The sequence below is a fragment of the Pedobacter nototheniae genome, from assembly GCF_004335085.1.
Classification (GTDB): Bacteria; Bacteroidota; Bacteroidia; order Sphingobacteriales; family Sphingobacteriaceae; genus Pedobacter; species Pedobacter nototheniae.
On the sequence record NZ_RQRS01000022.1, the window covers coordinates 57,672 to 101,133 of the forward strand.

The window sequence follows — 43,462 nt, forward strand, 5'->3', positions numbered from 1 at the left end:
TGCCAGGTAAACTTGCCGATTGCTCAGACAGTGATCCAGAAAAATGCGAAATTTACTTAGTAGAGGGAGATTCAGCGGGTGGTACTGCTAAGCAAGGTCGTGATCGTAATATTCAAGCTATTCTTCCTTTAAAAGGTAAAATCCTGAATGTGGAGAAGGCAATGGAGCACAAAATTTATGAAAACGACGAGATTAAAAATATGTTTACCGCAATTGGGGTAAGTATAGGTACACCAGAAGATGATAAGGCTTTGAACTTAACAAAACTTCGTTACCATAAAATCGTAATCATGACGGATGCGGATATTGATGGATCTCACATTACAACGTTGATCCTAACTTTCTTCTACCGTTATATGAGGGCCTTAATTGAGGCTGGATATGTTTATATTGCATCTCCACCACTTTATCAAGTTAAAAAAGGAAAAGATTTTGAGTATTGCTGGAATGATGTACAACGTGATGCTGCTGTACAACGTATTAAAGGTAATGGTAAAGAAGATAGTGTACACATCCAACGTTACAAAGGTTTGGGAGAGATGAATGCTGAGCAACTTTGGGATACTACTTTAAACCCAGCTACACGTACCTTATTGCAAGCTACAATTGAAAGTGCAGCAGAATGTGATCATACTTTCTCTATGTTAATGGGCGATGAAGTTGCTCCACGTAGAGAGTTTATTGAGCGAAATGCTAAATATGCAAAAATTGATGCTTAATCCTTAAACGGACTAAGAAAATATATAAACCTCTTCAAGTTAAATCTTGAAGAGGTTTTTTTTTTTATTAAAATCTACTTCCAAGTTGCAGGTATCTGCCAAATTTATTTGAGAGCCTATTATACTATGTACCTTAAATTTTATATGCATAATTTTCTTATGTATATAAAATTTATTTATATTTGAATCATGGCAGTAAATAACGAATTATTTAAAGGCACTTTGCAAACCATTATACTCAATCTTTTATCTGAGAATGAAAGGATGTATGGTTATGAAATAACACAGAGGGTAAAATCTATCACTCAAGGCGAGTTAATGCTAAAGGAAGGCGCTTTGTACCCTGCATTACACAAATTAGAAGCAGATGGTTTGTTGGAAACCACAACTGAAATTGTTGAAAATAGATTGAGAAAATACTATTCGTTATCTAAAAATGGCGAAAAGGAGGTTGTAAATAAATTACAGGAAGCAAAGGATTTTATTGCTCAACTACAATTATTATTGAACTTAAAGCCTGCGATTTAAATGGTATTAACTGCGCAACAAACTCAAAAGCTTAAAGATTATATTTTTAGTGCTTCAAAATACAGGGAAACATATAATGAAATCTACGATCATATCTTAAATGCGCTTGCAGATCAAAATGAGCCTTATAGTATTGAGCTTGTATCCAGAATTGTTCATAATGACTTTGGTGACTTTAAAGAAATTAGAAAACAGGAGCGTCTTTATCAACAACAAATTAATAAGAAATATGCAAGGCTTTTTAGATTAGAAATTGCGAACTCATTTAAATGGCCGGGTTTATTAAGCAATCTTACAATTTTGGCGCTCTGTATTTGTCTTTATTACGGGAGTAAAAGTGCTCCATTTAATATGAAACCTATAACTATCGCTACCTTTTTATGCTTTGCTGCCATTGCTGTTTTTGTTTATAGCAAAATTATATTAAGCAAAAGGAAGAATAATAAATATTCTGTTATGGATAATTCAATAGGCAGTTTGGCTACTATAGGATTGTTTATTGGAAATTTTGTGCTGTATTGGTTTATTACAAAAGATAGCTTAATTAATTTAAGCTATGATTATAAAATAATTGCCATGCTAATACTCTTCTTTTTTTGTAGTGTTTATGTAAGGGCCTTTATAAAATTCTACAATCAGAAAATTAAAATATTAACAATCTAATATGAATCTAACCAAAACGCAACTAGAAAAAATAAGAATCTATCTTAGTGAGATTGGATTTAAATATATTGATGTTCAAATGGAAATCCTGGATCACGTTGCTTCTGTAGTAGAAGAAAGGATGACAGAAAACCCTGACTTATCATTTCAGGATGCTGTAAACCAAACACGAGCCTCTTTTGGTAAGGCAGGTTTTACCTCAATTGAAAAATCGATAGTAAAGGGATTGAATAAAAGATATTGGAAGCTTTTTTTGCACCACTTTTTCTCCTTTTTAGGTTTCAGGTATATTTGGATGGTTTTGTTATCGGGTTTTGGTTTATACCAACTGCAAAATGTAATGGGTAATCAAGATAATTTTTTTAATATATTTATTTCAGCCATTGTTATACTTTTCTCGGTATTGGCTTATAGAGGTTTTAGGGCTGTAGATTATAAAAAATATTTGGTTTATAAAATATCGGGCTCTTACGCTGGTTATGTAGGGATTTTTTTAATGTTTGTATTTGAGGCTATAAATAAACCATCAACAGGTTTACTATTTGGCTTAAACAAAAGCCATTTAATTGTATCGATATTAATTGTCTTTTTTGCAATGTATTATAAAGCTGCGCTTAAAACGATACGAGCAGGAGCTTTAGAAAGTAAAGCTATAGCGGATAAACTAAAGCTTTTGTATAACTAAAACCTATAATTAAAAAGCCTCCAGATTTACATCTAGAGGCTTTTTTTTAATGTTTATAAAATATAGTAAGATCCTATTGGGGCCAATTCTGATTGTGGCTTATCTTCATAAAGTTTGTTATCATTTAACATTTGACAAAGATCTCTTTCTATATTTCTACAAATGGTTGTGGTAGGTGTATCTGTAGGTTTATTTTCAAAAGGATCTTGTAAATGAACCGCCATTTTTTCTACAAGAAGAAAGAAAGTAGCAATTGCAATAACAACAGGAACTTCGGCATAGCCAAAATATTCTATAAGGCCAAAAGGTAGCATTACAATAAATAAATGGATAGACATGTTGATGTACTTGCTGTAGGTAACAGGGAAAATGGTGTTTTTAATTCTCTCTGATCCACCCATATGATTACATAAAGCAGTAATGGTTTTATCAATTTCTATTTGTTGATATTTATTAATCCATCCCTCCGTTAAGGCCTTTTTCAAATCCATTGCATGCAATTCCAAAAGGGAAACGGTTACGTTTCTGCGTTTGTTTATAAACGCCAGTTCATCACTGCTAAGGTATCTTTCTAATCCCTTATTGGCTGGAAAACCGCGTAATGATTGACTTAAAGCATAACACCAGGCAATTTGACGCTTGATAAACTTCTCTTTAAATTCTTCAATTTCATCCAATCCGTAAGGATTTTCTACGAAAGATAAAATCTGTCTGGATAGTGATCGAGAATCATTCACAATTGCACCCCACAAAATCCGGGCTTCCCACCATCTATCGTATGCCTGGTTGGATCTAAAAGCCAATAATAAAGATATTATTGTGCCTAAAAGTGCTGGTACAGCAACTGGAATGGAGATACGCGTAACATGGAAATTTTCATAAAGTACAACAATCCCTATTGAATAAGCAATAACAAAAATTAGTTGTTTCTTTATTTTTCCAAAAATATAAGTGAGGGGAATATTATTTCGTAACAGCATAATAAATTAAATTAATGAGATTGGCTAAACTTTAGAAGTTTGCAATCTGTTTTCGTGAATTTTGGTATCCATTAAGTACTCAGAACTGTTTTCAATTTGTGGTGCGTTTTCAAGCTCCAGTGTTTGGCAGCCACAGCGTTCTGTTAAGTACTTTGGTTCGATACTATATTTGTTAATTTTCTGGAAGTTATAATCTTTCGGGTAAGCAACGCAATCTACCTCAAAGGCTTCAATAAAGTTTTTAAATGCAGCTACTGTACTGCCATAAAAATATTCTATACCGATGCAGTCTATTTTATTTGGATATTTTGCTTTGTACTCATTGAGCTTTAGATAAAAATCATCACTTACGTTTTCATAGTCGCGGCTTCTGCGGCTCAACATCAACATATCCGTTATAGAATCAGATAGTTTGAAAGCATGAACAAAAATGATGTTTAATTTTTCTTCTTTTTGGTTTAAAACCAGTGCATCAATAATTTTAGTGGCATCCGGATTAAAATCTGTAGGGACTAATACTGTTTTCATAACTAATCTTGTTAAATGAATAATTAAATATTTATACAAGAATAGCCCCGAGTTATTATAGCGAAATAAGAACGAGATTAAAATGAGATTAGAATTTACATACTTGTTGGTAATAAAACTTTAATTTCTGTACCAATCATTTCTTGAGATTTAATGGCGATACTACCACGGTGTAGTCTTATAATGTTTAGTGATAGGGGTAACCCTACGCCATAACCTTTATAATTATTAGTGTTGGATGCACGATAAAAAGGCTCGAAAATATGTTGTACGTCATTTTGAGGTATGCCAATGCCCAAATCTTTAACTGTTATAGAAATCATATTTAACTTACTTTCTACACTAACACTAACTGGCATATTGTTTGAATATTTGCAGGCATTGCTAACAATGTTTGTTATAGCCAACTTAATTAGGTTTTTATTTACCTTAATGTTTAGTTGCTCCTCATTTTCGGGTAGGTTATTAAAATCTATTTCTATTTTACTTTCGGGGTGTACCTGGTTTACTGATGCAACTACGTCCCATATCAATTCATCAATTCTAATTTCTTCCCAGGGTTGGTTTTTCCCGTTAAAGCCAGATTGTGCAAGACCTAATAAACTGGTTAAGATATGTTCCAATCTTTCTGCCTCATCTTTTATCTTATTAAGCGCTTTGTTTTGCTTCTCTGTATCTTGTTTAGCCATTAATGCCAGTTCAACCTCTCCGTTAATAATGGTTAATGGGGTACGCAATTCGTGCGAAGCATTGCTGATAAAGTTGTTTTGAGTTTCAAAAGCAGTTTCTAAGCGGTTTAGCATATTATTAAATGTTTGTGCCAATTGCGACATTTCGTCTGCGCCAGGCACCTCTAATCGCAAGTGTAGGTTTTCTGCCTTAATCTTTTTCACACTTTTAATAATATTACGAAGGGGCCGCAACATATAGCCAGAAAATTTCCAGCCTACCACAAAAGATAATATCACCGAAAGGAAAAAACCTGCAAATAGGATTTTTTGTAAATCTTTTAGCTCCCTAAACCCGAAAGGATCATTTGCCGATATAATTACAATATAACCTTGCTGCGGCGTTTCGAAGTATTTACCCGCATAAAAATGATTCTCTATACGGTAGCGGGCCATTTTACCCGAAATAATATTTTGGTAAAAAGTTTCTGGAAGCTCAATATCTGTCTTTAATTTTTGCTTAACCCTTTTATCAGTTTTAATAATATACTCTCTTTCTGATGGAAGCCTTTCCAAATAACGGTTGCGCATTTTGGCATACATATCGTTATTTTCATCTTGGTAAACCTTAATTTGTGCAGCAATATTTACCCTGGCTTCAAGTCTTTTATAAAAATCTTCAAAAGCAAACTCGTTAGAAAAATACCATACAAAACCACTCAAAAGGGAGATAATAATGGCAGATAGAATGGCAAATAAGAGGGTTATTTTTTTAGCAATAGACATTATTTTTCCTTTAAAACATAACCCAATCCAACAGCTGTATGAATAAGTTTGGTATCAGCATTTTTATCAATTTTTTTGCGCAAATAATTTACATAAACATCAACAACGTTTGTGCCCAGGTTAAAATCAATATCCCAAACGCTTTCTAAAATATCGATACGAGATAATATTTTTGATTTATTTTTAGCCATAAACTCTAGCAAACGGTATTCTGTGGCTGTTAATATAATATCAATTTGATTTCTTTTGACTGTTTTTGCTGTTAGGTTAATTTGTAAATCGCCAATATTAATCATCTTATCGTTCATTACCACACCGCTATAACGCCTTAAAAGCATTCTGATACGTGCAAAAAGCTCGGCAAATTTAAAGGGTTTTATCAGGTAATCATCAGCTCCATTATCCAATCCGTTTACTACATTTTCTGTACTCCCTAGGGCTGTAAGCATAATGATTGGTGTATTGGGTTTCTCAGTTTTTATAATTTTGCAAAGCTCCAGTCCATTTATTCCAGGTAGCATAATATCCAAAATAATTAGATCGAAATTATTTTCTTTAGCCATCTTTTCGCCAATTAATCCATCGGGTGCAATGCTCACCGTAAAACCTTCATCTGTTAAACCACGCTTGATTACAGAAACAACGTTTGGCTCATCTTCTACTAATAATAAATTCATCAGCTGGCAAATAATCTAAAAAACATGAAATAACAAAATCTTAATTGAATCATTTTAAAATTGAATGTTATTTTAACGTAACTAAGACATAATTGTTTGATAAACTGGAAATAAGCAGGTTATTTGGGGTTCGGGTTCTACAGGGCATTGGGGAAATAAATTAAACGGATTTGAAATTCGTAGTCATTTATGGTTCGGGATGCGCAGGCTAACATCCCGAACAGCAATGTTCATGCTTGATAATTACAGCAGTTTGAAAAACATGGTATACTCCTGCAACTTTACTTATAGCTAGAACGATAAAGCCCTTCAAAGTTAGTTTTGAAGGGCTTTATATGGAGATAAAAATTAGTTTCCCTTTTCAGATTTTTCTTTTAGAGATTTAAGTCCGCTTTCAAAGTCTTTTCCAATCATTTTATCCATACTAACAAAAACGCACATCCATTTACCAATTAGATTATTATCACCACTCATGGTCCAAACAACCTTTTGGCTACTTCCCTGAGGTGTAATGTCGAATTTAGTATTAGCCAAACTTTCAAAAGGTTTAATAAATTTCAATTCTATATTAACCAACGAATTTGGTTTAGCTTCGGTAATTTTCATAGAACCTTGCCCAGTTTCTTTACCAACCCATTCGTATAAATGTCCGGGCTGTGCAACGGGACCAGATATTGTAATTTTTGCTGTAGGTTCCATTTTAGACCATGGATTCCACTTTGTGAACTCATTAAAATCAGCGATGTTTTTATAAATTACACTATCTGGGGCATTGATTTCTATATTGCGAGATACAGAATATGTTTTAGGCAATAGCAAACCGCCGCCTACAATAATAATAGCCAGAATAACGACTATCCACAATAATACTTTTAGAAATTTCATGTTTATTTGGTTTTTAGTTACTTAAAGTTAACCATAAACCAATTAAGAATGCAAGTCTAGCTACTTTTAATTGTTATGTGTGGCATGGATGCGTTTAATTTAAAGTGCATTAAATCGGCTATTGATTGTGCTTTTTGTTTGATGGTTTCAGCATTTTCGCCTTCAAATAAATCATCAACGGTTTGGTAAAAGATGGCTTTCCAGGTATTAAACTGTTCTTCCTGTAAAGTAGCCTTGTGTTTAAGTTCAAAATGCTTAATCATAGGGTTTCCCTTATAAACAGCTTTGCCAAAAAGAACGCTCTCCCAAAAATCGTACATTTTAGGTAAATGGTGTGCCCAATCTACATTAGCCACTTGGGTAAATATTGGTCCTATGGTAATATCTTGTTCAACCCTTTTATAAAAAGTATCAACCAGTAATATAATATCAGTACGATTAAGAATATCTTTTTTCATGATTTAAATCTTTAAGGCCTAAACAACCTAACGTAATAAGGGTGCTGAATTTTATTACTTCCACAATAATGTATATGATATGATGATAGCTTTTTGCAATAAATTTACCACTCAAAACTAATTTAGCTCTTTCATCTAAAACGGGTAAAAGCCAAAAGGTATCTATTAATAATAAGGTAATTAGCAAATAGAGAAAATCAGTTTTAAACGATAATTTGGTGCTATACATACAAAATGCAATAACAAACATTAACACAAGTTCGATTTTATTTAGCGCCTGAAAAACCAGTTGACCAATACCCAAACCAAGCGGAATAGTAATGCCCGGCGCTTGAAATTTTAATGGAGCTTCTAAAAAGCTGATGCCTGCTATAAGACCAGCCCAAAAAATAATGCAAAATGTTGCTATATGCTTTTTCATTATTGAAGCAAATATCTGGTTAAAGCATCATTAAAAAATGATAGCCATCATAAAATTAAAAAGATATTACTTGTTTAGTATTAGCTCAAGTGTGGCGTAATTAATAGAGGCTTTATATTCCATTAAAATATCGCCTCCAATAATACAAGCAATAGGTGGGTGCCCAAACTGCTGGTAAGTTTCGCTTACCGATTGCAAATCGAAGGCAACGGTATGGTAATTCTTAATTTTTAGTTTACCAATTTTTAATTCAGGTATTGTAGCCTGTATTGTAGTTGTGGTAGTAAAAAGGGTGGCGGCATTAATCTCATCGCTCACTTGTAAGGTTTCGGCAAGATGTTGCTCAATTAAGGCTTTATCAAAAACACTACGTGATGCACCGGTATCTAGTACGGCAAAATGTTTCTTTTTAAAAACAACAACTTCCATCAAAAGATGGAAGCCGTCGTCTTGTAAGTTTATAAGTTTAAGTGGGATAGAAATTGATTTCATTTAAACCAATTTCATTTCAGCCAGTACGCTATTCATATTTCTAACGGCATCAGCACTTTTATTAAATGCCGCTTGCTCATCATCAGTTAATTTAAAATCAATAATTTTTTCCCAGCCGCTGCGGCCAATAATTACAGGTACGCCTAAACAAATATCTTCTTGTCCGTATTCTCCCTCTAAAGAAACGCAGCAAGTAAATAATTTTTTCTCATCGCGTAAAATAGCTTCCACTAAAGCTGCTCCGGCAGCACCAGGAGCATACCAGGCAGATGTGCCGATTAAGCCAGTTAGTGTAGCACCACCAACCATAGTATCAGCAGCTACTTTATCAAGCGTAGCTTTATCCAATAAATTACTTACTGGCAAACTTTGGTAAGTTGCTAGGCGAGTTAAAGGGATCATAGTTGTATCGCCATGGCCGCCAATAACAAACCCCTGTAAATCGTTAGGGTTGCAATCTAAAGCTTGAGATAGATAAAATTTAAATCTCGAACTATCCAAAGTACCACCCATACCAATAATACGGTTTTTAGGCAAACCTAAAGATTTAAGTGCAAGGTAAGTCATGGTATCCATAGGGTTACTGATTACAATAATAATAGCCTCTGGAGAAAATTTTAATATATTTTCGGCAACGCCTTTAACAATTCCCGCGTTTATACCAATCAGTTCTTCACGGGTCATACCTGGTTTACGAGGTAAGCCCGAAGTGATAACCACTACATCAGAACCTGCAGTTTTACTATAATCGCCGGTAACTCCGGTAATTTTTGTATCGAAACCTAAAAGGGTAGCAGTCTGCATCATATCAATGGCTTTACCTTCGGCAAAACCCTCTTTAATATCCAATAACACCAATTCATTTGCTAACTCTTTTCGAGCAATATTATCTGCACATGTTGCGCCAACTGCGCCTGCACCTACAACCGTTACTTTCATATATCTTATTTTATTGGTTTGCTGTATTAATTATCAATCGAAGTTATAAATAAATATAGGCTTAAAAAATCCTTTTCAAAACTTTATAATTTATTGACGGTTTACTTAGTGTAATCAATCGTTTTGCAAATATGAAGGCGATGAATAGGAACATGGAAAACAAACCAATAGATATACACGTAGATGTTTTAAGTTTTGCCGGGCGTTGGTATTCTTTATATTCCATCCCTACATTTATGGATTCGCACTGGCGCCATACTATAGAAACTTATGTAATTCATCCTGATGGTTATTACGCAGTTTTTACAACTTATAATGTTATTGGCGAAAGGAAAAAGAAATACCTGCGATCCAAACTTTTTGTGGTGCCCAAAAGTGGTAATTCGAGAATGAAAGCTCAATTTGTGTGGCCTATTAAAATTGATTATTGGATTATAGAACTGGCAGAAGATTATAGTTATATGGTTGTTGGGCACCCAAAACATAAATACCTTTTTATTATGGCACGCAAGCCAGAAATGGATGCAGATTTATTAAATGAACTTATCTACAGATGCAAGCAACGTGGCTACGATACCGAAAAACTTGTAAGTCAGGAACATTTTAAGGTTTCTAAATTGACTAAGTAGTTACTGTTTTTTTGTTGTTATTATTAAGATTATTTTTCTTATTGAAGATAATATTTGGAGCAGAATATGTGGTGGGTTAATAATTTGAGAATCTGTTTTTATCAACTATTTATTTCTTTTTGTTGATAATTTACTGACAACTTCCGGCATCAAATTTCTTATTTTTGAAGAACCGTTTATATTCCCGAACGGCTAATTCTTTACCACAACATATGTACTTAATTTTTGATACTGAAACCACTGGTTTGCCCCGTAATTATAACGCACCAATTACCGATACCGATAATTGGCCACGTTGTATTCAAATTGCCTGGCAACTGCATGATGAGATGGGGAGATTGGTAGAGCATCAAGATTATTTAGTTAAACCAGAGGGATTTAACATTCCTTACGATGCAGAGCGAATTCACGGTATTTCTACCGAGCTAGCCACCGAACAAGGTATTGGCTTTGATGAAATGCTTGCAAAGTTTAATGAAGTTTTAAATAAAGCCAAGTTTATTGTTGGTCAAAACGTTGGTTTTGATGTAAACATTATGGGTTGCGAATTTCACCGTTTTGGTGTTGCCAACCGCCTTGCAGAAATGCCAGTACTGGATACCTGTACCGAAGTAACAGCCGATTTACTGAAATTACCTGGCGGTAGAGGTGGGCGTTTTAAATTACCAACCTTAACCGAGTTGCACTCTTATTTATTTGGAGTACCTTTTAGTGAGGCGCACAATGCAACAGCCGATGTGGAAGCAACAACGCGTTGCTTTTTAGAATTGGTAAAACGAGAGGTTTTTAAAAAAGAAGAATTACTGGTTGATGTTGAATACTTTCCACGTTTTAGAGAGGTAAATCCTGGTGAAATTGGAACATTTGGAATTCAGCATATTAACCTTAAGTCAGCGTCTGACGAGATTCGAAAACGCATTCAGAAAGCCGAGGGTGGAGGGGTATCAAAACAAGAACTTGCCGAAAATAAACAAGAGCTTGCTGCAGCTACATTTGTGCACCTGCATAACCACACACAGTTTTCCGTTTTACAAAGTACCATTAGTATTCCTGATTTAGTAAAAGCAGCAGCAGCACAAAAAATGCCAGCCGTTGCCATGACGGATCATGCAAACATGATGGGTGCATTTCACTTTGTAAACCATGTTTTAAACCATAATAAAGCTGCCGAAGCAAAAAATGCAACAGCAATTGAAGCAGGAGAACGACCTACAGAAATTGTGATGAAACCTATTGTAGGTTGTGAGTTTTTTGTATGCGATGACCATTTGAATAAAACGGTTAAGGATAATGGTTACCAAATGGTACTGTTGGCTAAAAACAAAAAAGGCTATCATAATTTAGCTAAAATGTCATCCATTGCCTATACAAAAGGTTTTTATTACGTGCCACGTATTGATAGAGCCATTATAGAGCAATATAAGGATGATATTATAGTTTTATCTGGTAACCTCGGAGGTGAGGTATCAAACAAGCTTTTAAACATGGGCGAAGCTCAGGCAGAAGAAGCTCTAATTTGGTGGAAAGAGAAGTTTGGTGCAGATTTTTACGTGGAAATTATGCGCCATAATCAAGAAGATGAAGATCGTGTAAACGTTGCCTTAATTAGCTTGGCCAGAAAGCATGATGTTAAAATGGTAGCCACCAACAATACCTATTACATCAATAAAAAAGATGCAAATGCCCACGATATTTTACTTTGTGTAAAAGACGGCGAAAAACAGGCCACTCCAATTGGACGTGGTCGTGGCTATCGTTATGGTTTACCAAACCAAGAATATTATTTTAAAAATGCAGATGAAATGAAGGCACTCTTTGCCGATTTACCTGAAGCAATTTTAAATATACAAGAGATTGTAGATAAGATTGAAATTTATAAACTCGCCCGCGAAGTACTCTTACCTAAATTTGATATTCCAGAGCAATTTTTAGTTGCCGAGGATGAAGCCGATGGAGGTAAACGTGGTGAAAATAAATTTTTACGACACCTTACTTATGAAGGTGCAAAGATTAGGTACGGAACCCTAACACCTGAAGTTACCGAGCGTTTAGATTTTGAATTACAAACCATTGAGAAAACCGGATATCCGGGTTATTTCTTGATTGTACAGGATTTTATTGCCGAAGCCCGACGCAGAGATGTATCTGTAGGACCAGGACGTGGTTCTGCGGCAGGCTCTGTTGTAGCCTATTGTTTATGGATTACCAATATTGATCCAATTAAGTACGATCTCCTTTTTGAGCGTTTCTTAAATCCCGATCGTGTATCCATGCCCGATATTGATATCGATTTTGATGATGAAGGCCGTGGTCGGGTTATGGAATATGTAATAAATAAATACGGTTCCAGTCAGGTAGCTCAAATCATAACTTATGGTACCATGGCGGCAAAATCATCTATCAGAGATACGGCCCGCGTGCTGGATTTACCGTTATTTGAAGCCGATAAAATTGCCAAGCTGATTCCAAACATGAAGCTGGCTAAAATCTTTAATCTTGATGAAAAAACTTTAAAAGATTCCTTACGCCCTGATGAGTACGAGCGTGTACTTGAATTAAAGGCAATGGGGCTTTTGAAAGATTTAAGTGCAGAAACTATTCAGCAAGCTCAGGTTTTAGAAGGATCGTTGCGTAACACGGGTATTCACGCCTGTGGAGTAATTATTACGCCCAGCGATATTACCAACTTCGTTCCCGTTGCTACCGCCAAGGATTCTGATTTATACGTTACCCAGTTTGATAACTCTGTTGTAGAAAGTGCAGGTTTATTAAAAATGGACTTTTTGGGGTTAAAAACCCTAACCTTAATAAAAGATACGGTTAAACTGGTAAAGAAAAGACATGATATAGATCTCAATCCTGATAATTTCCCGATTGATGATGTATTAACTTATGAGCTTTTTCAACGTGGTGAAACCATCGGGATTTTCCAGTATGAAAGTCCAGGTATGCAGAAATATATGAAAGAGTTGAAACCTACGGTTTTCGACGATTTAATTGCCATGAATGCCTTATACCGCCCTGGCCCTATGGAATATATTCCGAGTTTTGTTAGGCGTAAAAATGGTGAAGAAGAAATTAAGTACGATTTAGACGCTTGTGAGGAGTATTTAAAGGAAACCTATGGTATTACCGTTTACCAAGAGCAGGTAATGCTTTTATCGCAAAAGTTGGCAGGCTTTACCAAAGGTGAGGCCGATGTTTTGCGTAAGGCAATGGGTAAGAAACAAAAGGATGTACTGGATAAAATGAAACCTAAATTTGTGAAGCAAGCGGCAGAAAAAGGCCACGATGCTACAACTTTAGAAAAAATTTGGAAAGATTGGGAAGCATTTGCATCCTATGCGTTTAATAAATCGCACTCTACCTGTTATGCTTGGATTGCCTATCAAACCGCTTATTTAAAGGCACATTATCCGGCAGAATATATGGCTGCGGTACTTTCCAATAACATGAGTGATATTAAACAGGTAGCCTTTTTTATGGAAGAATGCCGCCAAATGGGTGTTGTGGTTTTAGGTCCAGATGTGAACGAATCTGATCTTAAATTTTCGGTAAATGCCAAAGGAGAAGTCCGTTTCGGCATGTCGGCTGTAAAAGGAGTTGGAGAAAAAGCGGTAGAAAGTATTATCGAAGAACGCTTGGCTAATGGAAGCTTTGCTAATGTTTACGATTTTGCAAAAAGATCAAATACACGTATAGTAAATAAAAAAGCTTACGAAAGTTTTGTTTATAGTGGTGCTTTTGATGCTTTTGGTGGGCATAGAGCGCAATATTTCTATATCGGACCTAATGATAAAATGAATGGGATTGAAAAAATTATTAAGTACGCCAATGATTTTCAAAATAACGAAAGCACTTCTCAAGCTTCATTGTTTGGGGGCTCAAAAGCAGATTTAATTTTAGAACCTTCACTCCCTGTTTCTCCTGAATGGGCATTGATTGATCGTTTAAAATATGAAAAAGATGCGATTGGGATTTTCCTTTCAGGACATCCACTTGATAATTATAAATTAGAACTCGATCGTTTCTGTACGCATAACGTTAAGCAACTTAGTATTATCAATAAAGTGCGGATGGGTGATACTAATGAAGACGTATTAGCAGAGTTTGATAAATTAAAAAATCGCGAACTTTGTGTAGGCGGTTTGGTGGTTACAGCTTCGCAAAGGGTTACTAAAACAGGAAAACCATTTGGTACCTTCGTTTTTGAAGATTATGATGATGCTTGCGAGATGGCATTATTTGGCGAAGATTTTATTAAATTCAAATCGTTTTTAACTGAAGGCTATTTCCTTCAAATTAGAGGTAGAGTAGGCGAACGTTTCGGTAAAGCCGGAGATTGGGAATTTAAAATTACAGCCATTAATTTACTATCAGATTTACGCGATAAATTAGCTAAAAGCATTACCATTCAAGTACCTATTGAAAGGATTAACGATGAATTGATGCGACAAATTGAAGCCATTTTAGCAGATAATAAGGCTAATTCTGAACAACAAAACTGCCAGTTAAATTTTGCTATTTACGATCGCGAAAAAGAAATCATGTTGGATTTACCATCTAAAAGTCTAAAAATCAATCCTAATAATAGATTTTTAGAACAATTGGTTGGTTTACACGTTGTTAATTATAAGTTGAACTAAAGTTTAGGCAGAAAGCTTAAAGGGAGAAATTTACAGCGACTATTTTACGTCTTCTATCTTTAAGCCCTCTCCCTCAAAATAATGTCAAATTGGCATTACGTTATAGCTGGCATTAGAATTGAATACATATATTTGAACATAAAAAAATAATTATGGCATTAGAAATCACAGATGCAAACTTCGAGGAAGTTGTATTAAAATCAGATAAACCCGTATTAGTAGATTTTTGGGCAGAATGGTGTGGCCCTTGTCGCATGGTTGGTCCTGTAGTAGAAGAAATCGCTAAAGAATATGATGGTAAAGCAATCGTAGGAAAAGTGAATGTTGATAACAACCCTCAAATTTCAATGCAATTTGGAATCAGAAACATTCCTGCTTTATTATACTTTAAAGATGGTCAAGTTGTTGATAAACAAGTTGGAGCAGTTCCAAAATCAGTATTAGCTGAAAAATTAAACAAGCAATTAGCTTAAATAAAGTTGTAAGCTGAAAGGATGAGCGTTTAACACTGATCCAAATTAAAAGCTTCACTAATAATATTACAAAAACCCGGATTCATTTATAAGATTCCGGGTTTTTTATTAGATAATTTTTTTGTTCTTTTAACAAATAATCATTTTCCTTATGAAACTGTTCACTAACAAAACCTCAAATTTACTTTTAGCTGGTTGTTTATTAAGTTCTGTTGCGCTTGCTCAAAACCCAGTTGAAACTCAAGAACCATCAGCTGATTTTAAGCCAGCTTTTACAGGGCAAACCAGAATTAAAGGTGTAAAAACGAAAACAGAATTAGATATTTCTATCATTAACGCTAAACTGGAAAATCCATGGGGAATTTCAAATCTTCCAAACGGTGGTTTTCTAATTTCGCAAAAAGCTGGAACGATGGTTATTTTAACACCAGATGGAAAGCTGAGTAAAAAAATAACAGGCTTGCCAAAGGTAGATCCTTCTGGTCAGGGCGGTTTATTGGATGTAACATTAGATCCGAATTTTGCTAAAAACAGAATGGTTTACTGGGCTTATTCAGAACCTCAAAACAAAGGCGTTTTGCTGGCAATTGCAAAAGGAAAATTATCGGCGAGTGAAACTTCAATAGAAAATCAAACCATTATTTATCGTGCTACGCCAGCATATTCTGGTAAATTGCAATATGGATCGAGAATTGTTTTTGATAAAAACGGAAACCTATTTGTAAGTACTGGAGAACGATCAGGCAATGATATTAGAATTCAGGCACAATATTTAAATTCTTCATTAGGTAAAATTCTTCACTTAACACCAGAAGGAAAACCTGTTGCAAATGGACCATTTGCAGGTAAAGCCGATGCCCGACCAGAAATATATGCTTATGGATTACGTAATCCTGATGGTTTAGCAATTAATCCGCAAACAGGCGATTTATGGGAGGCAGAGTTTGGCCCTAAAGGTGGCGATGAGGTTAATATTATTAAACCAGGTAAAAATTATGGCTGGCCAATTATTACTTATGGTACAGAATATAGTGGTAAAAAAGTTGGCGATGGCATTCAGCAAAAGGAAGGAATGGAACAACCAATTTATTATTGGAACCCTAGTATTTCGCCAGGCTCAATTGCTTTTTATAACAGCAACAGCATAGCCGAGTGGAAAGGTAATTTGTTTGTTGGTGCACTTAGTGGCTCGCATATTATCCGTTTAGTAATTAACGAAAATAAAATTGTGGGCGAAGAAAGACTTTTAGAAGGTAAAGGCGAACGTTTCCGAGATCTTGTTGAGGGAAAAGATGGAGCACTTTATGCTATAACTGATAACGGCAATCTGTACAGAATCGCTAAAAAATAAGATATTAAAAAGCGTAGTTTTCCTTTTCTTTAAGTAACAACTCTTCCTTTGTCAATTGTTTTTTTAGTAGTTTTTTCAAAAAAATAATAGAAAATAAGAAGAAAGGAACAGATAAAATGCTGATTACGTAAATTAATGATGGAACAGGCTCTTTATAAAAATCAAATAGAAAACCTATTTGTAAAATACTAAGCAGCACAAAGAATATTGATGCAGGCCAAATGATTATTTTTATACTTTTTAAAAGTTTGATAAGCTCTTCAGAACCATTAATTTTTAAAACCATATACTTGAGAAAAAACATCAGTAATGCAGTTAATAAAAAAAGGTTTCTAAATAAATCTTCAGTATTGTGATCTTGTTTTAGGATTTTTAATACATTAATAACCAAGCTAACTGTAATTGTATTAATAATTAATCCATTAACAATCAGTATTATATTGGCGATAAAATTTTCTTTCTTAGTCATTTAGAGCGATGTTTTTACTAAATTAGAAAATCTAATTATAAAAAACAAACCCCGAAATTAGGTTGCTGATTTCGGGGTTTGGTATGTTTGAAAAGGATTATTTTTTATAAAAACTAGTTTTCATACCTAGTATTTTCCAAATTTATAGGTTAAGCCAACACCCAAAGTTTCCTTAAGTTGTAATTTCCCAATTTGGTTGTTATCATAAAATAAATCAGCTGTAATTTGTGTAGAAATAAAGCGGTTAACTTTAAGATCTAAAACTCCTGAATAGGCCAAAACGAGATTCTGTGGGTCTTTTAAATAATTACTAAAAATGCCAAAACGATTATCTAATGAGATATTTTCCATCAACTTTGTTTTATAGCGCCCACCAATATAAGCACCCAGTTGATAAACAAAATGCTTACCCGGATCTACACCAAAAGCTTGTGTTAAAATGCCATCATGATCTGGATCAAAAACAGCATTATCCTGAACAAAAGTTAAACGAGAAGTTAGTGGCCTGATGTTAATTTGAAAATTATCATTAGGAATATAATCTACCCCTAAACCAAAAGTTAAATAACCTGGTGATAGAAAATTAGATAAATAACCCTGGTTTGGTTTGCTGTAATCATAACCTTTGCTAAACTGAGTTTTAATATTCAAACCAGCAGCAGCGTACCAATTACTTTGTTTAATTTGGTAGCCGTAATTGGAGGTAAGGTCTATAACATCCTCAACCTTTGTGGTTTGGCTTTTTTGCTCAGATCGTAACCCATAGCCCATTAAAATGCGGTTTTCCCAAAGATTTTTTCCTCTTTTAAGGTTAAACTCATAATCCGTTCTAGCAGTTAAAGCCACAGAATTTATACCACCGGCAACCCAATTAGAAAACGCAGCCTGATTTAATAAAAAGGTGTTTGTACCTCGTACAGTCCATCCTTCTTGCTTTTTTGCAGTATCTAGCTTACTCGCCAGTTTGGCACTTTCCGTATCTACTTTACCGTTTTTAACACTTTGTCCAAAACTATAAAGACTTATCAGGGATGATAAAATTAATAGTAGGTGTTTTTTCATGTTCTTTCGATTTTTTGTAAAAGTAATGGAATTAAAGTCATTTTTCATACAAGTATGTATGGATTCCTTTATAATTAGAAATAGTTAATAAAGATGTATGTTGTAATTTTCCTGATAATTTGCTTGATTTTTATCATTCATGAAAAGAATAAAATACTTTGTTTAGCTTTACATATGCAGACGATTAATTATGGCAACGAAACCAGTTATGGTAATTTAGAGTTACTTGCACAGCAAGTTGTTGAAGGCTTTATAACAGGTTTACATAAAAGTCCTTTTCATGGTTTTTCAGTAGAGTTTGCTGAGCATCGCCAATACAATAATGGAGATAATGTTAAAAATATCGACTGGAAACTGTTCGCAAAAACGGATAAATTATACACCAAAAGATTTGAAGAAGAAACAAATTTAAGATGCCAGTTTGTGATTGATGCATCCTCATCGATGTATTTTCCTGAGCCTGATAATAATAAACTCACCTTTTCTATACAGGCAACGGCATCACTAATGTATTTATTAAAAAAGCAACGCGATGCTTTTGGATTAAGCTTATTTACCGATGAAATTTTATTAAACTCACCAGCAAAATCAACTACAGTTCATCAAAAATTTCTATTTACACAACTTGAAGATTTGTTGCAAAAGCCAAAGGTAAATGCACAAACAAATTTAAGCGAAGCCTTGCATCAGGTTGCAGAGTTGATTCATAAAAGATCATTGGTTATTATTTTTAGTGATTTGTTTAATTCGGAAACTAATCAGCAAAAAACGGATGATTTTTTTGATGCCCTACAACATCTAAAATTTAATAAACATGAGGTTGTAGTATTTAACGTGGTTGATAAATCAAAGGAGGTGCATTTTGAATTTGAAAACCGTCCTTATCAGTTTATAGATATGGAATCCGGCGATAGTATAAAAGTGCACGCCAACCAAGTTAAGGATAATTATAAGCAAGCAATTGCAGATTATAGGCAACAAATAGCCTTAAAATGTACCCAATATAAAATAGATTTGATAGATGCAGATCGTGCAGAAGGATTTTATCCAGTACTTCAATCTTATTTAATAAAACGGCAAAAAATGGGATAAATAGAATTCTATTTTATTTAACTTTTAGGGGATAAACATCCAAACAAGAAACCATTTGTACTGTTAATAATAAACATCATTTAAACCCCAAAATATGTTAGAAAAAGGAGCAGTAGCCCCAGATTTTGAATTGAATGCTACCCCAGACCAAAAAATAAAGTTAAAAGATTTTAAAGGCAAAAACGTAATTCTTGCTTTTTATCCAGCAGATTGGAGTCCTGTTTGCAGTGATCAAATGGCACTTTATAATGAAACCCTAAAATTTTTCGCAAAACATGATGCACAAATTTTTGGCATTTCTGTAGATAGTGTTTGGTGCCATTTAGCTTTTGAAAATGACAGGAAATTACATTTCCCCTTACTTGCAGATTTTGAGCCTAAGGGAGAAGTATCTAAAGCTTATGGTGTTTATGATGAAGAAGTTGGTGAAAGTAAGAGAGCGCTTTTTGTAATTGATAAGGAAGGAAAAATAGCCTGGAGTTATTTATCACCAACGGCTGTTAATCCAGGTGCCGATGGTATTTTAGATGCATTGGAAGAATTAAATAAGGATTAATTATGAGTTTAAAACCCGCAGTCGGTAGTCAAGATCATGTTCAAGGCAGTGATTCTGCTACAATAGAAATTGTAGAATACGGCGATTATGAATGTCCGCATTGCGGAAATGCCTATCCAATTGTAAAAGAAATTCAAGAAACTTTTGGCGATCAAATTCGTTTTGTTTTTCGAAATTTCCCTTTATCAGAATCTCATGAATATGCTTTTCCAGCTGCCCTTGCTGCAGAAGCTGCTGCTTTGCAAGATAAATTTTGGGAAATGCATGATGCCCTTTATGAAAACCAACATCGAATCAGTGACGATCTTTTCGAAGAACTTGCAACAAAAATAGGATTAGATATGGATCAGTATCGAAAAGATATTGAGTCATCTAATTTAGAACAAAGGATAGAATTTGACTTTGAAAGTGGTGTAAGGAGTGGGGTTAATGGTACGCCTTCATTTTATGTAAATGGCGAAAAATTTGATGGCGGAGTTTCTGATCTGTATCAAATGTTAAAGGAAAGTACGGAGTAAGTTATTGTTGTACAATCTCATTTTGCTCTATTTTGTATAAATATAGGTCTGCTTCATTATAATTTACTGTAGTGAAGCAGGTCTTAATCTCTAATTTTATTGAGTTTATCCAACAAATGGTGTCATTTGTGCACATGAGCAAGCACAATTTGGATCATTTATTTTAAATAATTTTAGAAAATATTGATAAAATCCAATTCTATCTTTCATGGCAGGCATATTTTCACCTTTATCACATTCAAGCTTGCCATTTATAATATTAATAGTCATTCCGAAACCTGATTTATAACCTTTTTGGTTTTCAGCGGCTGTTGGTTTCCATTTTTCAGTAATAACTTCATGTGCAGATGGTTTTAAACTTTGCGGTGTCATCCAAAAATAAATAGCCGTTTCAAATGCAATTTTAGCATTTGAGCTAACCAAATCAGGATTGTTCAATAAAACAGTTTTATCGCCAAAAATACAATCAGAAGCAAAACCATAATTTCCATTGTAACTTAACTGTAAAGGACCTCGACCATAATATTTTTTTCCTTTAGTGGCAGGATAAATTACATTTTGGGTTATGTATGCAGAGTCTTTTTTAGCCTCTTGTATAAGCATTAAACCATCATTAAATTTATTATTCATACCATTTCTGGTTTCATGCGCTATGTGCGCAAATACGGCTGCAAGTTCTTTTTTGCTCGTACAAAAATCAGCATAATCAATTTCAATAACCTGATAAGGCTTTACTTTAGCCCAATTTTCGTCCCAATCCTTATCCTGTCTAACGATAGTTGTTTTACCAGTTTTTTTATCTGTTCGGCTAATTTTATAAATCCAGTCCCCACGTTTTTCAATTTTTACCTTAATCAAAGCCATCTCATTAATCGCGGATTGAAAGGCATTATAACTGTAAAATTTATCTCTTGTTGGGAAGCAGAGGTTATATTCTTTTTCTGAAATAATTGGTTTTACAGGTTTGCTATTAGCTTTACAGCCTAAGATCAGAATAACAAAAAGGAGTGTTAAAAGAGCTGAGGTGTAATATTTAAGCTTCATGAGTTAAAGTTTTTTAAATATAAAAAAAACCCTCATATATTTTTAACAATACATGAGGGATCAGATAAGGGTAACCGGAAAACTAAAAAACTAATTATGAGTTTTTAGAATTTAACAAAACGGAAATCGCTTCTTATGTTTTGTTGGTTCAAAGGTGCGGTTCAATTATGAAGTTTTAGTGAAGATTTTCTTCATGATTTTAGAGGATAGTTATCGCTAACTTTTCACTCAGCATTAAATTGCGTTCCACTATTTAACTCTGATGCCCATTTTAACCGAACTTTTGGACTTTAGTACGGCTACGTGCCGAGTCATCATAATGGTTTTACTTAATTTTCGTTAAAACAATTTATTGTTTTTTAAGGTATTTAAAATGAAGATTTTCATCCCGGTTAATATTCATTTTAAAAATAAAATCCATGAGTAAAAATGTTGCAGAACAATTGGTAGAAATGCTGGTTGAGGTTGGCGTAAAACGTATTTATGCTGTAACGGGCGATAGCCTGAACTATTTTAATGATGCCGTTAGAAAAAGTGGTAAAATTAAATGGATCCACGTTCGTAATGAAGAGGTGGGCGCTTTTGCAGCCGCTGCCGAGGCTGAACTTGATGGCATTGCTTGTTGTGCAGGTAGCTGCGGACCTGGGCATGTTCACCTGATAAACGGTCTTTATGATGCACATCGATCTCACGTTCCAGTAATTGCAATCGCTTCTACCATTCCAACAAATGAATTTGGGATGGAATTTTTTCAGGAAACTAATACCATTAAATTATTTGATGATTGTAGTTATTATAATCAGGTTGCCACAACGGCAGAACAAGTTCCAAGAATGTTTCAAACTGCTTTGCAACATGCTATACACAAAAAAGGCGTTTCAGTATTTGGCTTGCCTGGAGATATTGCGCAGTTACCAGCGGTAGAAAGTGTGACTTCAATGCAGCTGTTTAAAAATAATCCGGTTATTCGCCCTTCGGATGAAGAGCTAAATACATTATCTACATTGCTTAACAGCGAAAAAAAAGTAATGCTTTATTGTGGAATTGGTGCCGCAGATGCGCATGATGAAGTAGTGGAGCTGGCTGCCAAATTAAAAGCCCCTGTTGGTTTTTCTTTTCGTGGGAAGATGGGTATTCAGCATAATAACCCGTATGAGGTAGGTATGACTGGTCTTTTAGGGCAGCCATCTGGGTATCATAGTATGCACGAAGCTGATGTTGTGTTGCTACTAGGGACGGATTTTCCTTACTTTAATTTTATGCCCGAGAAGAATAAAATTATTCAAATTGATGAAAAACCAGAACGACTTGGAAGAAGGGCGAAATTAACAATGGGTTTGTGTGGCAATATTAAAGATTCTATTAAGGCATTATTGCCTCTGCTGGAAGATAATAAAGACGAAAAATTTCTGAAAAGTCAGCTGGAATTTTATGAAAAAGTAAAATCTCAACAACAAACTTATATTGATGATCGTGGCACTGAAAATAAAATTCAGCCAGAATTTGTAACAGATGTTATCAATCGTTTAGCTGCTCAGGATGCCATTTTTACCGTTGATACTGGTATGTGTTGTGTTTGGGGCGCAAGGTTTATTCAAAGTACTGGAAAAAGGAAAATGCTAGGTTCCTTTAACCACGGTTCAATGGCAAACGCCATGCCTATGGCCATTGGGGCAGCTTTAAGTCATCCCGAAAGGCAAATTATTGCTTTGTGTGGTGATGGAGGTTTGTCGATGTTACTTGGCGATTTAGCAACTATTAAACAGTATAATCTACCTATTAAACTTATTGTTTTTAATAACAGGGCATTAGGAATGGTTAAATTGGAAATGGAAGTTGATGGTTTACCTGATAACGAAACGGATATGATTAACCCTGAATTTGCTTTGGTTGCACAAGCAATGGGATTTAAAGGTATAACAGTTTCCAAACCCGAAGAAGTTGAACAGGCTATTGCAAGCGCTTTCGCCGAAAATGGACCAGTTTTAGTAAATATTTTAACAAATCCAAATGCATTGGCAATGCCTCCAAAAGTAGAGTGGGCACAAATAAAAGGAATGACTGTTTCTATGGCTAAACTGATGCTTGGAGGTAAAATGGATGAGGTTTTAGATACAATAAAATCGAATTATAAACATTTGGGAGAGATATTGTAATAATTCCGCACCATACTTTACGTTATTAACTACGTTCTGTAAATTTGTATAGCACTCGGTAGCGATGCTTCCTCAACGCATATAAAACTAAAAAAGCCAGAATATTCTGGCTTTTTTAGTTAAAGGGAGGCAATTAAAAACTAAAGGTTACCCCTTAATTCTTGTTCACGCTCCAGGGATTCAAATAGGGCTTTGAAGTTTCCTGCGCCAAAGCTTTGAGCGCCTTTACGCTGGATAATTTCAAAGAATAAAGTTGGACGGTCTTCTACCGGTTTAGTAAAAATTTGAAGTAAATACCCTTCTTCATCACAATCAACCAAAATGCCTAAATCTTCTAAAATTTTAATTTCCTCATCAATAACACCTACACGCTCTGGCATCATATCGTAGTAAGCTTCTGGTGGAGCACTTAAAAATTCTACGCCTCTTGATTTTAATTCTTTTACGGTTTTAACAATATCTTTTGTGGCAACAGCAATGTGCTGTACACCTTCGCCTTCGTAAAATTCTAAATATTCTTCAATTTGCGATTTCTTTTTACCCTCCGCAGGCTCATTAATCGGGAATTTAGAAAAACCATTTCCGTTACTCATCACCTTACTCATTAAGGCAGAATATTCGGTATTAATTTGTTTATCATCAAAAGAAAGGATATTTACAAAGCCCATTACGTCTTCATACCATTTAACAGCCTCATTCATACGATTCCAACCCACATTACCAACGCAATGGTCAATGTATAAAAGACCTGCATCCGCTGGTGCATAATCACTTTCCCAAACACGATAGCCTGGAAGGAAAGCACCTGTATAGTTTTGGCGTTCAATAAACATATGCACAGTTTCGCCGTAAGTATAAATACCGCTCATTTTTACCTCCCCATGCTCATCTGTTAAAGTTTGAGGTTCCATATAAGGTTTTGCACCACGTTTTGTAGTTTCCTCATAAGCGCTGTAAGCATCATTAACCCAAAGTGCTAAAACTTTAACGCCATCACCATGTTTCTTTACATGCTCTGCAATTGGGTGGTCTGATTTTAAGGCAGTTGTTAAAATTAATCTGATTTTACCTTGTTGCAATACGTAAGAAGCACGATCACGAACGCCAGTTTCAGGTCCGGCATAAGCCAAACTCTGGAAACCAAAAGCTGTTTTATAGTAATGTGCAGCCTGTTTTGCATTACCTACGTAGAATTCTATATAATCCGTTCCATTGATCGGTAAAAAATCTTGCGCTTTAGATATCTTTTCTGCAAATGTTAATGTTTCCATTGTATTTTTTATGTTTTGTTGTTCTGTTAAAATGTTGTATTAATTGGTTGTTGAGCTTTTATAGCTTATTCTATATTAATTTGCCAGCTTTTATGATAGTTTTCATCTTCAATGTCCAATGCATCTTGGGTAAGCATTAAAGGTTTAAAAGGATCAATCATTACCGCCAGTTCGTCTGTTTTTTCTTTTCCAATAGATTTTTCTACAGTTCCAGGGTGTGGCCCATGAGGAATACCTCCTGGATGCAATGTAATTTGTCCTTTTACTACGCTTTTACGACTCATAAAGTCTCCATCAACATAATAAAGCACCTCATCGCTATCCACATTGCTATGGTTATAAGGAGCAGGAATAGAATCGGGATGGTAATCGTATTTGCGTGGAACGAAAGAGCATACTACAAAATTATGTCCTTCAAACGTTTGGTGCACAGGTGGCGGTTGGTGTAATCTGCCAGTAATCGGTTCAAAATCGTGAATTGAAAATGCGTATGGATAATGATAACCGTCCCAACCTACATAATCAAATGGATGCGTACCATAAGTGTATGGGTAAATTAATCCTTGTTTTTTTATTAAAACCTTAAAATCTCCGTATTCGTCATGCGTTTGCAGGTTTTCTGGCAATCTTAAATCACGTTCGCAGTATGGCGAATGCTCCATTAATTGTCCATACTGATTTAAATAGCGTTTAGGAGGACGAAGTGGACTGAAACTTTCAACAATAAATAAACGGTTATCTTCAGTATCAAATTCCAATTGATAAATTGTACCTCTCGGGATAATTAAATAATCACCATAAGCAAATTTAATTTCCCCGAAGCCAGTTTTTAGTTTTCCAGATCCCTCATGAACAAAAATCATTTCATCAGCCTGACTGTTTTTATAGAAATAATCTGTCATTGATTTTCGTGGAGCAGCCAAAATGATGTGTAAATCACTATTTACTAAAACAGGTTTACGGCTTTTTAAATAATCATCCTCTGGCTTAATTTTAAAACCAATTAAGCTGGTATGTTTTAGGTGCTTTTCGCGGGCAATTTTTGGCTCAACACTATATGGCTCACCCAAGTGTTTTACAATTGTTGGTGGATGGCAATGGTAAACAAGCGAATAAAGGCTAGAAAAACCTTCGGTTGATACCAGTTCTTCTGCATAAAGATTTCCATCAGGTTTACGAAAAACCGTATGTCTTTTTGCTGGTATTTGCCCCAATTTATGATAAACAGGCATAATTAAATGATTTGTGGTTAGAAAAATCTATTGAAATAAACAATCAAAACGGCAATGCGTTTTAATTAAGAGAAAGCAAGAAAAATATTAAGAATATTGAGCCATGATCAGCTTAGAGAGCATCTTGTAACGACGAGCGGCAATGGCATCGTTTACTAAATTAATATGTAATGCTTTTAAGATCATGCTTTTGAAAGTACTAAAGTAGGCATTTTATTGATAAGATGAAATTTTAAGGCTTTTAATAAAAAATAAATTACTTAGTTTTAAGCTATAGCTAATTCGTAGCTTTACCCCGAATTTTAACCAAATCTTATGAAATTAGTATCGTATAAAACTGAAGACAGAGAACATTTAGGCGTTTTTATAAACGGACACATCTATAATTTAAATAGTTGTGATAAGTTGTTGCCAAATAATATGAACGAGTTTTTGCAGGGTGGTGTTGAATTGATGGATCGTGCAAAAAAAGTTGATGCTCAAATTAAAGAGGGAAGCCTACAAGCAAAAGAAGAAATTTTTTACGAAGTGCTTGCACCTGTTCCGCATCCAACAAGTTGCAGAGATGGTTACGCTTTCAGGCAGCACGTGGCTGCGGCCCGCCGTAATAGAAAAGTTGATATGATTGCTGAGTTCGATCAATATCCTATTTTCTACTTTACCAACCATAATGCCATTCAAGGTCCTGGAGAAATTGAGTGTATGCCTGATCATTTTGAAAAACTTGATTTTGAACTTGAAGTAGCAGTAGTTATTGGTAAAAAAGGAAGAAATATTAAGGCCGCAGATGCTGATGAATATATTGCAGGATATATGGTTATGAACGATATGAGTGCAAGAACCTTACAGATGGAAGAAATGCTTTTAAACCTTGGCCCAGCTAAAGGAAAGGATTTTTCGACTGTAATTGGCCCTTGGTTGGTTACGCCAGATGAGTTGGAGGCCTATAAAGTTTCGGCTAAAGATGGACACGTTGGTGCTAATTATAATTTAAAAATGACATGTAGAGTTAATGGTATTGAGCTATCTAACGGAAACATGGCCGATATGGACTGGACTTTTGCAGAAATTATTGAGCGTTGCGCCTATGGTGTTGATATTCTTCCTGGCGACGTTATTGGATCTGGTACAGTAGGCACTGGTTGTTTATTGGAGCTAAATGGAACTGGCTTGCTTAATGATCCAAATTATAAAGTGCAATGGTTGCAGCCGGGTGATGTTGTTGAAATGGAAATTACTGGATTAGGCGCTTTAAGTAACACAATTAAAAAAGTTGATAGCGATTTTTCAATTCTTGCGCTAAAAAAGAAATAAATAAAGTTTAAATGTTCTGGGATAAAATTTTATCTCAGAACATCTTTTTGTTGCTAACGAAAAATTAGCCATTGAACTTTTCAATATCCCAATATTAAGATTATAATTATATCCTGTGCTTACTCTAAAAACATCTGATTTATCTCCAGTTCAATTACAAAATTATTTGCAGTACGCCATTGCGCCGAGGCCAATTTGCTTTGCTTCTACCATAAATAATGATGGAGACATTAATTTAAGCCCCTTCAGTTTTTTTAACATGTTTAGTACAAATCCGCCCATTTGCATATTTTCTCCGGCAAGGCGGGTTCGCGATAATACAACAAAGCATACACTAGAAAATGTTTTACAAGTTAAAGAATGTGTAATCAATATTGTGGATTACAGTATGGTGCAGCAAATGAGTTTGGCGAGCACCGAGTATGCCCAGGGAATAAATGAGTTTGAAAAGGCAGGTTTTACAATGCTTAAATCTGAGTTGGTGCAACCACCGAGAGTTGCAGAAGCACCTGTGCAATTTGAGTGTATTATTAACCAGGTTATCCCGTTAGGAGAGAGCCACGGTGCCGGAAACTTAATTTTGGCAGAAATAAAACTGATCCACATTAATGAAGCTATTTTAGATGCTGAAGGAAAAATAGACCAGGAGAAAATTGATTTGGTTGCCCGTTTAGGTGGCGATTGGTACTGCAGAGTTACTAAGGATAATTTATTTAAAGTTGCAAAACCGCTTGCTAAACTCGGTATTGGTATTGATGCATTACCGCAATCGGTAAGGTTTTCAAAGGTTTTAACAGGCAACGATTTAGGGATGTTGGGTAACGTAGAACATTTGCCTACGGATGAAGAAATTGATTTAATAAATCAGTTGCCTGAAGTAAAAGAAGTTTTAGATGCCACAATTGGCGATGCAACAAATAGAGAAAGAGAATTACACGAACTGGCAAAATCCTTTTTAGTAAAAGGTGGCGTAGAAATTGCATTGAAAATTGTTTTACTATAATTTATAAACGCTATCCGGTTTAAGCATTCTAGTTTATTCGGATAATTAAAAATTATTTTATGCATACCACCGTTGCCGTTGATCAATACATTGTAAATGCTGCTGAATTTGCAATTCCATTATTAACTCATTTAAGAAAATTAGTTCATCAGGCCGATGCCCGTGTAGAGGAAAAAATTAAATGGGGAATGCCTTTTTTTGATTTCAAAGGAACGGTTTGTCATATGGCAGCATTTAAAAATCATTGTGCATTTGGTTTCTGGAAAGGCGCAATAATGGACGATCATTACAAGATTTTTAAGGAACGTACTGAGGCAATGGGTTGGTTAGGACAAATTAGATCATTTTCTGATTTACCTACCGATGAAATTCTGATTGCCTATATTCAACAAGCAATTCAGCTAAATGAAGAGGGTAAAAAATTGCCACCAAAGCCTAAAACAATTAAAACAGAAATTTTAGTTCCCCAATATTTTCTGGAAGAATTGCAGAAAGATCCTACAGCTCTAAATACTTTTCAAAATTTTAGCCCGTCCAACAAAAAAGAATATGTGAGCTGGCTTGAAGAAGCTAAAACAGAAGCCACTAAACAAAAACGATTAGAAACTGCTGTAGAGTGGATAGGTGAGGGTAAAACCCGAATGTGGAAGTATAAAAAGTAAACTATAGAATAGAAACAACTTTCATAAAACGACTTTTATAATAATCATTAAATTCTGTGATTGTTACGCCGTGTGCCTTTCCTGAAGTAGAATGAATAAATTTAATTCCATCTGCATCTATTGAATATACAATACCCACGTGACCAATTCTTCTTACTCTTGGGTTTGTACCCGTGAAGATTAAAACATCACCAACTTTAACATTTTCTAAAGTAGTTTCTTTTCCGGCACTACTAAATTCTACGGATGATCGTGGTACTTTAAATCCAAAATTACCAAATACATAACTTACAAAGCCTGAGCAATCGAAGCCTACTTTTGGGTTACTTGTGGCGTAATGATATGGAATGCCAAGCATTGATTTTGCAAAATCAATCAATGATGCCGAATTGGTACTGGAACTTGTACCTGAAGATAAATCTTTACTGGTTTTAGGTAAGTTGGCAATCAGTTTTTTAACAACCTCTTGATATTGAAGGGGTAAAATGGTTTGTGCTTTTCCTGCTGTTGCAGACAAAATGAAAAACAAAATAACGACTAATATTTTCTTCATATGCTGGCGCCAAATATATAAAAAATATTTTAAGTCAATTAAAATGTTGATAATGAGTTTAAATGCAAAAGCCTGAACTTACGCTCAGGCTTTAAAATATTTTTTTGGATTAAAATTAGATCGTAGGGAACATTGTTTGTGCTTTTTCACCAATTAAAGGAATTGGTTTTTTCTCACCGTTAATTGCACCAATTAAACCGATTATCCAAATGATAAATAATCCGATTTGTACAACATAAGCGATGTAAACCAAGGCAAGAATTCCAGTAGATACCACTAAGATTCCTAAAATAAACCCTAAACCATAGCCTAAAACTGTTACTACAATATTATATAGTAATGTTTGTCTTAATTGGTAACTGCCAAGTTCTGTTTTATTATCCTTGTGCATAGCGAAATAGGCAATTAACCAGCCTATGAACCAAAAATAGCTGATAATACCAGCAGTTTTACCATTGTCTGTTGTTACTGTGTTGTTGTTTGTTTCCATATATTTAGATTTTAGTTTCTCTTATCTAATTATAGATAAAATAGTTAGAGTATATCTAAGTAATGAAAAAAAAACTGTAATCAGAAATTTTTATGGTGTTGTTACCGCAACTGGTAATATTTTTCCATTAAAAAACTTGTGACCGGTTTTAGCGAAATCAGCAACATACTTACCCATTTCAAAAGCCATAACTGGGCTTTGATAACCTGGAAACGCAGCTTCGAGCATTTCTGTTTGGGCAGAACCCAAGGCTAAACAGTTTACTTTTATGCCAGTTTCTGCTAACTCAAAGGCTAAGCATTCCGTTAAAGTATGCAACGCCGCCTTGCTTGCTGAGTATGCAGATAAGCCTGGAAATTTAACACTTCCTTGAAAACCACCCATACTTCCAATGTTTACAATATGACTACCTTGATGCATTAAAGGCAGCGTATTTTGGATCATTCTGAAATGACTAATGACATTGCTTTGTAGCATTTCGCCTAAATCTACTTCAGTTGTTTCTAAAAAGGGTTTGTTAATTAATGAGCCTGCATTATTAATCAGGATATCTATTTTGCCCAAACGCTCGGTTAAAAATGGAACTAAAGCGGCATAATCATCATTTACAATGTCAAATTCTACAGGTAAAATGGTGCAATCAGGGTTAATACCTCTGGCAATTTCTAAAAGTTTACGCAATTTATCTGCTGATCTTGCGATGGCAACAATTTTATTTTCTTTGTGTAAGCTAAATTCCAAGGCAGTTTCAAAACCTATTCCACTGCTGGCACCTGTTATTATAATATTCATTTGTGTTGTAGTATTTTTAAAGCGGGAGCAAATTTAATCATTTTCAATAACCAACTGGCTAACCGGATTTTTAATTACATGTAATCCATCGCTAATCAACTTGGTATGATCTGCTTCTTTGCCAGCTTTAATCTCCAAATAAATGGTTATTTCTTTCTCCAATTGATGATATTCTTTCTTATGGAAAATGATTTCTAACACTTCTAAAGCGCAAAGCCAATCCTGTCTGTGTTTAGTTTTAAGTTCTTCAAAAATAGCTGATAATTGCTCTAAACCCATCCCACTTTCTCTAATCTCTCTTATCGTTTTATAAATGGCATGCAAGCGAAGTGTTTTTTCATCATAATTATGTTGATGTGTTTTTGCCTCACTAATTAAGGTTATCTCTTCGTAAGCATCCTTATCTGCTGCACCATTAAAAACAGAAACGATCTTTTCGCCAACAGCCATATCGTAAATGCCCCATTCAGGTTTAAAAAGATAATTGCCATTGCTTTCAATAACAGTACAATCTGTAAAAGCAATCAAAATTATTTTATCGTTTTCGATAAGAATATCTTTTATTTTTCCATTTACCTTAATCCCACTTTCGAAAATAAGTTCTACCTTTTCTCCAATAATTATACCTGTTGATTTTAGTTCTGCCTGCGTATAATCCTCTAAAGGTTTATTGCTGTTCTTTAATTTTCCAACGGGAGACGAAAAACCATCAGCATGATATTCTTTTCCATGCCCGGTAAGCTGTTTACTTGCAAATGCAAGTGCGGATGGACCAGTTGTTTTGATAAAAGTAAGTTCATCGCTGGTGTCTACGCCAATATCGGTAAAAATACCACTCACTTGTAAGCCAGAACTATAAACAGCCGTTGCCACGTTTTTGCAAGCAATAGCTTTCATAATACTTTCCGTACCGCCACGTCTAAAAGCCATCGTATTTGCAAATTCCTCTAAAACATCAATGAGATTTTGGAATGTTTCGGTTACAAATAGCTGTGGCTGAGGCTTAGTAATATCGTATTGATAATTTATCGTATCAATATTATACCAGAGTTTTTCTACGTCGCTATTCATGCAACTTGCACTTTCGCCAATGGACGATAATAAACCAGCGCCATAAATTTTAGGATCTTCTAAAGTGCCAATTAAGCCGTATTCTACTGTCCACCAATGTAAACGACCTAATAAGGCCATTTCGGATGGTTCGCCCATATTTTCGCTAATGTAACGAAGTTCTTTGTCAGCTTTTGCAATATCTGATTCTTTGGCATCGGTAGCTTCCTTTAAAATAGAAAGCTTTCTGATGGCTTCATAAAGTTCAAAATCTTTAGCCGAAAACATGGCTTTGGCACCAATAGAGCCAAAATAACTTAAATAATTATTATAATCTGTATCTGCAATAATAGGGGCATGGCCAGCACTTTCGTGTATAATATCTGGAGCAGGGGTATATTCTATATGGTTAATTTGGCGTATATCCGCTGCAATAACCAAAACACGATAAGCCTGATACTCCATAAAGGCTGCAGGAGGGATAAAACCATCAACAGTTACTGCACCCCAACCAATTTTGCCCAAATTATCGTTCATAGTTTGCAAATGAGGAATATACTCAATGCTTAAACCCGCTCGGTTTAGTCCTTTGATGTAAGGATAATAGGCAACATTTTTTAAGTAACTGTAATTTTGACGCATTACATAACGCCAAACCGCCTGATCTATCGGCGTATATTTTTCGTAATTCTGCGCAACAATAAATTGCTTCAAATGTTTTGGCAATTTAGCAACCTGTGCGTTGCCAAAATCGTTAAAATCGCTCATATCATGAAAATAAGTTGGTCGGCAGCTAAGTTATGATGTTGCTTTTATCTAAGCAAATAAAGCACTAGCATTAATAACACTTTCATGTAATAAAAGTTGGTGCAGCATAAAAAAGGACGAAGAAAATTACGGTTTTATCCGTTAAAAATCTGTGATGGAATGTGCTTATTTCTTTGCTTTTTTTACTTTTTTATTCACTTTCTTTACGCTAAAAGTAAAATAATGTTGGTATAAATAGCTAAAACCAGCGATTAAAACGGTAACAATTACTCTTGAAACCGTTGGGTAAATATGTAATATCTCTGCAAAGAATTTAAGGAGAATAGTGGTTAGCAGAATATTGATGAAGTTTAAATTTAAAAAACGGAGTAATTGAGTTCTTGCCCGCACTTCACTATGTGTGAAGATTACGTACCTGTTCATTAAAAAGCTATAGGGTATAACTACTGCAAAATCCACAATAAGCGCTGCGGTATCACGCTTTAAAACTATGCCTAAAAAATTTATTTCTGCCTGAGTAAAAATATACTTAAAAGCAATGGCGTAAACCAATATTCCTAATGCTGCAGAGCTACCACCGGTAACTAAATAGCGGAAATTATGCTGTGAAATGTATTTTTTAAAGGGTGGGTGAAAAAAATCAATAAAGGCTAAAATTGCATTACGCATTGTACAGTTGTGTGCTTTGGTCTATTTTGGCGCAATTTACCAATTAAATTTTTATAAGAATGCATCCTAGTGATAGATTTGCCATTCTTGAGCTTGTCGAAATATTTATTACTTCAACAAGCTCAGCTAACAGCTTTTTAAATGGCAACTAGTTTCTTAACACTTAATATTTTAAACTCTTTTATCCCATCGGGCATTTCCCAATTAATAATATCGCCGGTTTGGTAGCCGAAAAGTGCAATACTGATGGGGGCAAATACCGAAACCCTTTGGCTTTTAATATCAGCCATGCCGGGCTCAACAATTTTAAAGTTAAACTCTTGTTTATTATTCGTATTTATAATTTTAGCCTCTGTATTTAAACAAACCACATCATCAGGTAATTCATCATCATTAAATATAGTAGCTTCTTTAATTTCTGCCATTAATTTTTCTTTGTTGTAATTACTAAGGGCAGATTTTTCCAAATGCGTATTTAAAAACTTATAATCGCTTTTGGATAACAAAATGGATTTTTTGTTCATGGTAATATATTTTTAGTTAATAAAATAAAAGGTTGTGTACGTTTTGAAAAAAACGCATAAGGCAAGCCTGCGGAGGTTTATCCCCCGGAGTTAAAAAAAGAATAATCTAACCGGGGCTTAATTAATAAAGTCTTTACTGGAAATTTGGAAGCTGAATCCTAAAGAATAGTTTTCTCCATAAAAACGGCGAAACACAGCAAAAGCCTGATCCTTTGTATTAAAGGCCCAAATAGGATTGGTAAACAAGCTTTTAAAGTTTTGCATATCAGCAAATGTGCAGTTCATTTATCAAAAATCAAAGTATAACCATATAAATGATACATTTATGATAAAGGTTAGGGCACAAAAAAGCCTGGCTTATTAACCAGGCTTTCATATTAATTAATTTATTTATTAGTTGCTTTATGCGCCGGATCTGGATGAACCATGCCTTCCATTGCTTTATCAAGGTTTAAATCAAGGCCTTTAGCAATTGCAAGTCCTAAATTCATATCAGCTCTAAACCAATGGCATAGCTGGCGATTGATGATTTCATCTTTTTTGGCGCCGTTAATTCCGCCCATGGCTCCTACAATATTTTTTACTGTGTTTTCTTTAGCCTGAGGGTCCATTAAACGATAAAGGTTTCCTGGTTGTGTATAATGGTCGTTTTCGCCCTCTGCATTGCGATCATAATTATCAGCCAATAAAGAATCTAATGGCCAAGCTGGTTGATCGTAACTTTGATCAACTTCAATGTCATCAAAACTATTTGGGAAATAATTTGGTGCCGATCCACCGTTTCCATCAATCCTCATTTGCCCATCGCGTTGATAGTTATTAGTCATGTATGGGCAACGATTTACTGGAATTTGTTCGTAATTGCCCCCTAAACGATAGCGTTGCGCATCTGGATAGGATAAAATTCTTCCTTGTAACATTTTATCAGGAGAATAATAAATGCCATCTACCACATGTGCGGGTGCAAAAGCTGCTTGCTCCACGTGGGCAAAGTAATTATCAGGATTTTGATTTAGCTCCAGTTCACCAACTTCAATTAAAGGGTAATCGCCGTGTGGCCAAACTTTAGTTAAATCGAAAGGATTTAAATGGTAACTTTTAGCTTCTTCAAAAGGCATAATCTGCACATAAAGCGTCCATTTCGGAAATTCGCCTCTCTCAATAGCTTCAAAAAGATCACGTTGTGAATGATCTGGATCTTGCGCCTTCATATCTACAGCTTCATCATTAGTAAAATTCTGAATGCCTTGTTTTGTTTTAAAGTGAAATTTCACATAAAAACGCTCATGCTGCTCATTGTAAAAAGAGAACGTATGGCTACCAAAACCATCCATATGGCGGTAAGAGAATGGTGTACCTCTGTCGCTCATTAAAATTAAAACCTGGTGTAAACTTTCGGGGTTTAAGCTCCAGAAATCCCACATCATGGTTGGGCTTTTTGTATTAGTTTGAGGATCTCGTTTTTGTGTATGGATAAAATCACCAAACTTTTTAGGATCTTTTACAAAGAAAACGGGTGTATTATTGCCTACTAAATCCCAGTTGCCATCTTCAGTATAAAATTTCAATGCAAAGCCACGCGGATCACGCTCGCTATCTGCAGAGCCTTTTTCGCCACCAACGGTAGAGAAACGTAAAAACGTTTTGGTTTGCTTGCCAATTTCAGAGAAAAGCTTTGCCTTAGTATATTTTGTAATATCGTGTGTAACCGTAAAAGTACCATAAGCACCAGAACCTTTAGCATGCACTACACGCTCAGGAATACGTTCGCGGTTAAAGTGAAACATTTTTTCATGTAAAATGAAATCCTGTACTAATATTGGTCCTCTTGGGCCAACTGTCATGCTATCTTCGTTATTCGCATACGGAATACCCGACGCACTTGTTAGTTTTTTCTTTTCGCTCATGTTTATGTTTTATTAGTGTTTTGCGATTATAAAAATCAGGTTATTTTAGCTCGCACGCAAACTGTTATTTTCTATTTCAACATAGATATTATTGATATAGTTTTAGAAATTGTTTTTTGTCTAAAAAAATGATCGTCCTTCTGAACTTGTTTCAGAATCTATCTTAAAAGACCTTGAACTAAATTCAGGGTGACGGAGTAAAATATTAGTGAAATTTAATAGTTTCATAGAAACAATTTCTAATTAAATTTAACTAATATTATTGATTTCGGGCGTAAAAAGTTGGTTGCGCAACAAAATCTATAACCGTACAATAATTAAAAGATGGATGGGGCTGAATGTTTACACCAACAAGATTTAATTTATATTTCTGATCTAAAATGTTGTATCGATGCCCGAGCGAAGGAACACCGCAATCCAGTAGCAGGTGGCAAACAATATCAAGGCTGTTGGAGTAACCAAAATCTATATTTTCGCTCATGGCTTTATTAGGGAAATATTTTGATAAACGTTTAGAAAACGTATCGCCATTACTACTTTCGTGTGTGTCGAGATTATTTCTGTTCAAATCCATCGCGTGGCTTTTACTTAAAGAAGTGAGTTTCTCATCTGGATAGAAAAGAGAAAGATTTTTAATGCCTTTTAAATTTTTTAGTAATGAAATGTAGTAGGGGTTATTTCTGGCGATTTTAAGCTCGTTATAATTTCTATACTTCTTAACATTGGCATTGTAGGTATTAATATAATCCTCCAAAAAGGTATTATAAAATTTTTCGCCATCAAGGCGAATCAAATTCATGTATAAAATAACGTTCTTTTCTTCTGTGGTTAAGTAGTTTGCTTTTTCTGCAGTATTTGCCTTTTTAATTTCAGCATCCGTCCAATCCTGTCCAAAAACCGGATAAACAAAGACAACAAGAAATAGAATTAGAAAGTAGCGAAACATGTATGTTTTTTATGGATAACGTGTTTTAAAACTATTTATTTTTATTAGGAATTTTTAAATAATAAAGCTTGGTAAGCAATTAGTTACAGCAACTCAATAACTGTGATTATGGATTATCTGTATTTTAGCTTCAGTAAATCATGAAAAAAATATACGCCATAATTTTTTGCCTACTTTTTTCTTTTGGGATTAAAGCACAAACAGATACAACGTTAATTAAATTATTAGCTAAACAAGTGCAAAAAGAATATGCACCAGATAAACGCAGCGTTTATTTTAATGTTTTAGTTAAAGGAGATAGTGTTTTCGCTGAAAGTACTTCTGAAAACGCCTTGCAGGAATTTAATAAGCTAACAAAAGATATTTCAGGAATTAAAAATACGATTCAGTTACTGCCTTCAAAGTTATTAAATGGAAAAGAATATGGATTGGCTAATCTATCTGTTTGTAATAACAGGGCATTTCCTCAAAATTCGGCAGAAATGATGACGCAAATGATTTTAGGAACACCAGTACAGGTTTTGAAAAAACAAGCTGGTTATTATTTAGTGCGTACACCGGATGGTTATATCTCCTGGACGGATGGTGCTGCCATAAGTTTAATGAGCAAACAAGAATTTGATAATTGGAAAGCCTCTAAAAGAATTATTTATACAGAAGATTTTGGTCATGCTTTTACAAAACCAAGTTTAGCTTCAGATCGGGTTTCTGATTTAGTTAAGGGGAATATTTTAGTTTTAAGTGCTGAGGAAAAAGGATTTTATAAAGTAATTTTTCCAGATCAAAGGATTGGATACATTAAAAAGAACGAAGTATTGATGTTTTCAGATTGGAAAAAAAGGGCCAATCCAACATCTGAAGCCATTTTAGCGACGGCAAAAACATTAATCGGTGTACCTTATTTGTGGGGAGGCACATCAATAAAGGGAGTAGATTGTAGTGGATTTACAAAAACAAGCTACTTTTTAAATGGGATTATTATTCCTCGTGATGCATCGCAGCAGGCCTTAATAGGAGAGGAAGTTGACGTTTTAGAGAATGACAACATTAGTGTAGCCAAATGCCTTAAAAACTTATTGCCAGGTGATTTAATGTTTTTTTCTGCTGCTAAACGTAAAGGCATAAATAGTGGCAGAGTTACGCATACCGCTATTTATATGGGTAATGGAACATTTATTCAAGCTGCGGGTATGGTAAAAATTAATAGTATTGTGCCTGATGCTTCAAATTATGATGAGCGCCAAAGCATTACTTTGGTAGGAGCGAGGCGCTTACTAACTGATATTGGCAAAGCTGAAATTACCAGAGTAGATCAGCACGCATGGTATGGAAATAATTAACACGGTATTAAAATATAAAAGGACATTAAGCTAGCTTAATGTCCTTTGTGTTTCTAACTATAAAAACATACCGCCTGATGCTTCAATACGTTGCGCATTAATCCATCGAGCATCTTCTGTGCATAAAAATGCAACTAAACCGCCAATGTCATCTGGTAAACCTACACGACCTAAAGCTGTTTGAGCAGAAATCATTTTGTTAAGTTGTTCATTATCACGAACGGCGCCACCGCTAAAGTCTGTTTCAATTGCACCTGGGGCCACAATGTTTGATCTAATTCCTCTTGCACCTAATTCCTTTGCCTGATATTTTGTTAAAATTTCCATGGCACCTTTCATGGATGCATAAGCTGCGTATCCAGGTAAGCTAAATCTTGCTAAACCCGTAGAGATATTAATAATACCACCACCATCATTTAATATTTCCAATGCTTTTTGTGTTAAAAAGAATGGCCCTTTAAAATGAATGTTTACTAAATTATCGAATTGGTCTTCTGTTGTTTCCGCAAAAGATGCATGCGCACCAATACCGGCATTGTTAATTAGGAAATCAATTTTATCAGCATTAAAAACAGATTTTAAAATAGATTTCACTTCACTAAAGAAATTATCGAATGATGAAGCATCATTTACACTTAATTGTAAGGCTGCAGCATTTACACCAAGCTTTTTAATTTCTGCTACTGTGTTTTCTGCATCTTCTTTTTTAGATTGATAGGTTACAATAACATCAATCCCTTTGGCCGCGATTTTTAAAGCAGCATTTTTTCCTAATCCGCGGCTACCGCCGGTTACCAGGGCAATTTTATTTTGTGTTTCCATTTTCTTTTAATTTGTTAAACAAAGGTATGCCCAAATTAAGGATTAAAATGGTGAGTAGTTAAGTTAAAATGGTGACAGTTTAAGTTTTATATGGTGACAATTTCCTTTTTTTGTGCTAGTGACTGGAAATAAGCTTCGCGATATTGCTTTGGTGTTTGCCCAGAAAAGTGTTTGAAAAATTTAGTGAAGTTTGATGGATCGTAAGTAAGTGTGCGGGCAATTTCTGCAATAGGGGTACTTACGTTTTGCAACATAGATTTTGAAATTTCCATCAGTCGCTCCTCAAAAAAGTAACAAGGCGAATGGCCCGTAGCCGATTTAATGGTATTACTTAAATGCGTTGGATGTACATGAATTAATTCGGCAAAATCCCTAACCTCAAACATTTCAGTTGTTCTGCCAGATACTACATCATCAAGATGTTTATCCAGTTCTTTCAAAAAATCTGCTGCAATTTCGTGTTGACGGGCAAAAAACTTCTGTGGAATTTTCATCTGAATAAATTGTTTTTTTTTGGTGATGATGCAATTATGATTTTACTCACGCTTTTGTACTTAAACAAATATAGTATTCAACGAAAGGATTATGAAATAGGAAGAGGATTTTGACATGCCAATTATTTGCTTACAAGCCATTAGCAGCAACTAAATTATTTAATCTTTTTTCCTGTACCTAGCCAAAATAAGGCATTAATAATCATTTTGTTCTGCATTTCATTATCAAAAGTATAGGACAACGTTTTATTCGTTTTATCAAATTTATGCTCGTAATCAATATCATTATGCCCCATATTTACATAAAGCATTTTATAGTTTTTATTTGTCCAAACAACTGGATAATAACCGCTACGCCAAATTTCATGCTCTTTTGGTCCCGTACCCAAAGGGAAACTTGTAGAATCTATTGCCAGCAAAATTTTAATATCAGGATTTTTTCTTAAATCATTTTGCCATCTGTACCATTCATTTGGTTGAGCCTTAAATGTTGAAGGCAGGCTTTTGGTAACCGGATGTTTTTTATCTTCAATTTTTAATACAGCCGAAGTTGGTCGCCAGGTATTGCTGCCATAACCGCCCGAACCTAAAAATGTGTTGTGATACCAATCCCAATTTGTATCATAAGCAGATTTTGCCAAAGCAAATGCTGAAAAATGGAAGCCCATCCAACCGCCACCATTTTCCATATATTTTTGAAATGCTTCACGCTGTACGGTTTCTTCCGGGCGGGTATCTAAAAATAAAACCACCTGATATTTTGAAAGAAATTCTGCATTTAAATTGTTCCAATTTGCTGTAGAATCGTAGCTGAAATTATATTTTTTAGCCATTTCTGGAAACCATTTATTGGCCTCGTGTACATAACTAATGTGCGCCTGATCATTTTTGCCTGTATAAAAAGCAATTACATTAAATTTTGCCTTTTTTTGGTGTTGCGCAAAAGTTGTGAAACAGAAACTGAGCATCAAAATTAATGCACAAACAAAGTTTTTGGGATGAGGCATTTGAAGAGATTTATACTCCGAAGATAATAAATTTTGAAAAATAAAAAAGCCGCAAGCGATGAACTTGCGGCTGTATATTTTAAAATAAAATAATTACATCGTAGAGTAGGTAAGATTAAAACTGCCCTCAGTAACGGTTTTAGTGGTATTAATTTGAGAATCTTGATTCGGTGCAACAAAGTTAAACGTACCTTGAATATTGGTGGCAGTTGCGCTAGTAACAATTACACTCCCTGTTGATGACATAAACGAACCGCTCGGCGTTAAATCTTGATTGTAAGATGCCTGAGCAAGATTATCAATGGTGTAAACACCAGCACCTTTAAAATCATATATTGCAATTGTAATGATCTTATCACCGTTTTTGCCAATAATAGTAAGTGTTTTACCCAATGGGCTACCAGTTATTAAGGTAGCCTGTGCTGTAAAAGCAGTATAAGTTCCATCAACCTTTGCGCTTAATGCCGCACTTGCAACTACCGGCTGATCCCACTCTGGATGGTAGTCGATGTTTTTTTTGCAAGAAGTAAGTGTAACTGCACATGCAAATACAAATAAGGCAAAGGTTTTGAAGTTTCTCATGATTATAATTTTAAAATCAATTAATTTGATAATAAAGTTTTCCAACTCACCTTATCGCCAATAATTTTTTCTAAATCGGCAATAGCCACACGTTCTTGCTCCATACTATCGCGATGACGGATGGTAACGGTATTATCCTCTAAACTTTGATGATCTACAGTAATGCAAAATGGTGTACCCACCGCATCCTGACGGCGGTAACGCTTGCCAATAGCATCTTTCTCTTCGTAAATACAGTTGAAATCAAATTTCAGGCTATCCATAATTTCGCGAGCTTTCTCTGGTAAACCATCTTTTTTAGTTAAAGGGAAAATTGCGACTTTAACAGGGGCAAGGGCAGGGTGTAAACGCAGTAAGGTGCGACTATCCTGTTTTTCATCCGTACTTAAATCTTGTTCCTCAAACGCATTAATCATCGTTAATAAGAACATACGATCTAAACCTATAGAAGTTTCAATTACATACGGCACATAATTACCATATGGTTTACCTTCTTCATTTAAATCGTTATCAAAATACTGCATTTTCTTGCCAGAAAACTCTTGGTGCTGTTTTAAATCGAAATCTGTACGGCTGTGTATCCCTTCAACCTCTTTAAATCCAAATGGAAATTCAAATTCAATATCAGTTGCAGCATTGGCATAGTGCGCAAGCTTAACATGGTCGTGGTAGCGGTATTTTTCAGGAGATGTACCCAAAGCCTGGTGCCATTTTAAACGTGCTTCTTTCCAGTATTCAAACCATTTTTTATCCTCGCCCGGGCGAACGAAAAATTGCATTTCCATTTGCTCAAATTCACGCATACGCATAATAAACTGACGGGCAATTACTTCATTTCTAAAAGCCTTGCCAATTTGCGCAATACCAAAAGGAATTTTCATCCTCCCTGATTTTTGAACATTTAAAAAGTTTACAAAAATACCCTGTGCCGTTTCCGGACGAAGGTAAACCTCATCGCTACCCTCAGCCATTGCACCAAACTGAGTACTAAACATTAAGTTAAACTGGCGTACTTCTGTCCAGTTTTTTGTGCCACTAACCGGGCAAACAATATCATGTTCTTCAATTAAAACTTTTAATTGAGGTAAGTCTTCGGCTGTTAAGGCTGCATCCATATCAGCCTGCAATTTTGCAGCCTTTTCTGTTTTGCCATCCTTTTCATAACGAGCAATTTTATCTTCTAATAACTGATCGGCACGGTAACGTTTTTTCGAATCCTTGTTATCAATCATCGGGTCATTAAAACCATCAACATGTCCGCTGGCTTTCCAAACCTTAGGGTGCATAAAAATTGCAGAATCAATACCTACAATATTTTCGTGCATTTGCACCATGGCTTTCCACCAATATGTTTTAATGTTGTTTTTTAATTCGGCACCCAATTGGCCGTAATCATAAACGGCACTAAGGCCATCGTATATTTCGCTGCTTTGAAATACAAAACCATATTCCTTAGCGTGTGATATTACATTTTTAAATTGTTCGTCGTTACTTTTTGCCATAATGCAGCAAATATAATAAAAAGGTGGAGGGTTTAAAGGTATAAGACTGAAGGTTTTTAAACAGGTTTTAAGAATTTACTCATGCTGTTGGTGTTATACATCAATCGCATATAATCACTTCATAACACATTACTTAGATCACATTTAGATGGTACGGTTATAACATCGACCATAGGTACAATAAATAATGATTTGGAAATGAAGGGTTCTGTATTTTATGGCAACTGCAGCCCCGCTTTTGTTTCTCCCGATAGAAAAATCGGGATTCACGACAATCGGGTTTAAGAATAATGGTTTTGAGAAAGTATTGCTTTACAAACGCTGTTAAATAAACCTGACCGCAGCCGTATCCCCGATTTTTTCTATCGGGATTTAGCAAAGGGCAGGACTGCTTAAGCCAATAACTTCTGCCGTTCATTTTCAAATAATAATGAATCAAGAAGTAGGTTCAAAACCAGCTGTTTGAGATGTTAGCTTTTTCAGCGCATCTCGTACCATTGATGAAGCAGGATTCCAAATCCTGAATATCATTTATAGCTTTTACCTATTTGCGGGTTCAGAGAACCCTTTTTATTGTTAATTCGAGATGCCTACGTAACATCTCGAACAGCTGACAATCGGGTTTAAGAATAATGGTTTTGAGAAAGTATTGCATTACAAACGCTGTTAAATAAACCTGACCGCAGCGGTATCCCCGATTTTTTCTATCGGGATTTAGCAAAGGGCAGGACTGCTTAAGCCAATAACTTCTGCCGTTCATTTTCAGATAATAATGATTCAAGCAGTAGGTTCAAAACCAGCTGTTTGAGATGTTAGCTTTTTCAGCGCATCTCGTACCATTGATGAAGCAGGATTTCCAAATCCTGAATATCATTTATAGCTTTTACCTATTTGCGGGTTCAGAGAACCCTTTTTATTGTTAATTCGAGATGCCTACGTAACATCTCGAACAGCTGAATTCTAAACTATCTACTGAAAGTTCGGGTCTGTTCAATAAACTGTGTCATTGATTAAATCTGTCCTCAAAAAATATAGCAATTTGTGCTTGCATAATTTTCCATCCAGTCACAGGATTTATCCATCCATTTCTATGATTAATAAATACAAGA

Annotated in this window: 44 protein-coding genes (1 of these 44 running past the window's edge); 16 read left to right on the forward strand and 28 right to left on the reverse strand. The window is 35.0% G+C overall.

Going from position 1 to position 43,462, the window contains the following annotated elements:
- From gyrB to EHC72_RS17690, 4 genes are all read left to right on the forward strand, one after another.
- On the forward strand, nt 1-719 hold the final stretch of the coding sequence (gene gyrB, locus EHC72_RS17675) for a DNA topoisomerase (ATP-hydrolyzing) subunit B (protein ID WP_131539040.1). The gene continues 1,240 nt to the left of window position 1, outside the view; only the last 719 of its 1,959 coding nucleotides appear in the window; its start codon lies beyond the left edge, outside the window; its stop codon occupies nt 717-719.
- A 189-nt stretch (nt 720-908) separates the two neighbouring features.
- Nucleotides 909-1,247 (forward strand): PadR family transcriptional regulator, encoded by a 339-nt coding sequence (locus EHC72_RS17680; RefSeq protein WP_131539041.1) that lies wholly within the window; start codon nt 909-911, stop codon nt 1,245-1,247.
- A complete protein-coding gene (locus EHC72_RS17685; RefSeq protein WP_131539042.1) occupies nt 1,248-1,910 on the forward strand; it encodes a hypothetical protein in 663 nt (220 codons plus the stop codon).
- A 1-nt stretch (nt 1,911) separates the two neighbouring features.
- The gene (locus EHC72_RS17690) at nt 1,912-2,595 is read left to right on the forward strand and encodes a hypothetical protein (protein ID WP_131539043.1); all 684 of its coding nucleotides are present in this window, start codon (nt 1,912-1,914) and stop codon (nt 2,593-2,595) included.
- 53 nt (nt 2,596-2,648) lie between these two features.
- On the opposite strand, the gene EHC72_RS17695 is transcribed toward EHC72_RS17690, so the two are convergent.
- The 9 genes from EHC72_RS17695 to mdh all read right to left on the reverse strand — a co-directional run bounded on the left by EHC72_RS17695 (nt 2,649) and on the right by mdh (nt 9,429).
- A complete protein-coding gene (locus tag EHC72_RS17695) occupies nt 2,649-3,575 on the reverse strand; it encodes a bestrophin family protein (RefSeq protein WP_131539044.1) in 927 nt (308 codons plus the stop codon).
- 24 nt (nt 3,576-3,599) lie between these two features.
- Nucleotides 3,600-4,103, reverse strand: coding sequence for a hypothetical protein (locus tag EHC72_RS17700; protein WP_131539045.1), 504 nt, complete (start codon nt 4,101-4,103; stop codon nt 3,600-3,602).
- Between the two features lie 95 nt (nt 4,104-4,198).
- Nucleotides 4,199-5,557 (reverse strand): sensor histidine kinase, encoded by a 1,359-nt coding sequence (locus tag EHC72_RS17705; RefSeq protein WP_131539046.1) that lies wholly within the window; start codon nt 5,555-5,557, stop codon nt 4,199-4,201.
- Nucleotides 5,557-6,234: a response regulator transcription factor gene (locus EHC72_RS17710; protein ID WP_131539047.1), complete on the reverse strand. Its 678-nt coding sequence runs from the start codon at nt 6,232-6,234 to the stop codon at nt 5,557-5,559. The genes EHC72_RS17705 and EHC72_RS17710 overlap by 1 nt, the downstream gene beginning before the upstream one ends.
- 348 nt (nt 6,235-6,582) lie before the next feature.
- Nucleotides 6,583-7,119, reverse strand: coding sequence for an SRPBCC family protein (locus tag EHC72_RS17715; RefSeq protein ID WP_131539048.1), 537 nt, complete (start codon nt 7,117-7,119; stop codon nt 6,583-6,585).
- Nucleotides 7,120-7,175: 56 nt separating this feature from the next.
- On the reverse strand, nt 7,176-7,577 hold the full coding sequence (locus EHC72_RS17720; RefSeq protein WP_131539049.1) for a group III truncated hemoglobin: 402 nt from the start codon (nt 7,575-7,577) through the stop codon (nt 7,176-7,178).
- Nucleotides 7,558-7,998 carry a hypothetical protein gene (locus EHC72_RS17725; RefSeq protein ID WP_131539050.1) on the reverse strand — a complete coding sequence of 147 codons (441 nt, stop codon included), beginning with the start codon at nt 7,996-7,998 and terminating at the stop codon, nt 7,558-7,560. The genes EHC72_RS17720 and EHC72_RS17725 overlap by 20 nt, the downstream gene beginning before the upstream one ends.
- A gap of 66 nt (nt 7,999-8,064) precedes the next feature.
- Complete coding sequence (locus EHC72_RS17730) at nt 8,065-8,490, reverse strand: aspartyl protease family protein (RefSeq protein WP_131539051.1); 426 nt, start codon at nt 8,488-8,490, stop codon at nt 8,065-8,067.
- Nucleotides 8,491-9,429 (reverse strand): malate dehydrogenase, encoded by a 939-nt coding sequence (gene mdh, locus EHC72_RS17735; protein WP_131539052.1) that lies wholly within the window; start codon nt 9,427-9,429, stop codon nt 8,491-8,493.
- A 140-nt stretch (nt 9,430-9,569) separates the two neighbouring features.
- Here mdh and EHC72_RS17740 point away from each other — a divergent pair, with 140 nt between their 5' ends.
- The 4 genes from EHC72_RS17740 (at nt 9,570) to EHC72_RS17755 (ending at nt 16,528) form a co-directional block, all read left to right on the forward strand.
- Nucleotides 9,570-10,058, forward strand: coding sequence for a lipocalin family protein (locus EHC72_RS17740; protein WP_246029457.1), 489 nt, complete (start codon nt 9,570-9,572; stop codon nt 10,056-10,058).
- 212 nt (nt 10,059-10,270) lie between these two features.
- Complete coding sequence (gene dnaE / locus EHC72_RS17745) at nt 10,271-14,704, forward strand: DNA polymerase III subunit alpha (RefSeq protein WP_131539082.1); 4,434 nt, start codon at nt 10,271-10,273, stop codon at nt 14,702-14,704.
- A gap of 152 nt (nt 14,705-14,856) precedes the next feature.
- Nucleotides 14,857-15,177 (forward strand): thioredoxin, encoded by a 321-nt coding sequence (trxA, locus tag EHC72_RS17750; RefSeq protein ID WP_131539053.1) that lies wholly within the window; start codon nt 14,857-14,859, stop codon nt 15,175-15,177.
- Between the two features lie 151 nt (nt 15,178-15,328).
- Nucleotides 15,329-16,528, forward strand: coding sequence for a PQQ-dependent sugar dehydrogenase (locus tag EHC72_RS17755; RefSeq protein WP_131539054.1), 1,200 nt, complete (start codon nt 15,329-15,331; stop codon nt 16,526-16,528).
- Nucleotides 16,529-16,532: 4 nt separating this feature from the next.
- Here the strand turns inward: EHC72_RS17755 and EHC72_RS17760 are convergent, their stop codons facing one another.
- Both EHC72_RS17760 and EHC72_RS17765 read right to left on the reverse strand, forming a co-directional pair.
- Nucleotides 16,533-16,997, reverse strand: a complete 465-nt coding sequence (locus tag EHC72_RS17760; protein WP_131539055.1) for a hypothetical protein — start codon at nt 16,995-16,997, stop codon at nt 16,533-16,535.
- A gap of 126 nt (nt 16,998-17,123) precedes the next feature.
- Nucleotides 17,124-18,059, reverse strand: a complete 936-nt coding sequence (locus EHC72_RS17765; RefSeq protein ID WP_165585861.1) for a DUF3078 domain-containing protein — start codon at nt 18,057-18,059, stop codon at nt 17,124-17,126.
- A 174-nt stretch (nt 18,060-18,233) separates the two neighbouring features.
- On the opposite strand from EHC72_RS17765, the gene EHC72_RS17770 reads away from it, so the two are divergent.
- The 3 genes from EHC72_RS17770 to EHC72_RS17780 all read left to right on the forward strand — a co-directional run bounded on the left by EHC72_RS17770 (nt 18,234) and on the right by EHC72_RS17780 (nt 20,225).
- The gene (locus EHC72_RS17770) at nt 18,234-19,151 is read left to right on the forward strand and encodes a DUF58 domain-containing protein (RefSeq protein ID WP_131539057.1); all 918 of its coding nucleotides are present in this window, start codon (nt 18,234-18,236) and stop codon (nt 19,149-19,151) included.
- A gap of 94 nt (nt 19,152-19,245) precedes the next feature.
- A complete protein-coding gene (locus EHC72_RS17775) occupies nt 19,246-19,707 on the forward strand; it encodes a redoxin domain-containing protein (protein WP_131539058.1) in 462 nt (153 codons plus the stop codon).
- 2 nt (nt 19,708-19,709) lie between these two features.
- A complete protein-coding gene (locus EHC72_RS17780) occupies nt 19,710-20,225 on the forward strand; it encodes a DsbA family protein (protein ID WP_131539059.1) in 516 nt (171 codons plus the stop codon).
- 105 nt (nt 20,226-20,330) lie between these two features.
- On the opposite strand, the gene EHC72_RS17785 is transcribed toward EHC72_RS17780, so the two are convergent.
- Nucleotides 20,331-21,269, reverse strand: a complete 939-nt coding sequence (locus EHC72_RS17785) for a chitinase (protein ID WP_131539060.1) — start codon at nt 21,267-21,269, stop codon at nt 20,331-20,333.
- A gap of 419 nt (nt 21,270-21,688) precedes the next feature.
- Between EHC72_RS17785 and EHC72_RS17790 the strand changes: the two genes are divergently transcribed.
- A complete protein-coding gene (locus EHC72_RS17790) occupies nt 21,689-23,425 on the forward strand; it encodes a thiamine pyrophosphate-dependent enzyme (RefSeq protein WP_131539061.1) in 1,737 nt (578 codons plus the stop codon).
- Between the two features lie 140 nt (nt 23,426-23,565).
- Here the strand turns inward: EHC72_RS17790 and hppD are convergent, their stop codons facing one another.
- The gene (gene hppD / locus EHC72_RS17795) at nt 23,566-24,696 is read right to left on the reverse strand and encodes a 4-hydroxyphenylpyruvate dioxygenase (RefSeq protein ID WP_131539062.1); all 1,131 of its coding nucleotides are present in this window, start codon (nt 24,694-24,696) and stop codon (nt 23,566-23,568) included.
- A gap of 65 nt (nt 24,697-24,761) precedes the next feature.
- Nucleotides 24,762-25,928 (reverse strand): homogentisate 1,2-dioxygenase, encoded by a 1,167-nt coding sequence (locus EHC72_RS17800; protein WP_131539063.1) that lies wholly within the window; start codon nt 25,926-25,928, stop codon nt 24,762-24,764.
- Between the two features lie 315 nt (nt 25,929-26,243).
- On the opposite strand from EHC72_RS17800, the gene EHC72_RS17805 reads away from it, so the two are divergent.
- The 3 genes from EHC72_RS17805 to EHC72_RS17815 all read left to right on the forward strand — a co-directional run bounded on the left by EHC72_RS17805 (nt 26,244) and on the right by EHC72_RS17815 (nt 28,907).
- Complete coding sequence (locus tag EHC72_RS17805) at nt 26,244-27,242, forward strand: fumarylacetoacetate hydrolase family protein (RefSeq protein ID WP_131539064.1); 999 nt, start codon at nt 26,244-26,246, stop codon at nt 27,240-27,242.
- 115 nt (nt 27,243-27,357) lie between these two features.
- A complete protein-coding gene (locus EHC72_RS17810; RefSeq protein ID WP_131539065.1) occupies nt 27,358-28,245 on the forward strand; it encodes a flavin reductase family protein in 888 nt (295 codons plus the stop codon).
- Between the two features lie 59 nt (nt 28,246-28,304).
- On the forward strand, nt 28,305-28,907 hold the full coding sequence (locus EHC72_RS17815; RefSeq protein ID WP_131539066.1) for a YdeI/OmpD-associated family protein: 603 nt from the start codon (nt 28,305-28,307) through the stop codon (nt 28,905-28,907).
- Nucleotide 28,908: 1 nt separating this feature from the next.
- Here the strand turns inward: EHC72_RS17815 and EHC72_RS17820 are convergent, their stop codons facing one another.
- The 9 genes from EHC72_RS17820 to EHC72_RS17855 form a co-directional block, all read right to left on the reverse strand.
- Nucleotides 28,909-29,460, reverse strand: coding sequence for a C40 family peptidase (locus EHC72_RS17820; protein ID WP_131539067.1), 552 nt, complete (start codon nt 29,458-29,460; stop codon nt 28,909-28,911).
- 115 nt (nt 29,461-29,575) lie between these two features.
- Entirely contained in the window at nt 29,576-29,950 is a 375-nt protein-coding gene (locus EHC72_RS17825; protein ID WP_131539068.1) for a hypothetical protein, read from the reverse strand.
- Between the two features lie 90 nt (nt 29,951-30,040).
- The gene (locus EHC72_RS17830) at nt 30,041-30,742 is read right to left on the reverse strand and encodes an SDR family oxidoreductase (RefSeq protein ID WP_131539069.1); all 702 of its coding nucleotides are present in this window, start codon (nt 30,740-30,742) and stop codon (nt 30,041-30,043) included.
- A gap of 33 nt (nt 30,743-30,775) precedes the next feature.
- Nucleotides 30,776-32,560 (reverse strand): aromatic amino acid hydroxylase, encoded by a 1,785-nt coding sequence (locus EHC72_RS17835; protein ID WP_131539070.1) that lies wholly within the window; start codon nt 32,558-32,560, stop codon nt 30,776-30,778.
- Nucleotides 32,561-32,725: 165 nt separating this feature from the next.
- Nucleotides 32,726-33,229, reverse strand: coding sequence for a GtrA family protein (locus tag EHC72_RS17840; protein ID WP_131539071.1), 504 nt, complete (start codon nt 33,227-33,229; stop codon nt 32,726-32,728).
- Nucleotides 33,230-33,366: 137 nt separating this feature from the next.
- Nucleotides 33,367-33,753, reverse strand: coding sequence for a GreA/GreB family elongation factor (locus EHC72_RS17845; RefSeq protein ID WP_131539072.1), 387 nt, complete (start codon nt 33,751-33,753; stop codon nt 33,367-33,369).
- A 117-nt stretch (nt 33,754-33,870) separates the two neighbouring features.
- Nucleotides 33,871-34,038: a hypothetical protein gene (locus tag EHC72_RS22725; RefSeq protein WP_165585862.1), complete on the reverse strand. Its 168-nt coding sequence runs from the start codon at nt 34,036-34,038 to the stop codon at nt 33,871-33,873.
- A gap of 101 nt (nt 34,039-34,139) precedes the next feature.
- Nucleotides 34,140-35,660 (reverse strand): catalase, encoded by a 1,521-nt coding sequence (locus EHC72_RS17850; RefSeq protein ID WP_131539073.1) that lies wholly within the window; start codon nt 35,658-35,660, stop codon nt 34,140-34,142.
- A 259-nt stretch (nt 35,661-35,919) separates the two neighbouring features.
- Nucleotides 35,920-36,606 (reverse strand): CAP domain-containing protein, encoded by a 687-nt coding sequence (locus tag EHC72_RS17855; protein WP_131539074.1) that lies wholly within the window; start codon nt 36,604-36,606, stop codon nt 35,920-35,922.
- Nucleotides 36,607-36,746: 140 nt separating this feature from the next.
- Here EHC72_RS17855 and EHC72_RS17860 point away from each other — a divergent pair, with 140 nt between their 5' ends.
- Nucleotides 36,747-37,946, forward strand: coding sequence for an SH3 domain-containing C40 family peptidase (locus tag EHC72_RS17860; RefSeq protein WP_131539075.1), 1,200 nt, complete (start codon nt 36,747-36,749; stop codon nt 37,944-37,946).
- A 57-nt stretch (nt 37,947-38,003) separates the two neighbouring features.
- Here EHC72_RS17860 and EHC72_RS17865 read toward each other — a convergent pair whose 3' ends face one another.
- The 5 genes from EHC72_RS17865 to EHC72_RS17885 form a co-directional block, all read right to left on the reverse strand.
- Nucleotides 38,004-38,768, reverse strand: a complete 765-nt coding sequence (locus EHC72_RS17865; RefSeq protein ID WP_131539076.1) for an SDR family NAD(P)-dependent oxidoreductase — start codon at nt 38,766-38,768, stop codon at nt 38,004-38,006.
- A gap of 86 nt (nt 38,769-38,854) precedes the next feature.
- Nucleotides 38,855-39,262: a helix-turn-helix domain-containing protein gene (locus EHC72_RS17870; RefSeq protein ID WP_131539077.1), complete on the reverse strand. Its 408-nt coding sequence runs from the start codon at nt 39,260-39,262 to the stop codon at nt 38,855-38,857.
- A gap of 155 nt (nt 39,263-39,417) precedes the next feature.
- Nucleotides 39,418-40,269, reverse strand: coding sequence for a ThuA domain-containing protein (locus tag EHC72_RS17875; RefSeq protein WP_131539078.1), 852 nt, complete (start codon nt 40,267-40,269; stop codon nt 39,418-39,420).
- Between the two features lie 93 nt (nt 40,270-40,362).
- A complete protein-coding gene (locus EHC72_RS17880; RefSeq protein ID WP_131539079.1) occupies nt 40,363-40,851 on the reverse strand; it encodes a DUF6252 family protein in 489 nt (162 codons plus the stop codon).
- A 20-nt stretch (nt 40,852-40,871) separates the two neighbouring features.
- A complete protein-coding gene (locus EHC72_RS17885) occupies nt 40,872-42,353 on the reverse strand; it encodes a glycine--tRNA ligase (RefSeq protein WP_131539080.1) in 1,482 nt (493 codons plus the stop codon).
- Nucleotides 42,354-43,462 lie beyond the last annotated feature (1,109 nt).

What these genes read in the sequence shown, in the direction of transcription:
- EHC72_RS17740 (WP_246029457.1), top strand. Translation starts at nt 9,570, where the DNA reads ATGAATAGGAACATGGAAAACAAACCAATAGATATACACGTAGATGTT.
- trxA (WP_131539053.1), top strand. Translation starts at nt 14,857, where the DNA reads ATGGCATTAGAAATCACAGATGCAAACTTCGAGGAAGTTGTATTAAAA.
- EHC72_RS17690 (WP_131539043.1), top strand. Translation starts at nt 1,912, where the DNA reads ATGAATCTAACCAAAACGCAACTAGAAAAAATAAGAATCTATCTTAGT.
- EHC72_RS17800 (WP_131539063.1), bottom strand. Translation starts at nt 25,928, where the DNA reads ATGCCTGTTTATCATAAATTGGGGCAAATACCAGCAAAAAGACATACG.
- EHC72_RS17710 (WP_131539047.1), bottom strand. Translation starts at nt 6,234, where the DNA reads ATGAATTTATTATTAGTAGAAGATGAGCCAAACGTTGTTTCTGTAATC.
- EHC72_RS17765 (WP_165585861.1), bottom strand. Translation starts at nt 18,059, where the DNA reads ATGAAAAAACACCTACTATTAATTTTATCATCCCTGATAAGTCTTTAT.
- EHC72_RS17860 (WP_131539075.1), top strand. Translation starts at nt 36,747, where the DNA reads ATGAAAAAAATATACGCCATAATTTTTTGCCTACTTTTTTCTTTTGGG.
- EHC72_RS17835 (WP_131539070.1), bottom strand. Translation starts at nt 32,560, where the DNA reads ATGAGCGATTTTAACGATTTTGGCAACGCACAGGTTGCTAAATTGCCA.
- EHC72_RS17755 (WP_131539054.1), top strand. Translation starts at nt 15,329, where the DNA reads ATGAAACTGTTCACTAACAAAACCTCAAATTTACTTTTAGCTGGTTGT.
- EHC72_RS17760 (WP_131539055.1), bottom strand. Translation starts at nt 16,997, where the DNA reads ATGACTAAGAAAGAAAATTTTATCGCCAATATAATACTGATTGTTAAT.
- EHC72_RS17725 (WP_131539050.1), bottom strand. Translation starts at nt 7,998, where the DNA reads ATGAAAAAGCATATAGCAACATTTTGCATTATTTTTTGGGCTGGTCTT.
- EHC72_RS17805 (WP_131539064.1), top strand. Translation starts at nt 26,244, where the DNA reads ATGAAATTAGTATCGTATAAAACTGAAGACAGAGAACATTTAGGCGTT.
- EHC72_RS17885 (WP_131539080.1), bottom strand. Translation starts at nt 42,353, where the DNA reads ATGGCAAAAAGTAACGACGAACAATTTAAAAATGTAATATCACACGCT.
- EHC72_RS17840 (WP_131539071.1), bottom strand. Translation starts at nt 33,229, where the DNA reads ATGCGTAATGCAATTTTAGCCTTTATTGATTTTTTTCACCCACCCTTT.
- dnaE (WP_131539082.1), top strand. Translation starts at nt 10,271, where the DNA reads ATGTACTTAATTTTTGATACTGAAACCACTGGTTTGCCCCGTAATTAT.
- EHC72_RS17825 (WP_131539068.1), bottom strand. Translation starts at nt 29,950, where the DNA reads ATGGAAACAAACAACAACACAGTAACAACAGACAATGGTAAAACTGCT.
- EHC72_RS17705 (WP_131539046.1), bottom strand. Translation starts at nt 5,557, where the DNA reads ATGTCTATTGCTAAAAAAATAACCCTCTTATTTGCCATTCTATCTGCC.
- EHC72_RS17830 (WP_131539069.1), bottom strand. Translation starts at nt 30,742, where the DNA reads ATGAATATTATAATAACAGGTGCCAGCAGTGGAATAGGTTTTGAAACT.
- EHC72_RS17730 (WP_131539051.1), bottom strand. Translation starts at nt 8,490, where the DNA reads ATGAAATCAATTTCTATCCCACTTAAACTTATAAACTTACAAGACGAC.
- hppD (WP_131539062.1), bottom strand. Translation starts at nt 24,696, where the DNA reads ATGGAAACATTAACATTTGCAGAAAAGATATCTAAAGCGCAAGATTTT.
- EHC72_RS17865 (WP_131539076.1), bottom strand. Translation starts at nt 38,768, where the DNA reads ATGGAAACACAAAATAAAATTGCCCTGGTAACCGGCGGTAGCCGCGGA.
- EHC72_RS17815 (WP_131539066.1), top strand. Translation starts at nt 28,305, where the DNA reads ATGCATACCACCGTTGCCGTTGATCAATACATTGTAAATGCTGCTGAA.
- EHC72_RS17770 (WP_131539057.1), top strand. Translation starts at nt 18,234, where the DNA reads ATGCAGACGATTAATTATGGCAACGAAACCAGTTATGGTAATTTAGAG.
- EHC72_RS17845 (WP_131539072.1), bottom strand. Translation starts at nt 33,753, where the DNA reads ATGAACAAAAAATCCATTTTGTTATCCAAAAGCGATTATAAGTTTTTA.
- EHC72_RS17855 (WP_131539074.1), bottom strand. Translation starts at nt 36,606, where the DNA reads ATGTTTCGCTACTTTCTAATTCTATTTCTTGTTGTCTTTGTTTATCCG.
- EHC72_RS17775 (WP_131539058.1), top strand. Translation starts at nt 19,246, where the DNA reads ATGTTAGAAAAAGGAGCAGTAGCCCCAGATTTTGAATTGAATGCTACC.
- EHC72_RS17700 (WP_131539045.1), bottom strand. Translation starts at nt 4,103, where the DNA reads ATGAAAACAGTATTAGTCCCTACAGATTTTAATCCGGATGCCACTAAA.
- EHC72_RS17820 (WP_131539067.1), bottom strand. Translation starts at nt 29,460, where the DNA reads ATGAAGAAAATATTAGTCGTTATTTTGTTTTTCATTTTGTCTGCAACA.
- EHC72_RS17685 (WP_131539042.1), top strand. Translation starts at nt 1,248, where the DNA reads ATGGTATTAACTGCGCAACAAACTCAAAAGCTTAAAGATTATATTTTT.
- EHC72_RS17680 (WP_131539041.1), top strand. Translation starts at nt 909, where the DNA reads ATGGCAGTAAATAACGAATTATTTAAAGGCACTTTGCAAACCATTATA.
- EHC72_RS17850 (WP_131539073.1), bottom strand. Translation starts at nt 35,660, where the DNA reads ATGAGCGAAAAGAAAAAACTAACAAGTGCGTCGGGTATTCCGTATGCG.
- EHC72_RS17720 (WP_131539049.1), bottom strand. Translation starts at nt 7,577, where the DNA reads ATGAAAAAAGATATTCTTAATCGTACTGATATTATATTACTGGTTGAT.
- EHC72_RS17715 (WP_131539048.1), bottom strand. Translation starts at nt 7,119, where the DNA reads ATGAAATTTCTAAAAGTATTATTGTGGATAGTCGTTATTCTGGCTATT.
- EHC72_RS22725 (WP_165585862.1), bottom strand. Translation starts at nt 34,038, where the DNA reads ATGAACTGCACATTTGCTGATATGCAAAACTTTAAAAGCTTGTTTACC.
- EHC72_RS17870 (WP_131539077.1), bottom strand. Translation starts at nt 39,262, where the DNA reads ATGAAAATTCCACAGAAGTTTTTTGCCCGTCAACACGAAATTGCAGCA.
- EHC72_RS17780 (WP_131539059.1), top strand. Translation starts at nt 19,710, where the DNA reads ATGAGTTTAAAACCCGCAGTCGGTAGTCAAGATCATGTTCAAGGCAGT.
- EHC72_RS17790 (WP_131539061.1), top strand. Translation starts at nt 21,689, where the DNA reads ATGAGTAAAAATGTTGCAGAACAATTGGTAGAAATGCTGGTTGAGGTT.
- EHC72_RS17875 (WP_131539078.1), bottom strand. Translation starts at nt 40,269, where the DNA reads ATGCCTCATCCCAAAAACTTTGTTTGTGCATTAATTTTGATGCTCAGT.
- EHC72_RS17695 (WP_131539044.1), bottom strand. Translation starts at nt 3,575, where the DNA reads ATGCTGTTACGAAATAATATTCCCCTCACTTATATTTTTGGAAAAATA.
- EHC72_RS17785 (WP_131539060.1), bottom strand. Translation starts at nt 21,269, where the DNA reads ATGAAGCTTAAATATTACACCTCAGCTCTTTTAACACTCCTTTTTGTT.
- EHC72_RS17880 (WP_131539079.1), bottom strand. Translation starts at nt 40,851, where the DNA reads ATGAGAAACTTCAAAACCTTTGCCTTATTTGTATTTGCATGTGCAGTT.
- mdh (WP_131539052.1), bottom strand. Translation starts at nt 9,429, where the DNA reads ATGAAAGTAACGGTTGTAGGTGCAGGCGCAGTTGGCGCAACATGTGCA.